This window comes from Parageobacillus sp. VR-IP (assembly GCF_013357975.1).
Lineage (GTDB): Bacteria > Bacillota > Bacilli > Bacillales > Anoxybacillaceae > Saccharococcus > Saccharococcus caldoxylosilyticus.
Genome location: NZ_JABVYQ010000001.1, coordinates 374,090 through 431,461, shown reverse-complemented (window position 1 = coordinate 431,461; position 57,372 = coordinate 374,090). Strand labels below are relative to the sequence as shown.

Genomic DNA, 57,372 nt, shown 5'->3' with positions numbered 1-57,372 from the left:
ACGGATTCTGCTTGCGCGAACGGGTAGACCGTATCCGGTGCGGTGACTCGCAACACAGGAGCCTCAAGGCTTAAAATCGCCCGTTCATTAATTTCTGCTACAACGTTTGCGGCAATTCCGGCTTGTCTTTGCGCCTCTTGCACTACGATCGCCCGTCCGGTTTTTTCGACAGAACCGATAATCGTTTCAATATCTAACGGCTGAACGGTGCGCAAGTCAACCACTTCGGCAGAAATGCCTTCTTTTTCTAATTCTGCCGCCGCTTTTAACGATTCATGCACCATTGCGCCATAAGCGATGATCGTGATATCTTTTCCTTCCCGCTTAATGTCCGCTTTGCCGATTGGAATTGTATATTCTCCTTCCGGCACTTCTTGGCGGAACGAACGATACAATTTTAAGTGTTCTAAGAAAATAACCGGGTCGTTGTCGCGGATGGCTGAAATCAGCAATCCCTTCGCGTCGTATGGAGTAGACGGAATGACGACTTTTAATCCAGGCTGTTGTGCAACCAATCCTTCCAAACTGTCAGAGTGCAGTTCCGGTGTATGAACGCCGCCGCCAAACGGAGAACGAATCGTAATCGGCACGTTGTAGCGGCCGCCGGAACGATAGCGGATGCGCGCCATTTGTCCGCAAATCGCATCCATTGCCTCATAAACAAACCCGAAAAATTGAATTTCCGGAACCGGGCGGAATCCTTGCAGAGCCAGTCCGATCGCAAGCCCGCCAATTCCCGATTCAGCAAGAGGTGTATCAAATACCCGGTCTTCGCCAAACTCCGCCTGCAATCCTTCCGTCGCCCGGAATACGCCGCCGTTGACCCCAACGTCTTCCCCGAATATTAGCACGTTCGGATCGTTTTTCAACTCGATGCGCAACGCATCCGTGATCGCTTGAATCATTGTCATTTGCGCCATGGCTTACTTCGACTCCTTCTCTTTATAAATTTCATACTGCTCTTTTAGGTTAAATGGCAGTTCTTCGTACATAATGCTAATTAAATCCGTTACTTTTTGCTTCGGCGTTTCGTCCGCCTTTTTAATCGCTTCTTTAATTTCTTCTTTCGCTTGTTCAATTACTTTGTTTTCTTCTTCTTCGCTCCATAAGCCTTTGTTTTCCAAAAACTTGCGGAAGCGGACAAGCGGATCTTTTTTCTCCCATTCGTTTTCCAATTCTTTTGTACGATAGCGAGTTGGGTCGTCTCCTGACATCGTATGCGGCCCATAACGGAAGCACAATGTTTCGATAAGCGTCGGGCCTTCGCCATTGATCGCGCGCTCGCGAGCAGTACGCACAGCCACATATACAGCCAATGGGTCCATGCCGTCGACTTGAATTCCAGGAATCCCCGCTGCTACCGCTTTTTGCGCAAGCGTTTTGGCTATCGTTTGTTTTTCTACTGGAGTGGAAATGGCAAAACGGTTGTTTTGCACCACGAAAATGGCTGGCGCTTTAAATGCTCCCGCAAAGTTGATCCCTTCATAGAAATCCCCTTGCGATGTACCGCCGTCACCTGTATATGTAATCGCTACTGCTTTTTTGCCGCGTTTTTTCAGTCCTAGCGCTACGCCTGCTGCTTGAATATATTGCGCTCCGATGATAATTTGCGGCGGCAGTACGTTTACTCCTTCCGGAATTTGATTGCCGTGGAAGTGACCGCGTGAGAACAGAAACGCTTGATAAAGCGGAAGACCGTGCCAAATAATTTGCGGAACATCACGGTATCCAGGCAAAATAAAATCCTCTTTTTCCAATGCAAAATGGCTCGCGATTTGGCTCGCTTCTTGTCCCGCTGTCGGCGCATAGAAACCTAAACGGCCTTGGCGGTTTAACGAAATCGAGCGCTGGTCAAGAATGCGGGTGTACACCATGCGGCGCATTAATTCTTTAAGCTGGTCGTCGCTTAAATCCGGCATTGCCGCTTCGTTTACTACTTCCCCTTCTTCGTTTAAGATTTGAAATGTCGGAAATTGTTCAGCAATCTTTTCAAGCTGCTCCGTAAAATTGAATCGGGATGCTTTTTTTACACCCATTCTGTTCACCTCTACCTTTCGTAAATTTAAAAATAAGGGTTCATTGCAACGACAACGTTGATTCATATAGCATTAATTTACCCAAAATCATAAATAAATAAAAAACAGCTGTTTTTGTTCCACGGCGTAAACGGGCGAACACTGCTGAAAAATACCTGTATTAATCATTTTAATTATTGTGATTAGTACAATTTCGTCCGCGCTTTTAAGTTTACACTTTATTTTACCAATCGTCAATCACTTTGATTTACCATTATTTTTTATAATTTAACTGCTTTTTATTGGAATGAAAAGATATCTATTTAGAATGTGTTATAGTACAACACAAAAATCTGTATTAATCCTGTTTTATATTTTTGCAAAATATAAAAGGGGGAAAAATACAGCCCCCGCTTTCCTAAATTATGTTTATTTCCACATATGATATAATTGCTTTTTTTCCTTATTATACTTTTTTGTATAGGCATTAAATTGTCCGTTTATATCCATTATGTTCCGATAACGTTCATTAATTCGGTCGATTTGCTGCTGAAGCCGTTTGGCCGTTACATCTTTATTTTGCAATAAAATATAAAGTTCTTTTTCTAATGTCAGCATCTCTTTATACTGGACATACAGCTTATCATACGTTTCATAGCGTTGTTCCGCGATTTCAACGAATTGGTTGATCCGTTGTTTTGCATGTTCATCGTGAAGCCCGCTCATTTCTCTTTTGATCACATTTAACTGCCGTTTTCCTGAATGCATTGCCTTATATTCTCCGGCAAGATATTTTCTCCGCTCCTCTATGATCGTTAATGCTTCTTTCGCTAACTGCGCCACTTTTGTAAAATGTTTGAAGCCGTACGACATCATGCGGGCATATAATGCATTTTGTTTTTGTTCCAATTCCGTTAGTTTTTTCTGCTCTTCTATTGCGCCCTTTTCATAGGTAGCCATTTTCTGAACAGCCGAAAGAACCTCTTGCTTGCCAATAAGATGACTGCAGCCGGCAAGCAGCAGTAATGCGGCAATAAATCCCATCCACCTTTGCATCATCTTTTGCAACGTTTTCTCTTCCTTTCCCATGTATCTGTTTCATTTTAGTTTACGTCCAAAATATATTTTTGTTAGACTTAATTCAGACATCAACGTCATACAGGGAGTGAAGACATGATGATTACGATGAAAGATATTATTAAAGAAGGACACCCGACGCTGCGGAAAGTAGCCGAACCTGTTCCTCTTCCTCCATCGGAAGAAGATAAACGAATTTTGCAAAGCCTGCTTGATTATGTAAAAATGAGTCAAAACCCGGAACTTGCTGAAAAGTATGGATTGCGTCCCGGAATTGGACTGGCCGCTCCGCAAATCAATGTATCGAAGCGAATGATTGCCGTTCATGTTACCGACGAGAAAGGCACGTTATATAGCTATGCGCTATTTAATCCGAAAATCGTCAGCCATTCTGTTCAACAATGTTACTTAACGAGCGGTGAAGGATGTTTATCGGTCGACCGCGACGTTCCGGGATATGTGCCGCGCTATGCCCGCATTACTGTGACCGGAACGACAATCGACGGCGAAGAAGTAACCCTGCGCTTAAAAGGGTTGCCCGCCATTGTCTTTCAACATGAGATCGATCATTTAAACGGCATTATGTTTTATGACCATATCGATCCACAAAATCCTTTTAAAGTGCCGGACAATGCTATTCCCATCGAACGTTAAACGTAAAAAGGGCTATATCCTGCACTGGATATATGCCCTTTTTTACGGAATTAACTCAAGCTGCTTTAATCCGTATAATATCCCTTCTTCTCCAACCGGCTTCGTAATGAAATCGGCCGCTTTTTTCACTTCCTCCTGTGCGTTGCCCATCGCAACGCCAGTTCCCACGAACTTTAACATTTCAATGTCATTCAACCCGTCGCCGAACGCGTACACATCCTCCTTGGCAATGCCGAGTTTCTCAATCATTCTCCGGATTCCCTCCGCTTTCGATCCTCCTACCGGCAATACGTCAGTAGATACATTATGCCAACGGACAAAGCGAAACTGCGGATATGCTTTTATATATGTTTGTTCTTCTTCTGCCTTGCAAAATAAAAGCGCTTGATAAATGTCTTCATTTTCATAATAAAGCGGATCAAACGGAGGGTGGGAAAATTTCAAGCTCCCCATGCTGACATGGATATACGGATGATTTTCCATGCTCGCTCTCATCTCATTCGCATTCATAAAAACGAGCGGATGGCCGTTTTGATGCGCGTCTTCTTTTAATTCATGCAATTTTTGCCGTTCAAGCGGATGCTTATAAATAACATCCCCTTCGAATACTACATATTGCCCGTTGAAACTGACGAAAGAATCAATTCCTAGCTGCTTTCGCAAGTTAGCAAACATAAACGGCGCTCTGCCTGTGGCAATCGCTACATACACATTCGCCTTTTTTAATTCCTGAATGGCCCTTACTGTCGACGGCGGGAGCTGTTTTTCATCATCAAGCAGCGTGCCATCAATGTCAAAAAATACAATTTTTCGCTTCACAATCTCTCCCCTTAACGCTTAATTTCTTCATTCTTTACCGTACTGAAAAAAGCTGAAAATGTCAAACAGCAGGCAAAAGCCTCGTTCCACTTTTATCCATGAAAAACAAGCCTTTGTTCACATATAATATAATATAGAAGAAGGACATTTACTTTCACCAAGAAATGAGTACAATAGGAAGTAAGGAGTGATGAAAAATGTTGAAAAAGCTGAAAAAGAAGCTGCTTCAACAATGGAAAGATCTGCTCCGGAAAAAATCGATCGCCTAACCTTTATGATAACAGCCCTTCCCCTAAGAAGGGCTTCTTTCTAAAAAGCGAATGAAAACATAAAAATTCGTCAAAGATGTTACATATCATATTTTTCCCCTATCCTTTCTTTTTCCCATTTTCTTTATCCTATATAATATAGTGAAAAAAAACATGAAAACCATCCTTACTTTATATATAATAAAAAGGTTAAAGGAATAATCGTTCAATAAGGAGAGATTTTAGAATGATTTTTAAAGTGTTTTACCAAGAAAACCCTGATGAAGTGCCTGTGAGAGAAAAAACAAAAACGCTCTATATTGAAGCGGAGTCGGAACGGGAAGTACGCCAAAAACTGCGCGGTCGTACGATGAATATCGAATATATTCAGCCGTTGGAGGGAGCCCACCTAGAATATGAAAAGAAAAATCCTGATTTTAAAGTATTGGAGATTTGAATATGAAATTTTTAAATGATCAACAAGTCGGTGTATTTGCCCTCGGCGGATTAGGTGAAATCGGGAAAAATACATATGGCGTACAATTTCAAGATGAAATTATTGTCATTGACGCGGGAATTAAATTTCCTGAAGATGAACTGCTCGGAATTGACTACGTCATTCCTGATTACACGTATTTAGTAAAAAACGCAGAGAAAGTAAAGGGACTGTTTATTACTCACGGGCATGAAGACCATATTGGCGGAATTCCATACTTGCTTAAACAAGTGAATATTCCAATTTACGGCGGAAAATTAGCGCTCGGGCTAATCCGCAACAAACTTGAAGAACACGGGCTCCTCAGACAAGCGAAACTTATTGAAGTTCGCGAAGATGATATCATTCGCTTTCATAAAACAGCGGTGACATTTTTCCGGACGACGCACAGCATTCCTGACAGCTATGGAATTGTCGTCAAAACTCCGGTTGGCCAAATTGTTCATACAGGAGACTTTAAGTTTGACTTTACCCCGGTCGGCGAACCGGCCAACTTAACGAAGATGGCGGAAATAGGGAAAGAAGGGGTCCTTTGTCTGCTTTCTGACAGCACCAATAGTGAAATTCCGCATTTTACCATGTCGGAACGCCGCGTTGGGGAAAGCATTCATGATATTTTCCGGAAAGTGCAAGGACGCATTATTTTTGCTACCTTTGCCTCTAACATTCATCGGTTGCAGCAAGTAACGGAAGCAGCCGTAATGAATAATCGCAAAATTGCTGTATTCGGAAGAAGCATGGAGGCTGCGATTGAAATCGGACAAGAACTCGGTTACATTAGATGTCCTAAAGATACTTTTGTCGACGCAAACGAAATTAATCGCCTTCCTGCCAATCGTGTGACGATTTTGTGTACCGGCAGCCAAGGAGAACCAATGGCCGCACTGTCTCGCATCGCCAATGGCACCCATCGCCAAATCCAAATTATGCCTGGCGATACAGTTGTCTTCTCTTCTTCGCCAATTCCGGGCAATACGGTAAGCGTCAATCGAACGATTAACATGCTGTACCGCGCCGGGGCCGAAGTCATCCATGGGCCGCTGAACGATATTCATACCTCCGGACACGGCGGGCAAGAAGAGCAAAAGTTAATGATCCGTTTAATGAAACCGAAATATTTTATGCCGATTCACGGCGAATATCGCATGCAAAAAATGCATGCCAAGCTTGCAGTCGATTGCGGAGTGCCGGAAGAAAACTGCTTCATTATGGATAACGGCGAAGTGCTTGGGCTAAGCAAAAATGACGCACGCATCGTCGGCAAAATTCCATCCGGCTCCGTTTACATTGATGGCAGCGGAGTCGGCGATATCGGGAATATCGTCTTGCGCGACCGCCGCATTCTATCGGAAGAAGGCCTTGTCATCGTCGTTGTCAGCATTAACATGAAAGAGTTCAAAATCGCAGCCGGTCCGGATATTATTTCGCGTGGATTCGTGTATATGCGCGAATCGAGCGATTTAATTAATGAAGCGCAGTCCCTCATTACGAAACATCTTGAAAAAGTGCTTGAGCGCAAAACGAATCAATGGTCGGAAATTAAAAACGAAATTACGGAAACCCTTGCGCCATTCCTATATGAAAAAACAAAACGGAGACCGATGATTTTACCAATTATTATGGAAATATAAATAAAACAGCTGTTCCTAAACCGGAACAGCTGTTTTATTTGCTTACTACTTTTTCTTCAAAACGGTCGATGTCTTCATCGGCGCCGATGACCACTAAAACATCGCCTTTGCGGATAATTTCGGATGCTAACGGCGACACGATCACATTTGTACCGCGCCGGATCGCAACAATGTTGATTCCATAGCGTGCGCGAATATCGAGTTCTAGCAGCGAATGTCCATCTAAGCGCTCACTGGCGACGATTTCCACAATGCTATGCTTATCCGAGAGCTCCAGATAGTCAAGAACATTGTTGGAAATCAAGTTATAGGCAATTCTCTCTCCCATGTCCCGCTCTGGATGGACAATTTGATCGGCGCCAATCTTCTTCAGCACTTTTTCATGGTAGTCATTTGTCGCTTTTACGGTAATATGCTGCACGCCTAACTCTTTTAAAATCAATGTCGTTAAAATGCTCGCTTGAATATTATCGCCAATTGCCACAATAACATGATCGAAATTGCGGATGCCTAAACTTTTCAACACGTTTTCATCGGTCGAATCTCCTACTACTGCATGAGAAACAATCGAAGCAAACTCATTGACGCGATCTTCGTCAACATCGATGGCCAGCACTTCCATTCCTTGCTCGCTTAACGTGCGGCAAATGCTTCCGCCAAAACGGCCGAGGCCAATGACAGCAAATTGTTTTTTTTTCACACTCATTCCTCCACTATCCACTGTCGCTGTTTCTATATTTTCCCTATTTATTTTAGCAAAAACAAAAGAGGAACGAAAACATCGTTTTTTCGTTCCTCTCGCCTTTCTTTATTGCTACTGTGCCTTTTCTGTTTCTTCCAATACACGGTTTACTCTTTTTTCCAGCATTTTCATGCCGCTTCCGCCTGCTTGAAAATGACGCAGTTTGCCTTCCGCATCAAATACGTAGTAAGCAGGCACATATTGGTTTCCAAAGGCATCGGTAATTTTATGTTCGTTATCCACTAAAATCGGCTGCGTAATGCCATGTTCTTCAGCAACTTTTTTGACCAATTCGATATCTAAGTCTTTCTCTGAACGCGGCATGTGAACGGCGACGACGTTCAGCTTATCTTTATAGCGGTCGCGGAACTCGTTTACTTGCGGCATCGCTTCTTTGCAAAGATGGCAGCTTACCGACCAAAAGTGGATTAATGTTGGTTTTTCTCCAATCAATTGTTCTCTTGTTACTTCGCCGTTGAGCGTTGCCGTAGCACCTGTTAATTCCGGCATTGGTTCACGCAGTTTCATGTTCATCCCTCCCTTCAGAACCTCCACACGACTAAGCCGGTGGGCTCTGACGTACTAAAGAGTTTTTCCTACACCTGCTTGCAAGCACTCACTCTTGTTCGGCCAAACTTTCATAGGCAAACACCTCACTGGTGTTTAGCGCCCTGTCGACTCGGTTCAAAAACCCTTTTCCATTTCATCCCAAAACTCTAGTCAAAGGCTCATGGCTATATACTTTTGTAAAGAAAGGTCTAACGTCATGTTAGACCTTTCTTCTTTTTCCTTATTCCACTTTCAATGTTGCTTGGCCTGGTTTCCAGTTTGCTGGGCAAAGGCCTCCGGTTTGTAGCGCTTGAAGCACGCGCAATACTTCATCGACATCGCGGCCGATGTTATTATGATGAACGACAGCGTATTTTAATTCGCCTTCCGGATCGATGATAAATAAGCCGCGAAGCGCAACGCCTTCTTCTTCAATAAGAACACCATAATCGCGGGCAACTTGATGAGTAGGGTCTGCTGCTAACGGATATTTAATTTCGCCGATGCCGTTTTCTTCGCGAGGCACTTTCATCCATGCTTTATGCGAATATACAGAGTCTGTCGAAACGCCGATCACAACGGCATCTAAATCTTCAAATTCATCGAAGCGGTCAGAAATCGCGGTGATTTCTGTCGGGCATACGAACGTGAAATCCATTGGATAGAAGAAGAGCACAGTCCATTTGCCGTTTTTCATGTTTTCTTCAAGGCTGACACGTCCGAATTCGCCGTTTGGCAATACTGCTTGCATCTCGAAACGAGGTGCTTGTTTTCCTACCATGCGTTCTGCCATATGTACCCCTCCATTTTCTTTATTTGATGGTGTTTTCGTTAATACCACTCATTATATTGACAAATACTATTATAATGATATTGATAATTTTAGTCAATATTAAATGATAATTAATTTAAAAAGAAAGTTATTTTTTATTACCTTATGCTCCATGCTTTGTATATGGATTCCATTTTTGCGATGCTTATATCCCTCTTTCCCTCAACCGCTTTACTTTTAGTATAGTATCCTCAACTGGTAAAACAAAATCATTTGCTCGTTGGAACGGGCTGCATTCTCATTATTCACAAAAAACGGGCTGTTGATGCGGACAGCCCGTCAACGATTAACGCAATTTTTCTTCAACTTTTTGGCAAATTTCTTCTGCTGTCAGACCGCTTGCTTCGATAACAGGACCGGCAGTCATCGCATTTTGAATCCCCATTACATTGGCATCTTGGCCTGTAATCACGCAACAGTCGCAGCCTTTGGCATCATTTTCCCCGCGAAGCGGAATGATTTCATGTCCTCTCGCTTTTAACGCTTCTTGCACATCCGTCAGCGAGTGTTCTACCCCAATTTTCGCCATCGCACTCCACCTCCTCATATACATAATGTGCCTTAATGAAGGTGGAACTATACCATTAACCGTTGTTTCCTTTCCACGAAATATACGATGTCAAAAAGTCAATGGCCCGATCGATCGCCGCTTCATTTGGCGCCATTTTGGCATGATGAAGCCCATAAGGGCAATCGACACCAAGCCAAAACATAAACCCCGGAATTTCAGCAAGCATATAGCCAAAATCTTCGCCCGTCATTGCTTCTTTGCAGCGGACTATCTGCATTTCCGGATAACTTTCGGCAAACCGGATAAACTCGCTCGTTAACTGCGGATCGTTATATACTTGATGGTACATCGCACCATAGTCAATTTCCGCTTCGCATTGATACGCAAGTTGGATGCCGCTTACCATCGCTTCGATCCGCTCTTTCACTTTTTTCATCGCGGCGGCCGACAAGGTGCGGATCGTTCCTTCTAAACGAGCCTGCCCGGCAATCGCATTTTGCACCGTCCCGCCGGAAATTTTGCCGATGGTAATCACCGCGCTGTCAAGCGGATCGACATTGCGGGCAACGATAGACTGAAGCTGCATGACAAGAGCGCAGGCAGCAACAACCATATCGTTCGCTAGGTGCGGAAACGCGGCATGTCCGCCTTTCCCTTTTAAATCAATAAATAGTTCCGATGTATTAGCAAACAGCAAACCTTCTTTCGTCGCAACCGTGCCGACCGGATATTCCGGAGCGATATGCAGCGCGATAATCATATCCGGCTTCCACGCTTGCATGATGTCGCTTTCTAGCATCGGTTTTGCCCCGCCCGGCCCTTCCTCTGCCGGCTGGAAAATAAATAATAGGTCGTCTTTGATTGGGTGGTTTGCGAAATAGGTGAGCACTCCGAGGGCGATGCTCATATGCATATCATGTCCGCACGCATGCATATTTCCTTCGTGCTCCGAACTGTATGGCAACCCCGTTTCTTCTTTAATCGGCAGGCCGTCGATATCGGTGCGGTAGCCGATCATTTTTCGCGGCGCTGTTCCTTTTACTTTCACAAAAATCCCGGTTTTCCACGTTTGAATTTCCAACCGTTCCTGCGGCAACGTATGAATATAGCGCAATAAATATTGCTGCGTCTTAAATTCTTGAAACCCCAGCTCCGGAATTTTATGCAGATCGCGGCGAATCGCAACAAAAGGACTAATCAATGACATACTATCCCCTCCATTTGCAAAAAGAGCTGCCCAAAGATGGGACAGCTTTCGTGTTTGGCTATGTTTATAACTGGCGAAGTTCTTGTTTAATTTCTGTTTTTGCTCTTGTTTTTTCATCAATTTGCTTAATCACGCGCGCCGGCACACCAGCCACCACCGTATACGGAGGCACATCTTCCACTACAACAGCACCTGCTGCAACAACGGCGCCCTTGCCGACCGTAACCCCCTCTAAAATAACGGCGTTCGCTCCAATCACTACATCATCTTCAACGATCACTGGTTTAGCGGAAGGCGGCTCAATCACGCCTGCTAAGACAGCGCCGGCGCCAACATGGCAGTTCTTTCCGACCGTTGCGCGGCCGCCGAGCACTGCGTTCATATCAATCATCGTCCCCTCACCGACGACGGCGCCGATGTTAATGACCGCCCCCATCATAATAACCGCATTATCGCCAATTTCGACTTGATCACGGATAATTGCGCCCGGCTCGATGCGCGCTTTTACTCCTTTCAAATCAAGAAGCGGAATCGCGGAATTGCGGCGGTCGTTTTCAATGACATAATCCTCGATCTTGTCTTTATTGGCTTCCAACGCCGCTTGAATTTCTTGCCATTCCCCAAAAACAACGCCAGTATTCCCTGTAATAAACGTTTTCGCGCTTGCGCCAAAATCGATTCCTTCCAGGTTCCCTTTTATGTATACTTTAACAGGGGTGGATTTTTTGCTGTTTTGAATAAACGAAATGATTTCATTTGCATCCATCATCTTCATGGGCCACATCCTCCTTTACATCTGTATTCTTTTTTACTTTAGCAAAACAGAGATAATGGTGACAAGCATAAATTCATGAAACAAAATTTTGCAGCACCTTCTGGAAGGCTTGTACTTGCGGAAGCTGCCATGCTGCTTCCGAGCTTATAAGCCATGTATCTCTCGTCATCCATTCGCCATGCTTATCTTTTAGCGCAATCATATGAACAAGATGTTGCTCTCGGTCATCTAAAGCAATTTCCGGTAAAATGGCATAGCCAACTCCATGATAAGCAAGCTGTTTGCATGTTTCGATTTGATCGACGATGACCGTTCGCGGCGGAAGGGCTTGAAATTGCTCATGCCACCATTGTTGAATGTGCAGCGAATACGTCGAGTCGCTTTTAAATTGAATAAACGGCCGGTCGGTATGGGGCAACTGCTCTAGAGATTGAATTTCTTGGTCTACTAAATATAACTGATCCGTAAATAAACGTGTCGCAATCCCGCTCCAATTTGGTTTTCCGCGAACAATTCCGAGTTGAAACCGATTTTCATACATGCCGCTTAAGACTTCGCTTGTCCATCCCGTTGTCAACGACACATTTACATTTGGGTATAACATCATAAACGTTTTTAAAACTGTGGGAAGCCAATGCTGCGCAACAATGGAAACAACCGCTAATGTTAATGTTCCACTTATTTGTCCGGCCAGTTGTTCGATCTCTTCTTTTACTTTGTTCGTTTTCTGCACTATTTCTTTTGCAAGCTGGACAATTTTTTCTCCCTCTGGTGTTAACAGTAAACCTCTCTGAGACCGGATAAATATTTTCACATTCCAGCTGGCTTCTATCGCCTGTAGTCGCTGGGACAATGCGGATTGAGTAACATAGAGCCGGGCTGCCGCTTTCCTCATATTTAATTCTTCCGCCAAAACGGTAAGCATTTCATACTCCGAAATATTCAAGCTATCACCCTTTTGATAAGTTTTCCTTATCATTTCCGTCCATTTTTTTAAAATTTTCTTATTGTTATAAAATGAATACAATAGCTGTAGAACGTTTGGAGAAAGGGGGTGCCCTGCATGGACTGGGTACTGTTTGTCCTTGTTGGATTTGCGACTTCGTTCGTTGGTACATTAGCTGGCGGCGGTGGCCTTATTGGCATGCCTGTTTTGCTTATGATTGGTGTCCCTATCCATCAGGCCATTGCCGCCGCCAAGTTTTCCAATACAATCAGTTCGTTTTCCAGCTTCTTCGTCCTATTTCGCCAGCAAAGCATTCGTTGGAAACAGTTGTTGCTGATCATCCCTATTAGCCTTGGTGGAGGAGCAACAGGAGGAGTCATCGCCTCGTTGTTGTCTGAACGAACGATGACCATCATCGCCATTATTTTGTTAATGTTTGCACCATGCCTGCAAGTTTTCAAAAAACAGCCTGAGCATGCGGCAGCGGCTCCTTCTCTCCCTAAAACCTTATATCCTATTCTTTACGGCATTAGCGTCTATGACGGAATGTTCGGCCCAGGCCAAGCAACAATGCTCATGTATGCTTATTTGCGCACCGGCATGGATTACCTATCTGCCATCGCGTTTACAAGATTTCAAACTTTTATTAGCTGCTTTGGAGCACTGACATCCTACTTATACAACGGTCATATCAACTGGCATATCGCTCCCTTCTTAGCGATTGGATCATTCATCGGTGCACAATTATCGGTACGAGTGGCGCAAAAACTGAAGCAAAAACAGCTGCAATTTTTATTGCACACCATTACCTTTCTGCTTATCGTTCAGCTTATTTTTAATATGATTTATGGTAATCATTAAGCTTTCGCAGCTGTTTATTCAATCGTTTAAGTATTTCTCGCCTTGTAAAAATCCCTTCAAAATAGCCGTCTTTATTTTCTACACAAACAAACGGATGGTTGACAATCAGTCCAATTCCTTTAACGATGTCATCATCCAATAAAAGACGCGGAATATCCTTATTCATCACTTCCTCGACTTTCATTGTTTCCAGCCTCTCAAATTCAATGCGTTCCAATCCTAAAATCGCATCCATGATCATTGTCATGCTGATTAATCCATGAAGTTTATAGGAAGTGTCCAATACAGGAATAGCGGAGTAACCGGTTTTGGTTAATACTAATAACGCGTGGTCTAAATAGTTCCCAAGTTGGACGTGCGCTACTTTATCCGAAGGAATAAGAAACTGCGCCACCGTCATCTTGGCAAATTCTTTGTTTTCCAAAACTGTCATACCTGTCTTCCGCCTTTCTCTTTTTAGCGTTTCCCCTCTTCAGTTTATCATATTTTATTGCCTTCCATAAAAAAATACTATCGCTTGCCAACGGAACGATAGTATTATTTAAAATTCTATGTTTCCTGCAGAAGACGGTCATATAAACGCAAAAGCTGTTGATATCGCTTTACATCCACTTGCTTATCCCCATTTTCAATGTCAGCAATCTCACAGCGAACAAGCTCTAATGCATATTGTTGGGTAAACAAAAGATCCAAAAGCAAGCGCTGCTCTTCATGCGATAATGTTTCAAGCCCCAGCTTCCCCATTTTTCATTCCTCCTTTGCAAACTATATATATTCAGCACAAACGGAAAAAATTTATGAAAAAAACCCTTCCTTGCCTGCCCATAAAAGCTTTTATTGCCTACCGTCCAAGCGCATTTTATTCTATTTACCCACACCCGAGTTCGAGTTTGGATATTAGAGACTTGAGCCGTGTACAAGGAAACTCATACGCATGGTTCTTAGGAAAGGAACGGCTCCGAAAGGATCTTGCCTTACCCAACACCCCAATTTTTTTTGGCAACGAGGGTGTACCATTGTAAGATAACATGAGTATAAGCGGCAAATGTCTTACATATCATTAGATTAGTTATTAACAAGAATGAGGTGAGACAATGTCCTATACTGATCATTATGAAAGAGACATCTATGGGATAATAGCTTTCTGGGTACAAAACAATTTTGATCACGGTCGATTTTTCGATAGAGAAATAAGCCATTATGAACTGGAACTAGCCCGTACGAACCAGTATATAATTCAGCGTTTGGGTTCAATATGGGAAAAAGCAAAATCAAAAAAAACAGATGTTGGAATTTTGATTGATGAAGCTAAACATGCCACACGTGAATTTCACAGTTTACTCACCTATACAATGGATAAAGCTTTACGCTGTGAAGTCATTATTTCAACACCGCAATCACTTCTCGACCACATGATACGGGAAGCAGAAGAAACTATATCAGTCTTTAAATTAATACAAAGTGGTAAACAAGTTTCACCTGCGGACGCAACCCTGCATGAAAACTATTTTTGGTTGAGGCAGATGGCTGATCATCTTCGCTTTATAAGCCACTATTTAGATCCATCAAATTATGAACTTCATGATAGAGTAAGAGAAATGACAAAAAAATTTGATAACCTTTTTCTCCAAGCAAATGCACTAACAACAATGATACGCCGTCCACGTAATGAGGTATTACCGGTTTTACACAGCTTTAACCAAATGGTTATTAAAGAAGCTAAAGCTCTCGAAGCATTTAAATTGGAATTAGACGATCTAATCAAACAATGTGCTGCTGTTACAACTTCACCGCCAGATTTATTAGAACATATTGCCAGGGAAGCGCATCACTTATGGAGAAACTTGGAGGAGCAGGTTATATTATAATGCATAGCTGAGTTTAAATTCGTATGCATAAGATAAGAAAATAAAAAATATTAGCGGAGGAAGGTTTCTATGTTTAGAACAAATACATCTAGAAAATTCCAACCAGAAGTGGTTAACATAGAAGACCTTGTTCCCAAGATCACTTGTTTAGAAAAATAAATGAAACCATCGATTTTTCGTTTATCGCGGAAAAGTGCCGTCCATTGTATTGCGAAGACAATGGTCGTCCTTGCATCGACCCAGTCATGTTGTTCAAGATATTACTAATTGTTATTTATACGGAATTCGCTCGGAAAGACGCCTCATTGAGGAAATCCGGGTGAACATCGCCTATCGTTGATTTGTTGGACTTTCTCTGACTGATCCGGTGCCTCATCACTCCATCTTCAGCCAAAACCGCCGGCGGCGGTTTCAACAGTCTGAGATTTACCAAGAGATCTTCGATGAAATTGTCCTTCAAGCCATTCCCCGAGTTCGACAGTGACTAGGCAAATAAATCGCCTCCCAGTCCTTGATGCAGAAGGGCTGAGAGGCGATTAGCATACTTGTGGCGTGTATCTAGGAGCAAGGATGAATGCCTAGGATCTTCGGGGGAGGCTCCAGCCCTAGAGCCACAAAGGTTTGCCCTTGTTTGGCGATCAGTTCTGTCCGCCGATAAAGGTCCCCGTATTTCGAAGAAATTTGCTATCATACTTTTCGGCTTCACGGACCGCCTGTTCCAGCTCCTCTTTCAATGACTCGAGCAGCTTCTTCCGTTCCTTCCGTTGACGCTCGGCTTCGCTGGGATTGTACGCGATGACATAGCGCTGACGCGCTTCTCCGCCCCCCACGATAATTTCCTTGATGTGCAAATTCTCCCGAACTTGATGATAGCCGCCCGCGCCGGCTCATCACCTCTTTGGCGGCAGCCTTTCCGGACCGGATTTTTTCCCCCACGATATAATGCCCACCGGCTTGTTGTAAGATCCGCAAATTTTCTTCAGACGAAAATCCCCGGTCCATGACGCTGATCACACGCCCGAGCTTCCGGCCAATTAAATCGTTTTTCACTTGTTTGATGACCGTCATGTCCATCATATTCCCTGGCCATACCCAAGCCCGAATCGGGATTCCTTCCCGTGTCATGGCGAGTCCGATGACAATTTGCAAAAGATCCGGGCGCTTATCCCTTGAAAATCCCTGCTTTCGAAAGCTCTCCTCTTCCGGCGCTTCGGACGGGTCGACTTCGAAATAGGAAGAGGTCGTATCAAAATAAAGCAGATCGACTTCTAGATTCAATAAATCGGCAACGGCGTGGAATACTTGACGCTCCAATTCCGATTGCACGGTCAATAATTCATCCATCGCCCGATAAAGCTGGTGGCTGGCCACCTGAGGAAGGTTCGGGATGTGCACTTCTTTCTCGACCCAATCCTCCATCGCCAATTTACTCGACGGATGAAGGGCTCGATTCGCGACCATCGCGAAAATGAGCCGTTCCAACGGAATTTGGTGATGACGGGAAGCGAACAAGGTTTTCAGAATGTCATCGAGTCCTAACTGTCTCCATAGCTGGTCAAGAAGTCAAACGCCGCCAAGGCGTTTGCATGATTGAAATCGAAATTCGGAAGCTTCTCCTGCCAACTCCCGCGCTTCCCAAACCTGCTCAGGAGAAAGGAACCGCGAGATGCTTTGGCCAGACGCTCCAGACGGCGCGATCCGCTTCGTCTTCACGCCCAAACGAATAAATCACCTTCGCTTTTGCATATTTGGCCTTCGGATCCCATTCGTTGTGAGCAAGCTGGAGATAAGCGACCGTTGTTCCATCTTTGTTTTTGCGTGTGACTCTCCGTATGTACATGCCTATATATAATAAATATTCCTTTATTTTAAAAAGGGTAAAGAGAAAAACGTGTGCCTATGGAATTCAGTGTTTTTCCCAGGTTGACAACCCCAAAATCCTTGATATAACGGGATTTCTGAACTTTTTATTTGCCTAAAACGGTCCTCAAATTGTCGAACTCGGACCACACATGGCTGTTTATATGACGATAAAGCAAAAAAAAGAGCACTCCTTAATAGGACTGCTCCATTGCTTATTGCTTACCAGTAGCGCAACGCCAAATAAAAAATAACAACCGCGGCCAGCAAAGCCGCCAGCAAATACGCTAAGAAAATAGGGTTGCGCAAATAGGCATGCTCCTGCACCGCCTTTGGGATCGGAGCATCGAGTTCTTCCTGCCATTTTTGCTGGCGACCAAGACGATACGTGAAGACAAATGCAATAACGGCAATAAGAACGACAAGGATGGACAATACAAATATCAGCTGTGCCATTGTTTCTTCACCTCATGCTTACTTTGCCACGAGGAAAAGATTTTATACCATCTTTAATAATGGGCGTCATGTTCGAATAAATAATTATACGATAAATCAATAAACAAGTAGTGCTCACCGTCAATCGGGTACGAATACGTGCGGATCGTTTCCCCGGTTTCGATGTCGGCGTACAGATCGGATAAAATTCCGCGTTTGCGCGAGCGCATGCGAATAATATTTTCTAAAAAATACGGACGCCAGCTCCAATTTTTCATATAATATTGCGGCTCAAGCTCCCAGCGGCCGTTACGCTTAAACATATTGGCAGACTGTTGGAAGCCATCCTCGTCGCAAACATAAATGCGGAAACAAACATCATTCAGCTCATTCGCTAAAAGCGAAATCAGCTCATTAAAATCCGTGACTTTCTTATATTTGGCCAAAAGCGCCGTCAGCCGCTGCTGAAACTGTTCGGAAATATGATAAAGCGTTTCTAGCTTTTTCTTTTCCTGTTGAATAAAATGATGGCATTCCTGACGCAGACGTTCCTTTAACATATCGCGCGGCACTAACTCTGGAGAAGGTTTCGCCAAATAGTACCCTTGGTAATAACGTCCGCCGTTTCGCCACGCGTATTGCAATTGAAAAGATGTTTCGATATCTTCGTATAAAAGTGTGGCGCCGATTTTGCGGGCTAGCAGCGAAATAGAATATAGAACGTCTTGATATGCTTGATGAACGGAAGTCTTCCGCAATTGACGCAAATCAATTTTCAAAATATCTGGCGACAGCACGCCGATTCTTTCTAAGTTGCTGCTATGTTCTCCGATGTTGTCTACCGCGATTTTTACTCCATACGTACGGATATAGGTCAATAAATGGCTTAACTGATCTAAATCACCCTTAAAATGCTGCTCATTAATTTCGAGTACAATGCGTTCTAACGACAATCCTCTTGTTTCATATTGAAGAAGCAGCTGCAAAAACGAATCGGCGCGGTCAAGCATCAATAAATTCGCATCGCGGTTTAAAAAAATGAGCGGTGTATAATCGTCGAGGGAAAGAAAATAATCGAGCGCTTTTTTGGTTACCACTTCATCTACTTCTAAACGGAATTCTTCCGGTATTGTATCATCGTGGAAAAACGGACCTAAACTGACAACCCCTGTTTCAGACTGATATCTTCCTAATACTTCATAGCCAATGACACAATGTTCATCGGCGCTAAAAATAGCCTGATAGTATGGAAAAACTTGCTGCAAATTTGCCATTACGTCTAACGCATCCACCCTGCTCACCTCTTTTGCATACACCCTCTTTGTTTTAATTATATCATACGTCCACCCCCCATAACTGCATCGTTAAGGCTGTCCTGTCTAAAAAATGTTTGCATGAAATAAACATTCGTCCATGCTGTCGAAACAAAAAGCGGTTCCCTGCCGTTAGGAAACCGCTTATCCATGTGAACTACCCGCCACCTGCGCTTCGCTTAGAGGGGGGGGGTTCAAGAGGCTTGTATGTTATCGCCGAACGATAAGCAACATACAAGAATCCTTTACGCTTCACTTTCACTGGTGTTATCGCACCTTCACGTTTAAAAGTGGGAGACTTCTTTCGTGATATGTTAAAACGGGCGCCGATTGAGCCATTGTCCTCCGTCCATCGTAATACATTCCCCATTGATATAAGCCGCGTCATCCGAGAGCAGAAAAGCGGCGAGAGCAGCGACTTCTTCCGGTGTGCCAAGTCGTCCTAACGGAACGCTTTCAATCGTCAACCTTTCCGCTTCCTCTGATTCCCACAGCTTCTCTGCTCCTCCCGTCCGCTCAATCGGCCCAGGGGCAATCGCATTGACGCGGAATCCGTATTTTTTTCCCCATTCGACAGCGAGCGTTCTTGTCATCGCCAATACTCCCGCTTTCGCACTTGCAGAATGAATCACCCCTGCGCCGGCGTGCCAGGCATATGTAGCAACAATGTTGATGATCGAACCTTTTTGGCCGCGTTGAATCCAATAGTTCCCGACCTCGCGGCTGCAATAAAATGTACCGTTTAATACGATATTGATGACGCTATTCCAGCCATTAATCGATAGCTTTTCCGCCGGACAAATAAAATTGCCCGCCGCGTTGTTAATGAGTGCATCAATTTTGCCAAATTCCGCATCCGTCCGTTTAACCATTTCCGCCACTAATTCCGGGTCGCGCACATCCATTTGTATCGGCAACACTTTTCCGTTGGACGATTCAATCTCTTTTTTCGCTTCCTCAAGCGCTTCCAGCCGTCTTCCGGTAATGACGACGTTGGCGCCGTCCGCCGCAAATCGCTTTGCCATATACTTCCCCATCCCGCTCGAACCGCCGGTTACAATAATGACTTTTCCGTTCATATTTCTCCTCCTTCACAAATGACTGATGATTCATTCATTTCTATCTTACTACGAGAATAAAGAATTTTCTAACATTATTTTTATCCTATTGTTCTTTTCTTTAATTTTCCGCTATAATAAAACTAATTGTGAAAGGACGGCATGATAATGGAACATTTGGAAACTGCAAAAATGAACCGGCGCACATTTTTAAAAAAAATGGTTCTTACCGGCCTTGGCGGAATATTGACATCATCATTCGGCTACGGTTACGCCCGTTTCATTGAGCCAGCTCAATTAACCGTTACCCATCATATTATTTCCCACCCGCTGATCCCAAAAGAGTTTACCGGGACAAAACTGTTGCAATTTAGCGATGTTCATTTAGGCCATTATTACGGATTACAACGCTTTCGCCATACGATCGCAAAAATAAACGAATTACAGCCCGATATCGTATTGTTTACCGGCGATTTGCTGCATGAACCAAACAAGTATCCGCACATTGATGCGGTTGCCGACGCACTTTCCCACATTCGCGCTCCACTTGGGAAATTTAGCATTTACGGAAACCATGACCACGGTGGATATGGAACCGATATATATCGCCATATTATGGAGAAAGCTGGATTTCGCATGCTTGTCAATGAGCACGTTCTCATTCGGCGGCAGCATGGGCGGTTCATCGCCATCGCCGGCAGTGATGATATGATGCTTGGTAGGCCAAACTTCGCGAAGATGGTTGAGTCGATTCCTGATTCCACTTATACGATTTTGCTGCTGCACGAGCCGGACGGCGCCATACAGACAAACCACTATCCCGTTCATTTGCAACTATCCGGGCACAGCCACGGCGGGCAAGTCCAGCTTCCGTTTATTGGTCCGCTAATTACGCCGCCGCTGTCGGAAAAATATTATGAAGGATTTTACCGTATTCGCCATTTAACGCTATATGTAAACCGCGGGCTCGGAACGACAAGGGTGCCGCTCCGCTTTTTGTCGCCGCCGGAACTGACTGTTTTTACATTGCAGCATCGTGCATAAAGGCAAAATATGGCATCATTAGGGAACTTTTTCATTAGGTTCAGCAGACGTATTCTCCTTCTTTTTGACATCCAAAAAAGCCGTTTTGCAAACATATGTTCATTTTGTATAATAAAAAATAAAATAATTAAAAAAGGAGATATGCTGATGAGACCGTTGGAACTGACGGTGGACAACATTGCAAAAGCGATTTTTATCGTCAATCGTCATGCCAAAACGGCATTAAATCCTTCTTTTCTTTACCTTTTGAAGAAAAAAGCGATTGAAAAGCTGCTGCAGGAAGGAAAAGCGAAAAAAATCGGCCTTCATTTTTCCCGCAACCCAAAATATAGCCAACAGCAGTCCGACGTTCTTGTTTCCGTCGGCGACTACTATTTTCATATTCCCCCAACAAAAAAAGACTTCGCCACCCTTCCGCATCTTGGAACATTAAACGATTCTTACCGAAATCCTGTCACAAGAATGCCCCTGTCCCAGGCGAAGGCGCTGCTGCAAGCCTATACCGGGATCAGCGAAACTCCTCCGAAACGAAAACAGCCGCAGCCAAGGCCGGTATTTAAACGGCTTGGAGAAAGCTACTAAAAACGGCTTCCGACTTTTGGAAGCCGTTTTCCCGTTTTGAAATTTAGCAGCGTTCATCTACAGGCTTAGCGACCGTTATGCAGTTTCCGCCTTGCTGCTTTGCGGCATATAGCGCTTGATCTGCCATCTCCAGCCAATATTCAAGCGGTTTGGAAGGATCATTGATTCCAACAATCCCGCCCGAGGACGTGCAGGAAATTTGCTGTTCGTCTGTTTGAATCAAATGCGCGCTTAAATCGTTCCGCAATCGCTCGATCACGCGTAAAGCATCTCTGGCCGTTGTTTTTGTCAATAAAACGATAAACTCTTCGCCGCCAAAGCGGACAACGGTGTCCCCTGTCCGCGTCTTCCGACAGAGAAAACGGGCAAATTCCTGCAGCACAATATCGCCACCAAGATGGCCAAAACGGTCATTCACTTTTTTAAAATGATCTAAATCGAGCATCGCTATGCAACTTAGTTCGTGAAACCGCTCCTCAAACTTTCATATGCTTTTTTTACCGTCCACTTTTGTTGCAGCTGCCCTTCCAATTCATTGAAAAGTTGATGTGCTTTTGCCTCGATATCATCCCGTCCAATAATAGTTGCTGTTCTTGCCGCGGAACGGAGGAAGCGGAGCAACTCCTCGCGGGCAACAATTTTTCTGCTTTCCACCGCTTTATCTGTTCCCGAATCCTGTTTATAAATTGCACCACATACTCATTCATTCGCTCTCCCCCTTATTTTTCTGCCAGACAGCGCTTCGGAACTTGGTAATCTGTAAGGAATAACGGTTCTTGTCTCTCTTAGCGGCATTATAAAACATAGCTGTCCATCATCTCGATCAGCTCGCCAATTTCCGGCTTGCTTACTTGAGCTGTTGCGCCGACTTTCATTCCCTTATGGCGAAGACCTTCTGTAATAAGGGAAGAGAAAATGATAACGGGGAGTTTCCTTAACCTTTCATCTTCTCGAATCCGTTTTGTAAAATGATGGCCATCCATTTGCGGCATTTCAATATCAGTAATGACAAGTTGCACTTCTTCGGCAATATCTTTTCCGTCTGCAACAACCGATTGCAAATAGCGAAGCGCTTCTGCTCCGTTTTCAAAAAACTCGACGCGTCCATAGCCAGCTTCCGACAATGTATCATGAAGCAGCTTCCGCAATAATGGAGAATCTTCGGCAACGATGATCCTTTTTTCTGAACGCTCCCGTTTCCCCAATTTTTTGACTTGCTGTACATTGACACCTAAATTCGGGTTCACATCCGCTATGATTTTTTCAAAATCCAAAAGCAAGAGCATTCGCCCTTCCAGTTTGACAATGCCGATCACTTGCCCTTCTAAACCTTGGTGCATTTGCGAAGGTTTTTCGATTTGCGTCCAGGAAATGCGGTAAATGCGCATGACGTTATGCACACGAAATACAATCTTTTGTTTATTGAATTCGGCAACGATAAATTTGTCATGCTCAGGATGGGCGGAAGCAGGAAAACAAAGCGCTTTGGCCAAATCGAAGACCGGCAGCACTTCCCCGCGAAGCTCAATAATCCCTTCCATATAAGGGTGGGAATGAGGAATTTTCGTAATTGGAAGAGGAGTCACAATTTCCTTTACTTTCATCACATTGATGGCGAAACGCTGATCACCAAGCAAAAACTCAATAATTTCTAATTCATTCGTCCCGCTTTCCAACAAAACAGGTGATTTTTCCGGCACTGAATCATACTTCCTCCCTATTTTTGATATAGTCAATACAACCTATAATCATTATAGCGTTGGAGGCATAAAATAAGAAATATTTTCTTCCCTGCGGCAGTCAGAAATAGCATGAAAAAATAGTTGCAGCGAAACAGCCACAACTATTCTGGAAATCAATATAAAAAATCAAGGAGGCGGCGGTCCACCAAATTGGTATCCACCGGACACGACTCGGCATCACGGCCGTATTGCCAAGCCCAGATGTTCGCACTGCAATTTAGGGAAGCCGGCTGATAGCGTGGCGCTTTCTGCTCTGTTGTCGTCCCCGGTCTTGGCGCTGCGCTCCAAATAATCGCCTGCACGGCCACTTGATTGTTTCTTTGTACCGCCTCACAATAAGCAGCCGCGAAATCCCCTTTCGTCGGATCGGCATAAAGCCCTGGCCGATACCCTGTCGGATGCAGCGTTTCCACCCAAGCGACAATCCATGATGCATCAACAGCAAAAAAATCTTCAATGTTCGCAAATATCACCTTATTTTTTGGAATGCCAAGGCGCCGCGCATGGAATACTGCGTTGCGCGCTGCCACTTGTCCGTTTGCATATCCAACCGCTTCACGGAACGCATTATAAATCGGCAGCACTTTGACTCCGTAATTTCGGAGGCGTGTAATTTCTTCTTTCGTCAAGCCATCGGAAACGTTCGGGACATCCGATAAATAACGCCCCCAAAATTTTGGGTAGCCAAGCTCGCTTCTGGCACATTGAAACAGCTGTTCCGTTACGGCTTGTGCCGAATCTACTCCCCAAATACCTTTAGCCATCAGCTTCCCCCTTTCTGACATTCTTTCTACCATACATATATATGAAACTGACGGCCTGTCTCATACAGCGGTTCCCGTTGATTAATCTCCGATTCGCCCCGTATTTTTCATCACATCGATTGGCTCTTCCATTCGCTGAAACGCCAGTTCTACCGCTTCCTTTGCCGAGCGACAAAAGGCGATTTCCACCGTACGACGCTCGTCTAGATAGCCGCCTTCATAGACAACCTCTTTTATTTTGGTCGCCCATCCCCCGGTCGTTTCGATAATCACTACTGGTTTTTTATTCATATATGCTGCCGATAACTCGCCCAACGTTCCGTTTCCGCCGCGAATCATAATAAGCGCATCGGCGGAATGAACAAGGATCAAGCTGCGGAAGTCAAAATAAAGGCCTGTTGTAATGGGAATGTCGATATAATCGTTCGCGACATCAACACGGTCTCCCACTAAAATGCCGACGACAAGCCCTCCTGCTTCTTTCGCTCCTTTCGATGCCGCCTCCATGACGCCACTTCCGCCGCCTGTTAATAAAACAGCGTTGCGCTTGGCAATTTCTGCTCCCACTTCCTCTGCAATATGTCGCACCTCGTCGGGAATATCCCCTGACTGCCCAATAACCGCAATCCGTTTCATTTTCCCTCTCCTTTATGTACTTTTCCTTTATATATACGCAAGAAGCACTGTCATCAGACGCTTCCATTACCGCCTATCTTTCATATCGTTTCCCTTATGAAACCGGAACCAGCCGTTCCGTTTAAACCAGAAAAACATCGAAAGTGCAATGAAGGCCATTACCCCGAGAACGGTAAAATAGCCGTATTTCCAATGTAGTTCTGGCATATAATCAAAATTCATTCCATAAATGCCGACAATAAACGTTAACGGCATAAAAATAGTCGTAATGACGGTTAATGTCATCATAATCGTATTCATTCTGTTTGAGTTTAACGACAAATAGCTATCGCGAATATCCGACGTAATCTCGCGGTTCGTCTCAATCATTTCCGACAGTTTCAATAAATGATCGTGAATATCGTGAAAATACAATTGCCGCTCTTTCATCCGCTGCAGGCGGTCGGAATGGATAATTCGATACAATAAATCGCGCATCGGTACAATCGTTCTACGCAGCTTCGATAAGTCGCTGCGAATATCAAACACTTTTTCAATAATTTCTTGAATCGTCTCATCATTCGTGTTCTCCTCTAATTCATTCAATACATCTTCAATATGGTAAATAGGTGGAAAATAGTCATCGACAAGTTTATCGATAATGCGGTACATGACATGAAAAGGGCCCTGCTGAAAGTCTTCCTCGTGTTGAATTCTCATCCATACTTCGTTTACAGCGTGAATCGATTGCTTATGAAATGAAACGATAAAATTTTGTCCGACAAACAAATCCACTTCCTCTGCTTCAAGAGAGTTTCCATCAATGGCATGCAACACAACAAACAAATACCGATCATAAAAATCGAGCTTTGGCCGCTGCACATACTCTAAACAGTCCTCAATCGCCAGCGGGTGGAAGTGAAAGAACTCGGCAAGCAGCTTTGCCTCGTCTTCTGTTGGTTCATGAAAATCCACCCAATACCAGGAAACATCGTCACTGTTTACATACGGAAGCGAAACATCATATATAACCTCAAAATCTTTTGTAATGACGCACGTTCGGATCATAAAAACCACCCTGTGCCCAAAATTTGCTTTCTTTACTTTATCATAACCGAAAAGCTGTTATATCCCAACTAAAAAAGGGTATATGTATGGTGTAAAGAAAAAAATGACAAAAAATATTTATCTAAATTTTCTTTACTTTTTAATCAAAAATGATGATAATATAAAAAAGGGAATTTATCGATTCCCAAACAGGGAGGAATCACATATGTATGAAAAACAGTATCCTCACGAAGGCGCTATTTTATTTAACCAACCGGAAGAAAAAAACAGCTATGGTCCGCTTGCCGAGAAAGTGTTAGCACAAGCAATCTTTCAGTTTCAAAAACAAAAGTTGATGGAAAAAATTGATGAAGCTCTTATCGCACGAAACAAGGCCCTCTTTCTCGAACTTTCCGCCCAATATAATGAGCTTCTAAAAAAATACGGTGCGTAATTAAAGGAGAGAAATATGTTGGAGTGTGAAACGTCAGAGTCGTATTGTCAAATAAGGTGAGTCCCTTTCTCGTCAAATGTTCTGACAAGAAACGAAGGGGACTCACTTTTATTTTTCCATTTTCAGCGGCAAACATGATAAAATGTGGACAGACGATCACAATGGAAGGATGACGATGAGTGGAACATTTGATTCATTCTCGCGTAAAAAATATAGAAATATCAGGGATTCGTAAATTTTTCAACATGGTGGCAGACCGTCCTGATTTAATTTCATTAACGATCGGACAGCCAGATTTTCCAACGCCGGAGCATGTCAAAGAAGCAGGGAAAGAAGCGATTGTCGCCAATTTTACCACTTACACCCATAATGCCGGTTTTCTTGACCTGCGGGAAGCAGCATGCCGTTTCGTTGCTGAAAAGTACGGATTATCGTATGAACCTGATGAGGTGATTGCCACCGTCGGAGCAAGCCAAGCGCTTGACATTACCTTCCGTACGATTTTGGAAGCAGGTACGGAAGTGATTTTGCCCGGACCCGTCTATCCGGGGTACGAACCGCTCATTCAACTGTGCGGGGCAAAACCCGTATATGTTGATACACGTGCCAATGGATTTCGCTTATCAGCGGAGTTAATCGCTCCTTACTTGAACGAGCGGACGCGCTGCATCATACTTCCATACCCTTCAAACCCGACGGGAGTCACTTTATCAGAACAAGCCCTGCGAGAAATTGCCGAACTAGTAAAGGGGCGGCCGATTTGGATTGTTTCCGATGAAATTTATAGTGAGCTTGTTTATGATGGCAGACATCATTCCATCGCTAAATGGCTGCACGACCAAACGATTGTGATCAATGGGTTGAGCAAATCGCACTCGATGACAGGCTGGCGCATCGGGTTCGCATTCGCACCCTCCTTTGTGATGAAACATATGATTAAAGTGCACCAATATAGCGTTTCCTGTACCTCTTCGGTGTCGCAAAAGGCGGCGCTGGCCGCTTTAACGGCAGGAAAAAATGATGCAGTGGCGATGCGCAACCAATATAAACAGCGGATGGAATATACGTACGACCGCCTTGTCCGCATGGGGCTTCAAGTGGAAAAGCCCGACGGCGCCTTTTACTTGTTTCCATCGATCGCTCCGTTCGGTCTATCCTCTTTTGATTTTGCCCTTGATGTGGTCCATAAAGCCGGCGTCGCACTCGTTCCCGGCAGTGCTTTTTCCAAATATGGCGAAGGATATGTGCGCCTTTCGTACGCGTATTCCTTTGATGTGCTGAAAGAAGCTCTCAACCGTTTAGAGCGATACATAAAGGAAAAACAGTGGGCGCGATAAACAAAAGCGCCCACTGTTTTTGTTTGACAAGCTATGGAACAAGAATGAGCTTTCCATGCGTTTTTCGTGATTGAAGCAGTCGATGCACATCCGCGGCTTGTTCAAGTGGGTAGACGCCGCCAATCGTCAATGTCAGCTTTCCGGCTTGCACATATGTCAATAATTCATGCAAACTTTGCTGATATAACGTTTGCTTTCTCATGATTTGCGGCAAAAAGAAGCCGATGACCGCTAAATTTTTCCCCATCAGCCGCGCCGGGTTCATGCGCGTAAACTGTCCGCTCGCCACGCCGTAGACGACAAGCCGGCCAAACGGCGCCAGACACTCCAGTGTCTGATGGAAAATGTCGCCGCCGGCCATCTCGAGCGCCACATCGACGCCTTTTCCGTCTGTCGCCCTCATCACTTCGTCCTTCCAACTTTCTTTTGTATAGTCGACAGCGACATCAGCGCCAAGTTGCATTGCCATTTCTCGTTTTTCCTCGGTACTGGCGGTGGCGATCACTTTGCCGGCACCAAAAAGTTTTGCAAGCTGAACCGCAAGCGTGCCAACGCCGCCTGCCGCCGCATGAACAAGCACCGTTTCCCCCTGTTCTAAGCGCCCCATCGTTTTTAAAATATGGTAAGCACTCAATCCTTGGACGGGAAGGGCGACGGCCTGTTGCACATCCAACCCATCGGGAAGCGGAATGACAGCGCGCTCATCAACGCTGGCATATTCCGCATATCCTCCCGATTCGATTAAGGCAACGACGCGCTGTCCCACACGTACCGTACTTGTTTCTTCGCCAACTTCACAGACAACACCGGCTACCTCTGTTCCCGGAACAAACGGAAGCGGAGTCGGGACGACGTAATGGCCTTCGCGGCGCGCCGTATCGGCATAGTTGACGCCAATCGCCTCCACTTTGATCAATACGCGCCGCCCCGTTGGCACGGGGCGGTCCACCTCGATCACCTGCAATACTTCCGGGCCGCCGTACTCCGTAAATTGCACCATTTTCATCTTTGCTTCTCCTTCTCCTTTCTGTTGCCTCTTCTAGTCTTTTCGCGAAAGAAATAAAAACTTTTTCGGGATTAAACTTATATAGCCAGTTGCGTTTTGTTCTGTAAGTCAGCAATGCGGCGGTTGCGTTCCATTGCCCCATGATCAATTAGTTCGTTAAAGCGGTTCGACAAGCAAGCAATCGATGCCGGTCTTTGCTTAAATGGGCAAAAGCCTCTTCATACAGAAAATGACCGCCTCGTTACATCGTGAATTTCTCCTCCCAATCCTGTTTTTTCAAATACGGGAACAACGGAAAGTGCGCCATGCTGATTAATATAATCGATATCCCGCTCCAAGCCGTGCGCAGTCATCCATTGTCCGACCCGCGAAGAGGCAAGCACCGTTTTCCCCGCGTTTTCCGTCTTGTATTTTTCGTAAAAAAGCCATGCCGCCATGGCGCTATCGGACAAGTCTAGGGCAGAAACACCGTTTTGCAGCAGGCAGGAAATAAAATAGCCCGCCCCGTAAAAATCTTCTAGACAAAATCGCCCTGATGAACCGGAGCAGATCGCGACAATCGTTTCTGACGCATGCCGTTGGCAAATATGCTCGCTAAGCGCCGGTCCGTTCAGCAGGCTCCCGACGTAAAGATGATTGGCATGCATCGCCTTGCGGATCGCTACCGTGCCATTTGTCGTTGATAAAATAATCGTTTTTCCCGGGCAGAACTTTTGCAAAAAAAGCGGCGCTGGAGAATGAAAGCCGTCAATCGTCCGGCCTTCGTACTCGCCGACAAGCTCATAGCTTCCGTTTGGAAGGAGACGGGATTTTTCCCGTGCTTCCTCGGCATTTCGCACTGGGATGACGGAAACAGCGCCAAACGAAAGCGCTGCGGTAATCGTGGAAGTAGCAAGCAAAATGTCGAACACAACCGCTATTTTCCCGTCTGTTAAAGCTGTTTCATCAATATCTTCTTTACGAAAGACGACATGTACTTTCGCCATGGATTCACCTCAGCTCATTGCTAATTGCCATGCATGTTGGACGAGTGACTGAACAAACTTCCCCAAATCGTGGAAGCGTTCGTCATTCGTCTGTCCGCGGCGGTAGCGATAATAAATTTGCTGACAGATGACAGCGAGTTTAAAATAAGCAAACGTTAAATAAAAGTGCATATTCGAAATATCCCGCCCGCTTTTTTCAGCGTATGCCCGAATAAATTCCCCGCGTGTATAAAAGCCGGGATAAACGGTCACCGGCGTTCTGCCAAATCCGTTTTTCAACAGCGGCGGATCGTCCTTTTCAATCCAGTAGCTCATCGCCACGGCCAGATCAGCAAGCGGGTCGCCGACGGTCGACATTTCCCAGTCAAACAAGCCGACCATTTGTGTGACATCATCTTCGGCAAACAGCGCATTGTTTAATTTATAATCATAGTGGATAATCGTCGCTTCGCTGTTTTCCGGAATGTGACTCACAAGCCATTTCGTCAGCGCTTCCACTTCTTTAATCTCATCCGTTTTCGCCCGCTCATAGCGTTGAATCCAGCCATGTACTTGCCGTTCCATAAATCCTTCCGGCTTTACCATCTCGACAAGACGCGTTTTTGTATAATCAAGCTGATGTACTTGTACGAGCGTATCGACCATCGTTTCCGAGATTTTCCGGCATCGTTCTTCTGTCGGGGCGATGTGCGCCGGAAACTCCGTATCTAGCACGATGCCGCGGCGCCGTTCCATCACAAAAAATGGACTGCCAATAATCGATTCATCCTCGCAAAATAATAACGGTTTCGGAGCCAGCGGAAAAAGCGGATGAATTTCCTTCAGCCATGTGCTTTCCCGCTTCATATCATGCGCTTTCGGCGGAACGGGGCCAAACGGCGGACGCCGCAAAACGGCTTCCCACTCTCCGCATGACAGCAAATACGTTAAATTGGAACGTCCGGCAGAAAACTGTCTGACTTGCAGCGTTCCTTCCGGAAAATCCGGCAGTGTTTTTCTTAAAAAGTCGCCTAGTTTTTCAACGGGCAGCTCTTCTCCTTTACGTACAGGGATGATCGCCGTCATGGCTATACCTCCTTTCGATTACAGGCATTTGACGGTTTGTTGGTCATATACATGCCGTCCTCTTCCCCTTTTTTCAGCCGAGATGTCCCTGTTTCACTTTCTCCTCAATATGTCTTGCAATGTTGTTTTATATCCGCCTAAAGCACAAAGCATAGCGATTTGGTGTCCCATTGAACCGGCACTGGTCACAGCAACACGTTGAATAGGCATTTTTTCTTCCTCTTTTTAACTGACCAGTCAGTATGGAAAGCGCAGACTATTTGGCACGTTTATGCCAAGTAGTCTTATTTCACTTTTTCTCCATTCCTTCCAGCAAAATCGCAACCATATGTTCCGCTACCTCGAAATCGCTCAATTCCCCATCAGGCCGAAACCATTGGTAGCTCCAGTTTGCCGCTCCTAAAACGGTCAGCGTTGCAATGGAAGGTGGCAAATCGTCACGGAGCTCGCCGTTTCTCATTCCTTCTTCTATTAACGATTGCAAGTTGTAACGAAACAAGTCCCGCTTTTCTACAATTTTCTTTAAATGTTCTGCATTTAAATGCTTCATTTCGCGGAAAAAAATACGCGCCTGCCTTCCTTGTTTCTCAATGCTATGGATGAGCATATAGACGATTTCAAACACTTTTTCCTTAACCGTCTTCGCAGCATCTTCCATAATGTTTTTTTGCTTTTCGAGCAGTCCTTCAATATAGCGAAGATGGATATCCATTAATAATTCTTCTTTGCTTTTAAAATAGTAGTAAAACGTTCCTTTTGTCACGCCAAGCATATCCATAATATCTTGAATGGAAGTCTCGCTAAACCCTTTTTGTTCAAATAGAGCGATGCTTGCCGCCATAATTTTTTCTTTCACGCTCTTCCACCTTTCCCTCTATCATGTTCGTTATCGCCATTCTATCATAAAACGGTCAAGCCCGTCTGGCAACAGGCAATGGAGCTTGCCCGTTCGGGAAGAGCGGATTTTTTCTTATTTCGAACGGAGCGCCTCTTCGCGGAGAGTGCGGCGCAAAATCTTGCCAACGTTTGTTTTTGGCAATTCGGAGCGAAACTCGATCATGCGCGGCACTTTGTAGGCGGCTAAATTTTGGCGGCAATGCGCGATAATCTCCTCTTCGCTTGCCTGCTTGCCGTCTTTTAAGACAATAATCGCTTTTACTGTTTCGCCGCGGTATGCATCCGGCACGCCGATTGCTACCGCTTCTTTTACTGCTGGATGTTCATACAGCACTTCTTCAATTTCGCGAGGATAAATATTGTAACCGCCGGCAATAATCATATCTTTTTTCCGATCAACGATGGTTACATATCCTTCTTCATCCACGGTTGCCAAGTCACCCGTATATAGCCATCCATCCCGAAGTGCCACCGCTGTTTCTTCCGGCATGTTCCAATATCCTTTCATCACCTGCGGGCCGCGAATAATTAACTCTCCTACCTCGCCTGGCTTAAGTTCTTCTGTTCCGGTAGCAACATCGACAATTTTGTATTCTGTCATCGGCATGCCGATGCCGACCGTTCCCGGTTTCCTTTCAGCAAACGGCGGATTGCAGTGCGTTACCGGCGATGCCTCCGATAAACCGTATCCCTCTAACACAGCAGCTCCGGTTTTCGCTTCAAACTCCCGCATCAGCTCTAGGGGCATCGGCGCGCTGCCGCTGTTGCACGTTTTAATGCTGTTGATGCCGTATTGCTCTACCCCTGGTGTATTCGTAATTGCGACATACATTGTCGGCACTCCAGGGAAAACAGTCGGTTGCTTCTCTTTAATCATCTCTAACACTTCCTTCAGTTCAAAACGCGGCAATAAAATATTGTTGGCACCAACATAAATCGCCATATTCATGCACGATGTCATCGCAAACACGTGGAAAAGCGGAATTACCGTAAAATACCGTTCTTTTCCCAACTCATAGGTGCCTTTGAAAAATTCGGCACATTGCATGACGTTCGCTAAAATATTGCGATGGGTGAGCATCGCTCCTTTCGAACGTCCCGTCGTTCCGCCCGTATATTGCAGCACTGCAACATCATGCTCCGGCTCGATCGGAACAGGCTGCACGTTCCCGCTTCCTTGAGCAAGAAACTGTTCAAATGTCACATCGTTTTCATCTAGCGAATGAGAGGAGGATGGCTGAAAGCTGACGACGATGGCCCGCTTCATTGGCGTATGATCACGCACCGCCTGCAGCCGTGGGTAAACGGCATCATAAATCACGATCGTTTCTGCTCCTGAATCCGTCAGCAAGTGGATTAACTCGCGTTCCACAAGCATCGGATTTACTTGTGTCACAATCGCGCCGATGCGCAAAATCGCATAGTAAGCGATCACATACTGAGGACAGTTTGGCAGCATAATGGCAACACGGTCGCCTTTTTGGACGCCTTGCTGCTGCAAGCTCGATGCAAACTTCTCCACAGCATGGGCAAGCTCGCCGTACGTAATCACTTTATCATAGAAAGTCAAGGCTGGATTGTCGCGATATTGCTTGGCCCGTTCTTGCAAAATATCGCATAATGTGATGTTGGGAATATCGAACCGAAATGATACATGTTCTGGATATAATGCCGCCGCTTTCTTTTCATTCACTTTTCCTTTCCTCCTTTTAAGCGCCTGAGGCGTGGCTGCCACCATCGACAACAATTAACGCTCCTGTCACAAAATCAGAGGCCGGAGACGCCAAAAATAATACCGCTCCTTTTAAATCATCTTCGCCGCCAAATCGTCCTAACGGCGTATTTTGCAACACTTTCTGCCCGACTTGCTCAAGGACGACTTTTGACATTTTCGTTGGAAAAAACCCCGGCGCGACCGCATTGACATGAATTCCGTATCTTCCCCATTTTACGGCCAAATCTTTCGTAAACGTAATGACGGCCCCTTTGCTTGTGTTATAACCAATGGTATTTAATATTTCCGGATTCGTTCCGCCAAGTCCTGCAACAGAAGCAATATTGATGATTTTGCCGTTCCGCTGCTTGATCATTACTTTGCCGACCGCTTGGCTCATGAGAAATGTTCCGGTCACATTGACGTTGATGACTTTTTGCCATGCCTCCAGCGGCATTTCTTCCACTGGTGCTCCCCATGTCGCGCCGCTGTTATTGACTAAAATATCAATTTGCCCAAATTCATCCACCGTTGTTTGGACGACGCGCTGCACATCCTCTGGATTCGTGACATCGCATTTTAATGCAAGCGCTTTTACGCCAAGCTGTTCTAACTTTTCTCTCACTTGTTCGCACGCTTCCAGTTTTCGCGAACATACAACGACGTTGGCACCTGCCTCTGCCAGGCCGGTGGCAATCTGTTCGCCAAGCCCGCGTCCCCCTCCGGTAACGATGGCCGTCTTTCCTGGTATTTTAAATAAGTCTAGTACATGCATGACTCCTCTCTCCTTTTTATTGATATTGTCGTAACTCTAATTTAGCGATTTGATTTTTATGCACTTCATCCGGCCCGTCGGCGAGGCGAAGCGTACGGGAGTTCGCCCATAGCGCTGCGAGCGGGAAGTCATTGCTGACTCCAGCGGCGCCAAATGCTTGAATGGCCCGGTCGATCACTTTTAAGGCAACGTTTGGCGCGACAACTTTAATCATGGCAATTTCTTTTCTCGCCTCTTTATTGCCGACCGTATCCATCATGTATGCCGCTTTCAATGTAAGCAGCCGTGCTTGTTCGATTTCGATCCGTGACTGGGCAATCCAATCGCGAATGACTCCTTGTTCTGCAAGCGGCTTTCCAAACGCAACTCTTTTTTGCACGCGCTGGCACATCAACTCAAGCGCCCGTTCGGCCGCACCGATCAGCCGCATGCAATGGTGAATTCTCCCCGGACCAAGCCGCCCTTGGGCAATGGCAAATCCTTTTCCCTCTCCCCAAATAATATTTTCTTTTGGGACGCGGACATGGTCATACGTAATTTCTGCATGGCCGTGCGGAGCATGGTCATAGCCAAACACCGGAAGCATCCTCTCAATTTTCACGCCTGGCGTATCAAGCGGTACTAGAATCATAGATTGCTGCTCATATTTTGGAGCATCCGGATTTGTTTTTCCCATGACGATGGCAATTTTGCAGCGCGGATCGCCAGCTCCTGACGACCACCATTTCCGTCCGGTAATAACATATTCGTCTCCATCGCGGACAATGCTTGCAGAAATGTTCGTCGCATCACTGGAGGCAACGTCTGGCTCTGTCATGGAAAAACAGGAACGGATTTCCCCGTTTAATAACGGAATCAACCATTTTTGCTTCTGCTCTTCCGTGCCGTAGCGGACGAGCACTTCCATATTTCCCGTATCCGGAGCGCTGCAATTAAATACTTCCGGCGCAATCAGCGAACGGCCCATGATCTCGCAAAGCGGCGCATACTCCAGGTTCGTCAGCCCTGCCCCGTATTCACTATCCGGCAAAAATAAATTCCAAAGCCCTTCTTTTTTCGCTTTTGCTTTTAATTCCTCCATAATCGGCGGAACGCCGGACCATCTGGATTCTTGTGCATTCAGCTGTTCCTCATATACCTTTTCATTCGGATAAATATAGTCTTCCATGAAAGCGCTTAATTTTTTGATCAACTCTTTGACTTTCGGCGAATAAGAAAAATCCATCGCTTCCCCTCCCTTTTATACTAACCGGTTAGTATGTAACCTTATTTTTACTATAACCCTATTTAAAAAAATATTCAATATTTTTCGATAAATAGCAATAAAGCAGCATCATTAGGATGATGCCGCTTTATTCTTGGATATAGCGTTTGTATAAAGCTTGCGTGCCGCTGTTTTCTTCCCCTGCTTTTGCCAGCTCCTCATACATTGATTTTGCCAACTCCAGCCCTGGCAGTTGCAAATTCATTTTTTCTGCTTCTTCTAACGCAATTTTCATATCTTTAATAAAATGCTTCACATAAAAACCTGGCTTGAAATCGCCGGAAAGCATGCGGGGAGCTAAATTGCTCAGCGACCAGCTCCCTGCCGCTCCCTGGGAGATGCTTTCTAGTACTTTAAATGGATCCAATCCTGAACGCTTCGCATAGGCAAGCGCTTCGCAAACACCGATCATGTTGGAGGCGATCGCAATTTGGTTACACATTTTTGTGTGCTGACCGGCTCCTGCTTTCCCTTGAAGAATAATGTTCGTTCCCAGTCTTTCTAAAATCGGCTTGCACGCCGAAAACACTTCTTCATCCCCGCCAACCATAATCGTCAATGTTCCTTGTCTCGCACCAATATCGCCGCCGGAAACCGGGGCGTCAAGCGCATAAATATTTCTTTTTTTTGCTTCTTGATAAATTTTTTTCGCAAGCGTCGGGGTAGAAGTGGTCATATCGATGACATAGGTTCCTTCTTTCGCATTCGCCAAAATGCCTTCGTCGCCAAAATATACTTCTTCCACATCTTGCGGATACCCAACCATCGTAATCACTACATCCGCTTCTTTGGCAAGCTCCGCAACTGTTTCTTTCCATACTGCCCCTTCTTCGATAAGATCATTGGCTTTCTCTTTCGTCCGTGTGTAAACAAGTAGCGGATATCCCGCTTTTAATAAATTGCGGGCCATGCTTTTTCCCATTACGCCAAGACCAATAAAACCGATCGCTTTCATTTTGCTTTCCCCTCCCTGCTCGTTCACAAAAATGCCCTTGGAAAAAATAGGGCATCATTCTTCTTTTGTCCATTCAAACAGAAACCATGTGCTTAAATCGCTTTTACCATTCCTCCGTCAACGATCAACGATTGGCCGGTAATATACGAATTCGCTTCGGAAAGAAGGAAAGTAACCACATTAGCAAATTCTTCCGGTTTGCCATAACGGCCGAGGGGAATCGCGCTTTTCATCCGCGCTTCCATTTCTTCTTTCGAAATTCCCAATTTCTCAGCATTGATTTTGTCTAAAAAGGCAACCCTCTCCGTCGCGATGCGCCCCGGCGCTACTGTATTAATTAAAATATTGTACGGCGCGAATTCCATAGCCAATGTTTTAGTTAAACCGACGATGCCAGTGCGGAACGTATTGGATAAAAGCAAGCCTGGAATCGGCTCCTTAATGGAAGAAGAAGCGATGTTGACAATTTTGCCGCCCTTTTTCTTCAAGTATGGGAGCGCTTCTCGAATCATGCGGATATAGCTAAGTAAATTCAATTCAAACGCATGATACCAATCTTCGTCGCTAATCGTTTCAAACGTTCCCGCCGGAGGACCACCGGCGTTGTTCACTAATAAATCAATAGTTCCATAAGTGTCTACCGTTTTTTGCACAAGACGACGAATATCTTCTACCTTCGTAATATCTGCTTGAACGTGGGCAACTTGTCCTTTATGTAAATCTCGTAATTCTTTTTCCACTTCTTGCAGCTTCTCTTCATTTCGGCTCGTAATCATGACATTTGCCCCTTCGAGCACAAGCTGGCGGGCAATGGCTTTCCCAAGGCCTTGACTGGATGCGACGACAAGTGCAGTTTTTCCCGACAAGCCCAACTCCATAGTATTTCCCCCTCGTCATACATGTTTTTATTTAAAGTTATTCGCTGCATTTTATTGCTTTTCCTTCTTTAAATGAAAATAGAGGCGCGAAAGTTTGTCCTTTCTTCGCCACAAAAAATCCCCTCCCAAGCAGACTCCTAAGAATATCATATCAGATGTTCTTTTTTTTCGCTGTCTACCTGTGGGGGATCATACCACTTTCGAATCAGCCTCTTTTTTCTCCATCCATTATGGAACGAAATTGTTTCATTTCTTCATCTACATTCACTTTCGCTACATGAAATGGATTTTCTTGATTGGCAAGTTGCAACGGGCCTATATCGCTTCGCACTCCTAATGTATCTCCTTCTGTCGCAAGTGCATCGTTTAGAATTCCCTCTCTTTCCCCATCGAAATGAAAATCATGAGGGTGATCGTTTCTTCCGCGCTCTGGCATGCTGATACCTCCTTTTCTGTTTATTTTTCCTTCCAATCGAACAAATCATTCTTTTTACAGTGGCGCGTTGTTTTCCATAATACGAAAAAAGAGGCGACCCCAAAAACGACTTTTGGAGTCTGCCTCCTTTTTATCAGCTTTCTAATAAAAGGTCTTCTGGATTTTCGATCAAGTCTTTTACCGTTTTTAAGAAGCCGACCGCTTCTTTCCCGTCAATAATTCGATGGTCATACGATAACGCCACATACATCATCGGACGGTTTTCGATTCGTTCTTCGTCAATCGCAACCGGACGAAGTTTGATAGCATGCATCCCTAAAATCCCAACTTGCGGACCGTTCAGCAGCGGCGTAGAGAAGAGCGACCCGAACACTCCACCGTTGGTGATCGTAAACGTTCCACCCTGCAAATCGCTCAGCGATAATTTGTTGTTGCGCGCTTTCGCTGCCAACTCGGCGATATCGCGTTCGATTTCGGCAAAGTTTTTCCGGTCGCAATCGCGCACCACCGGAACGACTAAGCCCTCGTCGGTAGAAACGGCGACACCAATATCATAGTATTTTTTCAAAATAATTTCGTCGCCTTGAATTTCCGCATTCACATAAGGGTATTTTTTCAGCGCTGCTACCGTCGCTTTGACGAAGAATGACATAAATCCGAGACGGACGTCGTGTTCTTCGAAAAATTTATCTTTTTTCCGTTTGCGCAGTTCGATGACGGCAGACATATCGATTTCGTTGAACGTTGTCAACATCGCCGTAGACTGTGTTACTTCTAACAAGCGCTTCGCAATCGTCTGACGGCGGCGCGACATTTTCTCGCGGACAACCGGTTTACCGTCATCTTGTTTGAAGGCAGCTGGGGCCGGCTGCTGAACCGGCGGGGTCAATGCGGCCGGCTGCGCTTGCGGCTGAACTTGCTGCTGGACAAAGGACTCGACATCTTGTTTGCGAACGCGTCCTAGCGGATCGACCGTAGGAACTTGCGTTAAATCGATGCCTTTTTCACGTGCGATTTTCCGCGCCGCCGGCGAAGCAATCGGGCGCTGTGCCGGATGATTGCCAGCCATGACTGGTTGTTCTTGTTTTTCTTCCGTTTTGACCACTGTTTCTTTTGTTTCTTGCACTGCTTCCGGCGTTGCTTTGGCTGCTGCTTCTTGTGCAGCCGGCTGAGCAGCCTGTCCTTCGCCAATGACAGCGATCGCTTGCCCTACGGCAACCGTATCCCCTTCATTCGCTAAAATTTGCTGCAATACTCCGGATTCTTCTGCCATAATTTCGACGTTCACTTTATCTGTTTCCAACTCGCAGACCGATTCGCCTTTTTCGACGTAGTCGCCAGGTTTTTTCAACCATTGCGCAATGGTTCCTTCTGTGATAGACTCTGCTAATTCTGGAACTTTGACTTCAGCCACGTTGATGCCCTCCTCAAAATCTTGCGTTATTGTTCTTTTTTCGTTAATGCACATCGAATAATGCGTTCTTGTTCCTTCCGGTGAACAACAGGATCGCCTTCTGCCGGGCTTGCCCGTCTGCGTCGGCCGATGTAGCTGACATCTACTCCATCCGGTGCGATTTCGCGCAGTCTTGGCTCCATATAACCCCAGCTTCCCATGTTTTGCGGTTCTTCTTGCAACCAGACGATTTCTTTGACATTTGGATAACGCACGAAAATCGCCTGCAGCTCTTCTTTCGGGAATGGATATAATTCTTCGACGCGTACGACGTGGAGCCAATCGAGTCCTTCCACTTTATTGATTTGCTCCGCTAAATCAATCATCAGTTTTCCAGTACCTAAAATAATTCTCTCGACTTTTTCATGATCTTTGCCAAGTCCTGTTTGTTCAAGGACTGGATGGAACTGACCGTTGGTAAATTCTTCTACCTCTGACGCCGCCAACGGGTGACGCAGCAAGCTTTTTGGCGTCATCAGCACTAACGGACGGACTTCTTCCCTTTGCAAAATGCTTGCTTGCCGGCGCAAAATATGGAAGTACTGCGCAGCGGTAGACAAGTTTGCTACTGTCCAGTTGTTTTCCGCCGCCAGTTGCAAAAACCGTTCTAAACGGCCGCTCGAATGTTCCGGCCCTTGCCCTTCATAACCATGCGGCAGCAGCATGACGAGACCGGATTTTTGCCCCCATTTCGCACGTCCAGATGAAATAAACTGGTCGAACATCACTTGCGCCATGTTGGCAAAATCGCCAAATTGCGCTTCCCACAGCACAAGCGTTTCCGGAGCAAAGACGTTATAGCCATATTCATAACCGAGCACAGCTGCTTCTGTCAACGGGCTGTTGTAGACGACAAAAGAAGCTTTCGCATCGCTGATGTGGTGCAGCGGAACAAACTCCTTGCCCGTTTTCATATCATGAAGCACGAGATGGCGCTGAGCGAACGTACCGCGCTGCGAATCCTGTCCAGTGAGGCGGATCGGCACGCCATCGCGTAAAATTGTTGCAAAAGCAAGAATTTCCGCATGCGCCCAGTCCACTTTCCCTTTGCCGTCAAACACTCCTTCACGCCGTTTTAAGATGCGCTCTAGCTTATTAAACACGTGAAAATCGGCAGGGAACTGCAGCAATTCTTTGTTTAACCGCTGCAATATATCTTTTTCCACGGACGTTTTGACAACCGGCAATTTGCATGCAACCGTTTTCGGCGGATCCATAATAAAATCGAGCTTCGACACATCTTTCGGAACTTTTTCATACGCAATTTTCAGTCTTTCCGCTACTTCCCGTTCCATTTCTTCTACTGCTTCTTTTGTAATAATGCCTTTTTCGATCAGCTTTTGCGCGTAAAGCTGGCGAACGGTCGGATGTTGCTGAATGATGCTGTACATCGTCGGATTTGTCGCCATCGGCTCATCCATTTCGTTATGGCCAAAACGGCGATACCCGATTAAGTCGATGACAAAATCTTTTTTGAAGCGCTGACGGTAGGCAAAAGCAAGATTGGCCGCCGCCAAGCATGCTTCCGGATCATCGGCGTTCACATGCACAATCGGCACTTCAAATCCTTTGGCAATATCGGACGCATATTTTGTCGAACGAGAATCATAGCTTTCTGTCGTGAAACCGATCATATTATTAGCAATAATATGAATTGATCCACCCGTCCGATACCCTTGCAATTGGCTCAAATTCAATGTTTCGGCCACAATTCCTTGCCCAGGGAATGCCGCGTCTCCGTGAATCATAATCGCAAACGACGAATCCGTATTTTGCAGTGGTTTTCCGGCGTTTTTGCGATTTTCCTGAGCGGCGCGCGTAAAGCCTAACACAACCGGATTCACGACTTCCAGATGGCTTGGATTGTTTGCCAGCGTAATTCTTATTGTATGTTCATTTTCATTGCGCAGACGGCGGGCCGCCCCTAAATGGTATTTCACATCCCCCGTCCAGCCGTAGGTAATGGCTACCGATCCTTCCGAAGGAATAAAATCTTTGCTTTCCGCGTGCTGGAATTCGGCAAAAATCATTTCATATGGTTTGCCAAGGACGTGGGCAAGCACATTCAAACGGCCGCGGTGCGCCATGCCAATATTTACCGCATTGATTTCCTTTTCAATCGACTGGCGAACAAGTTCGTCTAATAGCGGCACCATGGCATCTAAACCTTCAATCGAAAACCGCTTTTGTCCGACAAATGTACGATGAATAAATTTTTCAAATCCTTCCACTTCCGTAAGGCGGCGGAGCAATGCCACTCTCTCATCGCTTGTTAAACTCGGATAATATGCTCCTGACTCAATTTGTTGGATGAGCCAGTTTTTTTCCTCCAAATTATGTACTTGTGAAAATTCAAACGCAATTTTATCTGTATATACTTTCCGTAAATGATTAATGGCATCCAATCCATTTTTGACATGCGCCGGTGCATGCGGACAAAGAAACGCGACAGGAATTTGCTTTAAATCTTCCTCCGTCAAATCATATTCACTTAATTCGATGCGGCGCGTGTCTTTATTTTGTTTGTTTAATGGGTTAATATCGGCTGCCAGATGACCGTAACGGCGGATATTGTCCGCTAGTTTTACAGCAGCAACAAGCTTGCTGAATATCGTTGGATTTTCCGGGAGACGGAACGTCTGATGCGTTTTGGCGATCTCCTCGCTTGGCACAAACGGTTCTGTTTCCGTTGTCGGGGCCCCCCACTGTTCGAATAATTGCCTCAACTCAGGGTCAACCCTGTCTGGATCCTCAAGATACTGCTCATACATTTCCATCACGTACCCGAGGTTTGGCCCATAAAATTGACTCCATGGTTGTGCATCGTTGATCGTCTGCTTTGCCATTATGAAAACCTCCAACCAGTTTTCGCTTATTTGGGATCTTTTGGCGCCCCATACGCATGAAGAAAAATTGCGAACAGGGCCCGCTTGCTTTCTTCTCATTGTTCCCAAATAAACAAGGAAATAACTTTATAAACGTTTTCAATATATATTGTAGCACTATCATTCATTAAAATCGACGATTAAACATGAAAATCTCCAATAATTTATTTTTTTTTTGAAAAAAGAGAAAAAAACGCGGCAGCGATAGAACGCACACAACAATCCATAATCATGATATTTTAAATTTTTCTACTAGTTTTTGCAGCTGACAGCTCATCTCGCTTAATTTTTCTGCCGATTCTGTCACCGTTCCTAACGCCTGCAGCTGATCATCGGCGGATGCCGCTACTTCTTCCGCCGCTGCCGCGGACTGCTGAGCGACGGCGGAAATATTTTGCATCGCTCCAATGACATCCTCTTTGCTTTCATTCATTCGCTTTGCTTCCTCTGTAATTTCGGCAATTGCTGTTGTTAACTCTTCCATCATCGTGACGATCTTGACAAATGAATCGCCTGTTGTGTGTACAGCTTGCTGCTGCTGTTCGTACATGTCTTTCGAGTGATTCACCGCCTGCATCGCCAGACTCACTTGCTGCTGAATCACGGCAATCGTTTGGTGGATCAGCTCGGTTGCTCTTGCCGACTGCTCCGCTAATTTGCGCACCTCATCCGCGACGACGGCAAATCCTTTTCCATGTTCTCCCGCCCGTGCCGCTTCAATGCTCGCATTTAAGGCAAGCAAATTCGTCTGCCCGGAAATGGCTGTAATTGTTTGGATCACCCCATCAATTTCTCCCATCTTTCTTACTAAATCTTTCATTACTTTTTCTACCGCAAATAGTTCTTTTTTCGCCTCATCGGATTTTAGCTGCAGTATATTTAAATTTTCTAGGCCGTCATAACTAGCCGCTTTCGTTTCATTCGACAGCGTTTGCATGTTTGCCGTCGACTGTGTTACCGTTTCGATTTGTGCAGACAACGCCGCTGTCCGTTCATTGATCGTATCTAAATCACCCGCTTGCTCCGTCGTTCCTTTGGCAATATCATTAATGGCGCTGGCCACTTGTTCGCTTGTCGCCATCGTTTCCTCGGAAACAGAACTAAGGTGGTCAGCGGAGGCGGCGAGCTCCTCTACCGATTCATTGACTTGCTGAATGAGGGCCCGCATTTGCGCAATCATATGATTGAAGTGATCGGCCAGCTGCCCTATTTCGTCTTTTGATTTTACGCGCACATGCACCGTTAAATCCCCTTCTGCGACTTTTTCAGCTTGGTGCTGAAGCGCAATGACCGGTTTCGAAATCGAACGGGCGAGGAAATAAATAACAACAATGGCAAGCAATAATGCGGCCACGGTGATGATAAACATTTTCATGGCAAGGGAATTGCTCATCGCCAATAAATCTCTTTCTTTATATACGGTGCCGACTTTCCATCCGAGTTCAGGAATCGTCGTAAAATACACGACCCGCTTTTCGTTCCCGGATGTATATGTATAAAAGCCGCTTTTATTCTTTAACATATATTGGACTTCCGCGTTTTTCGCCATATTTTTTCCCTTATATTGCGGATGAACGATCGCGACTCCCTTGCTGTCAAACAGCACAGGGTACCCATGGTAGCCAACCTCGCTATTGTTGACAATTCTCGCCACTGCATCCAGCGTCATATCGATCCCGATCACAGCGATGACGCGGCCGTTTTCTGTTACCGCTTTTGCCAATGTCACGATATTTTTTCCTGTTATCGCATCGATGTATGGCTCGGTCCAAACGACTCGATCCTGGTTTTCCGCCGCTGTTTTATACCATGGACGCGAAGTCGGGTCATAGCCGTCAGGCAATGGCGCTGCCGGCGTCGTATACATTTTTTTCGCGGCCGTTCCAATGTAGGCAAGTTGAACGTTTTCGTGGATTTTTAAAAATGTGCGAAACTGCCGGTCAAGCAGCGGCCAGGCATCTTCTTTTTTGATCATTTCCTCAACGATAGGCGATTCGCTAAACTGAAGCAAGCTATTTTCCTCGCTTTGAAAACTGTCGCGAATATCGCCTAGCACCCCGTTTAAAATGGATTGTGCGCGTTTTTCAACGTCCTGGCGGATCATTTTTTTTGTTTCGACCACTCCGACAATCTGGGTAGCGGCCAGGGAAACAATCATTAGCAATGCCATTAGAATGATCAACTTGATCCGCAATGTTTTAAACACCACTTTGTTTCTCCCCTTTTTTTGTCGAAATTTGCCTTCATTATACAAAGGACTATCGTCATGCGTCTATAGGATCAGATTCTTATTCAGTGCATGAAGCACGGGCAAAAACGAGACAATAAGAAAGAAATCTTAACGGACAGGCAGGTGAGAGACGATATGGGGCTATCGAACGGGATGGATATATTTTTGATGTCGAATATAGCGTCATCCAGCAAAAAGGGGCACTGCATGTATACCGTGACGGGATGCTGATTGATGAAGTAACGTTCCATTTCACTGGAAAAAAGCCGAACGAACAGCAAATCGAATCATTAATCAATCATTATATCGATCAGCGTAGCGACTAAACTGCTGTACAAACAGCAGTTTTTTCTTGCTGATTTTGCCATTATTCTTATATGATGGAAACAACGATAGATTGATAGACAGGGGGATGAAGATGTATTGGAAAGAATTGTATGTGTTTGATGGCGATGTCCCACATAAAGCTATTATTCGCAACTATACAGAAAAGGATTTCCCGCAATTAATCCGCGTTCAGCAAGAAAGTTTTCCGCCGCCGTTTCCGTCCGAACTGTGGTGGAATGAAGAACAGCTTACTAATCATGTTTCTCTTTTCCCTGAAGGAGCACTTTGCGTGGAAGTAGACGGACGCATTGTCGGATCGATGACCGGTCTGCTTGTCGATTTCGACCCGAGCCACCCGGCGCATACGTGGAAAGAAATAACAGATGGCGGCTATATCCGCAATCACCAGCCTGATGGAAACACATTATATGTTGTCGATATTTGCGTTTCCCCTCCTTACCGTAAACTGGGGCTTGGAAAATGGCTAATGCAATCGATGTATGAAGTAGTCATCCGCTTAAATGTCTCCCGCCTCCTTGGCGGCGGGAGAATGCCTGGCTATCACCGCCATGCTGAGCGACTATCGGCAGCGCAATATCTCGAAAAAGTATTAAAAGGAGAGCTGAAGGATCCTGTTATCACCTTTTTATTGCGGTGCGGCCGCACCCCGATTCAAGTCATCGAAAATTATTTAGAAGACGAAGAGTCTCTCAATTATGCTGTGCTCATGGAGTGGCGCAACCCGTTTAAGCGCTGTGTATAAAAATTTAGCAGTTTATGAGAGAAGGATTTTATTGCAGACGCCGCGAATAAGAAGGGAAAGGATAATAGAAGGGAACGACTGGCGATGAAGCCCATTTCCTATGACAATCCATTAGCTCCTTTGCTTATTCGCAATCATCTTTTTTCATTAATTCCGCCGTATGTTGATCACCTCATTGTGTTATGCATCGGCAGCAACCGCATTAACGGGGACAGTTTAGGGCCGTTTGTCGGGACCCTGTTGGCCAATCTTTATTCGAAACACATGACTGTCATCGGGAACTTGAAACAACCGGTCGATGCGATGAACATAAAAGAAATGATAAAACAAATCCGTACAACCCCATCAACATATACGATCGCGATTGATAGCGTTGTCGGCGTTTCCGACTATATCCATACGATTGTCATCCGCGCTGGATCGCTTGCCCCAGGCTCTGCCCTTGGCAAAAAACTTCCTGCTGTCGGCGATATGAGCATTATGGGGGTAATGATGGAAGATGATAAAGACGCTGCGGCGCTTCCATATACAAACTTACATGTTGTGTATCAAATGGCAAAAGCCATCGCTCTAGGAATTTCCCTTACCGTACGGCAGCGGTTTGGCTACGAACCGGCCTCTTCTATTCTTGCTTAAGAAAAAACTAGCGGTGAAGAAGCCACTTCACCGCTAGTTTTTTATTCAATATGAAATGTTTGTTTTACAAACGCCACAACCTCTTCGGCCGTGTTCATCGAGAGGACGGTTTCTTTAAAGCGCGCTGCTTCTTCTTTCGATAATTTTTTCATTTGCGCGCGCGCCCGCAAAATGGAAGTCGCACTCATGCTAAATTCGTCCAATCCTAACCCAAGCAAAATCGGAATGGCAATCGCATCGCCCGCCATTTCTCCGCACATTCCGGCCCATTTTCCTTCTTTATGCGCCGCATCAATGACGTTGCTAATAAGGCGCAAAATCGCTGGATTATACGGTTGGTAAAGGTAGGAAACACGTTCGTTCATACGGTCGGCCGCCATCGTATACTGAATTAAGTCATTGGTGCCGATGCTAAAGAAATCGACTTCTTTGGCAAATTGATCGGCAAGCACCGCAGCCGCCGGAATTTCCACCATCATGCCGACTTCAATATCGTCAGCCACTGGTACGCCTTCACGCTCCAGTTTTTCTTTTTCTTCTAAAAGAATCGACTTCGCTTGGCGAAACTCATCAAGCGTCGCAATCATCGGGAACATAATTTTCAAATTCCCGTACACGCTTGCCCGCAGCAAGGCGCGAAGCTGCGTGCGGAACATATCTTGCATTTCTAAGCAAAGGCGGATGGCGCGGAATCCTAAAAACGGGTTCATTTCTTTTGGCAGATCTAAATATGGCAATTCCTTATCGCCGCCGATGTCCAGCGTGCGCACGACAACTGGTTTTCCTTCCATTCGCTCCAGCACCGTTTTATAGGCTTCAAATTGTTCTTCCTCTGTCGGCAGCTCGGAACGGCCCATGTATAAAAATTCCGTACGGTACAGCCCGATTCCTTCCGCCCCGTTTTCCAATACCCCTTTGACATCATCCGGCGTACCGATATTTGCAGCAAGTTCGACATGATAGCCGTCGCTTGTTACCGTTTTTTCATTAACGAGCTTCGCCCATTCCTCTCTTTGCGCTTCATAGCGCGCGCGTTTTTCCTCGTAGTGGGCAAGCACGTCCGGCGTCGGATTGACAACAACTTGTCCATCTAGTCCATCGATAATAACGATATCACCATTTTGCACTTCCGCTGTCACTTGTTTTGTGCCGACAACTGCCGGGATTTCCATTGATCTTGCCATAATGGCAGAATGGGATGTACGCCCTCCGACATCTGTAGCAAACCCTTTGACATATTGACGGTTTAACTGAGCCGTATCAGACGGGGTTAAATCTTCCGCGACAATGATGACTTCTTCGGCAATCAAGCTCGGATTCGAAATCGCCACTCCAAGAAGATGGGCAAGTACGCGTTTGGTGACATCGCGGATGTCAGCAGCGCGTTCCTTCATATATTCGTTATCCATCGCTTCAAACATGGAAATGAACATCGATGCGGTTTCATGCAATGCATATTCGGCGTTTACCTTTTCAGTTTGGATTTTTTCTTTTACCGGATTTAGTAATTCCGGATCATCTAATACAAGCAGATGAGCGGCAAAAATCGCTGCTTTGTCTTCGCCTAATTGCTCTAACGCATGCCGTTTAATGGCTTCGAGCTCTTCCTTGGCTTGTGCTACCGCTGTTTCGAAACGCGCCACTTCTGTTTGTGGATCCGCAATTTCTTTTTTCTCTACAACAAGGTTAGGGGTTTCTAAGCGGTACGCCTTCGCAATGGCGATACCGCTCGATGCAGCAATCCCTTGGATCGTCTTTGTCATTATTGTGCAAGGCCTTCCTTAGATAAAGTTTCTGTCAATGCTGCCATCGCTTCTGCTGCATCTGCCCCCTCGACCGTAATTTTGATTTCAGCTCCTTTTGGAATGCCTAAAGACATAACGCCCATAATCGATTTTAAGTTTACCGTTTTGCCGTTATACTCTAAATGAATGTCGCTGTTGAATTTGCTCGCTGTTTGAACAAGAATCGTTGCCGGGCGAGCATGGATTCCAGATTCTGAAGTTACTTTAAACACTTTTTCAGCCATTGTCGTCATTCCCCTTTTCCTTATATTTTTCTTTGTCATCATACCAAATAATATTGTCTTTCTTCAATGAAGAACTAATGAAATTCGCCGAAGAAAATTCACACCGTTAACCGATTTCAGCGATGCGGTCTTCTCCTTTTGTAACCGCTCCTTGTTTTGTTACACGAATCGCTTCTTGCGCCTGCAAATTCGTGAAAATGACTGGTGTTACTATAGAAGGAGCGTTGTTTTTCACGTATTCTAAATCCACCTGTAAAATAGGCTGGCCTTTTTTCACTTCATCGCCTTGTTTCACCAGCGCTTCGAAGCCTTGACCGTTCAACTTAACTGTATCGATGCCAACGTGGATTAAAATTTCATGACCTGCCGCCGATTCGATGCCGATCGCGTGTTTTGTCGGGAATACGTTGATAATTTTTCCGTCAACCGGAGACACGGCGGTTCCGTCTGTCGGCATAATAGCAAAGCCGTCCCCCATCATTTTTTGGGAAAAGACTTGATCCGGCACTTCCTCCAGCGGAACGATTTCCCCTGTCATTGGCGAGGCGATCGCTTCCGCTTTTACGTCTTTTACGTCGTCTTTTGTCTTCTCCGCTGCCGCCGGCTCTTCTTTTGTCCGTGCTGGAGCTTTTCCTTCCATAATGTCTTTGATCTGCCCTTTTAACATATCGGATTTTGGTCCGAAGATCGCCTGTACATTGTTTCCAACTTCCAAAACACCCGCTGCGCCTAACGCTTTTAAGCGTTCTTTATCGACTCGTTGAATATCGTTGACAGAAACCCGTAAACGGGTGATGCATGCGTCTAAATGGGCAATGTTTTCTTTGCCGCCAAGCGCCGCCAGCACTTCGTACGGAAGATCACCCGCTTCTGCTTTCACCGTTGGCGCTTCTTCTGCCACTTTTTCACGCCCTGGTGTTGCTAAATCCCATTTACGGATCGCAAAACGGAATCCGAAGTAGTAGATAACGGCAAACACTAATCCGACCGGAATGACAAGCCACCATGCCGTCCGATTTGGCAGTACGCCAAATAGCAGGAAGTCAATAACCCCGCCGGAGAAAGTCATGCCGATTTTGACATTTAATATGTGCATAATCATAAACGACAGTCCAGCAAAAATCGTATGGATCGCAAACAATGCTGGTGCAACGAACAGGAACGAGAACTCAATCGGTTCCGTAATCCCGGTCAAGAACGAAGTAAGCGCCGCTGAACCCATAATGCCGGCAACCACTTTTTTGTTTTCCGGACGCGCTTCATGATAAATCGCAAGCGCCGCCGCTGGAAGACCAAACATCATGAACGGGAATTTTCCTGTCATAAACGTTCCTGCTGTTAATGGCACTCCATCTTTTAATTGTTCGAAAAAGATTTTTTGGTCGCCATGCACTACTTGTCCGGCCTTATTGACATATTCGCCAAATTCAAACCAGAATGGCGCGTAGAAAATATGATGCAATCCAAACGGAATTAGCGCCCGCTCAATAACTCCGAAAATAAATGCAGCTAATGTCTTATTAGCATCAATCATATTATGCGAAAACGCATTTAAACCGTGTTGAATCGGCGGCCATACCCATGTCATAATAATTCCAAGCAATACCGCAGATGCTGCTGTAATAATTGGCACAAAACGTTTTCCGGCAAAAAAGCCTAGGTATTGCGGCAATTCAATGTTGAAATATTTATTATACATGTAAGCAGCCAATATCCCGACAATAATCCCGCCGAATACACCAGTTTGTAATGTCGGAATTCCTAATATATTTGCAAATGCAGGATTGTCACCAATCATATCTGGCGTGACGCCTAATATCACGCTCATGGTGATATTCATAATTAAATAACCAATAATTGCCGCAAGCCCGGCAACACCGTCACCACCGGCTAGTCCAATCGCTACCCCAACGGCAAAGAGGAGCGAAAGGTTCGAAAACACAATGCCGCCTGCCTGTTCCATGACATTGGAAACAAGTACGATCCAATCCGCTTTTAAGGCAGGAATTTTATCGGTTAATGCCGGGTTTTTCAGCGCGTTACCAAACGCCAGCAAAATCCCGGCCGCTGGCAAAATCGCTACCGGCAACATCAGCGCTTTACCGACTTTTTGCAGCGTGCCAAACACTTTTTTCATCTCGATAACCTCCTTTTCTTTTATATAAGTTTTGCAACAAACGTTACGTTCATGTACCGCAATTGCATTTCGTAGACTGTTTTTCACAGCGAATATAATCCGCTTTCATAAAAAACAAAGGCATAAGCAAAGAACGACAAAAATAGAACGCTTACAACAAGAGAAATAAATAACCTCTCTTGTTGCCGCCCTACTTTGTCTTCTTTACTCATGCCTGATCGAATCAGTAACACGTAAAGCGAGACAATTTTATTCGATTGTTTCCGCTTCCTTTTTCGACAATCTTTGCAAATGCATCGTTAAATATACGGCTTCTGCGTCGTCTACTGGCATTTGCAACGTTTGTTGCATCACTTTTATTAATTTCCACGCCGTATTATAGCATAGTGGATACGCTTCTTTCAAGATTTTCGACAATTTTTTTGGTTCTTCGACTTTTTCCCCTTTTTTGATCCGTTCAATCGCATAGCGCAAATGACGGACAAACCTCAAATAATGAATGCTGTTGTGATCGATCGTAATATCTAATTGTTGTTCGACAATTTGGACAAGCTTGGCAATCAATTGGGAATGTTGGTTGACTTCAGAAAGGCTTTGCTTGGAAATAGCGCTATGAATATGGAGTGCGATAAATCCAGCTTCCCCTTCCGGTAGCTTTGTCCCTAATTTTTTGTTAATCATCTCAACTACTTCACAGGCAATTTCGTACTCCAACGGATATAAACTTTTCGTTTCCACTAAAAAAGGATTTTTTAAATCGAGCTCTTGTTTCAAGCGCTTTAGTGTGAATGAAATGTGATCGGTCAGCGCAACATGAATATGCTCGTTTAACGGAGCGTTTAGTCGCTGTTTAATGTGCTGGATCACTTCATTCATCAGCCCAATAAATTCTTCATCTAGTTCCGGGAGCAATTTTTTATATTGTTCTTGTTCCCGCTCATTTTTTAAAATGAAACATTTTTCCACCGCGTTTTGTTCAATATAGTCACCTTTTTTCTTTCCAAATCCAATGCCTTTTCCTAGCAATACCACTTCATCATACGCTGGATGTGAAGCGATCAATACGTTATTATTCAGCACTTTTTCGACACAAAACGACTCCGTCACAAAAGTCCACTCCTTTAAAATGAAACGTCTGCAATATTATCATCTTACTCGACTATTATAAATTGTCAATGAACATGCGCTCAAATGAAAAAAATGTTAACGGGAAAGGATGCGCTTTTTGAATAGTATTCGATGCATCTATTCATACTATGAGAGATTAAGAACAGGGGGGATTGGAATGCCTTACATCACCGTAGAGGGAAACGTTCATCTTTACTACGAGGAAACAGGGAGCGGAACGCCTCTTATATTTATACATCCACCCGGAATGGGTCATGTCGTTTTCTGTCGCCAGCAATCTTTAGCCCATCATTTTCGCGTCATTATGTACGATATGCGCGGCAATGGAAAAAGCAGCTCATCGAATCGCCCTATTACCATTCCGCTATTGGCCGATGATTTACGTGTTTTGCTTGATGCGCTCCATATAAAACAGGCGGTGATTTGTGGCTATTCAAACGGTGGTTCGATCGCATTAGAATTTGCGCTGCGCTACTCTGATAAAGTAAAAATGCTCGCTTTAATCGGAGGATTTCCTGAAGTGTGTACTCCACTGCTTCGTTACGAATTTCTGCTTGGCATCTATACAGTAAAACTCGGTGCTATATCTTTACTTGCTAACATACTGGCAAAAGCGCATGGAAGCAATAAAAAGGAAAAACGGGAAATTAAACAATATGTACAGTTAGTCAACAAACGCGATTTAGTAGACATGTATGAAAAAGGGTTAATATATCGCTGCACGAAGCGACTTTCATCGCTGTGCATGCCGCTCCTTCTTATTTACGGCGCCAGCGACTACTATATGCACCCATATGCGAAAATTTTCAAAAAAACCGTTCCCCATGCAAAGGTAGTCTACATTGACAAGGCGCGCCACCAAATTCCGATCAAACACCATTGCGAATTAAATGGAATTTTAAAGACATACTGTATAACGTAATATGGAAAAAAGGAGGAAACACTATGTCTAAAAAAGGGCGGCAAAATAAAATAAGCCAGGAAGTAGCCAATCCGACCGTTTCTAAAGCAGAAGCAGAAATGGAAAAAGATAGCGTTGACACAGCCAAACAGGCGAAAAAAAATCGTTCGTGAAAAAACAAAGGAGGCGTGATTCCCATTCGCCTCCTTCGTTTTTGCTACGCCGCCCGTGTGGAAACTTGCTTTCGCTTGAAAATCGCCTTTAATAACGGAGGGGTAACAATGGTTGTTACAAGCACTACCACGACAAGAACAGCAAACAAATCAGGCGGCAACAGCTTTGTCTCCAATCCGATTCCGGCAATAATTAACGCCACTTCACCACGGGAAACCATTCCGGCCCCAACAGCAAGCGCGCTATTCCAGGAAAATCCAGCCAGTTTTGCTCCCAACGCAGCGCCGACCAGTTTCGTCAATACGGCTAATACGCTTAATCCGAGCAGAAGCCAAATATGCTCAAACACGCCGGAAAATTCGACGGCCACCCCGATGGAAGTAAAAAAGACTGGTACAAAAATGGCATAACCAATCGTTTCGGTCTTTTCAAACACTTCTTTCCTATAATTCGTAAAACTGACAGCTAATCCAGCGATATATGCCCCGATAATCGCCGCCACTCCCGTGACTTCCGCAAAACAGGCAAAAGCAAAGCAGACAATCAAGCCAGCAGAAACAACCGATTCCGTCACACGCAACGGGGCAAACAGCCACAACACAAGCGGAACGACTCTCCATGCCAATAAAATGGCAACGACAAAGAACGCAACCTTTTTCAAAATGATCGCACCAAGATGGACATCGCTGCCGGTCAAACTCATTAAAAATGCAAGCGCAATGATGACGAGAATATCGTCAATGACCGCCGCCCCTAAAATTGCCGAGCCTTCCTTCGATTTCAGCTGATCCATTTCCTTCAATGCCTGCACGGAGATGCTGACGCTTGTCGCTGATAGCAACAGGCCAAGGAATACTGCCTTTTCAGCCGATAACCCCATTCCCGCTCCGGCTGCATATCCCAGGACAAGCGGAACAATGATGCCAAGGACACCGACATATGTCGCAGCTTTTCCTGTCCGCTTAAATTGTTCTACATCTGTTTCTAATCCAGCAATAAACATTAACAAAATAACACCGATTTGACTGATTTCCTTTAAAACTCCCGTATCCTCCACAACCCCTAATACGCTTGGCCCAAGTACGATACCAATCAACAATTTTCCAAGCACAGCTGGCTGTCCGCACCGTACGGCTACATCCCCCGCAAATTTCGAGGCAAATAAAATCGCTGCTAACTGGGCAATTAACATTGCTCACTCTCCTTTTTATTATTTTTGTCTCAATGAAATAAAATACGGTTAGCATGTATAATGGTTTCATCTTAATGAAAAACTGGAAAACGCCTGTTTCGAAATAACATGTTCCTTATGCTCCGCACTATATCCACATTTATGTCGTATCGAGTAAAAAAATTGACAATAGGAAAAGTTAGATATATGTTGATAACAAATCCTTTTTGTTACCAAATTGTTATTTCAACCAGATAGCGAATGGAGGCAGTAAAAATGACCAGCACGGATACTACATCTAAAAAAGATTTTTTTACCGTTATTAACGAACGGAAATCTGTGCGGAAATATGATCCTAACGTTTCCATTAGCAAAGAGGAGCTGCGCGATATCATTGAAACGGCGGGAAAGGCACCGTCAGCATGGAATTTGCAACATTGGCATTTTGTCGTTATTCACGGAAAAACAGCGCAACAGCGCCTATATCCGATCGCGTATCATCAGCAGCAAATTCTTGATGCCTCTGCCGTGATTGCGGTGTTGGGCGATTTAGAAGCGAATCGAAACACAGACGCAGTATATGATCCATTAGTGCAACAAGGACAAATATCAAAGGAGACGAAGGAACGGATTGCTCAACAAATTGAAATGGCATATACCAATAAACAGTATGTTCGCGACGCGGCATTCCAAAACGCTGCGCTTGCCGCCATGCAGCTGATGCTGGCAGCGACGGCAAAAGGATGGGCAACATGCCCGATCGGCGGTTTTGATGTCAACCAATTTAAGCAGGCTTTTCATATTTCCGACCGCTATATTCCAACTATACTTATTACTATTGGCAAAAGCATTGCCCCTGCCCACCATACAACACGGCTGCCAGTTGAGGCCATTACGACATGGGTGGAGCAGTAACGGTATAACCGGATCATCTATCAAAAAAGATGACCCGCTTTGCGGGTCATCTTTTTTGATAAGCTGGAAAAGCTAAATGAACCGTTGTGCCTTTGCCGATTTCACTTTTGATTTCCAATTTCCCTTTATGTTCCTGGGCAATTTTCATGCTGGTGGTGAGTCCAAGCCCTACCCCTTTTTCTTTTAGCGTAAAAAACGGTTCGCCAATTTTTTCCAGCCGCTCTTTCGAAATGCCGACACCAGTATCAGAAACGGTGATATGAATGACTTCCTCTTCCTCCCATACGCGTAAACGAATATCTCCTCCATTTGGCATCGCTTCAATCGCATTTTTTATGATATTGATAAACACTTGGATAATTTGATTCTGATCACCATACATGCACGCTTTTGGCGCATTGTTATGCACGGAAATAGAAACGTTGTTCAATGTAGCCTCGTACCCGATTAAATTAATGACATATCCAATCACATCGCTAAGAAAAAACGGCTTATAGTCATGGCTTTGCGGCTTGGCTAACACTAGCAGCTCGCTGACAATTTGATTAATCCGTTCCAGCTCGCTCGATATAATATCCATGTAGACGTCGTTTACTTTCCGAGTTTCTCGCATCACTTGAATGAATCCTTTCATCGAGGTCAACGGGTTGCGGATTTCATGGGCGATTCCCGCGGCAAGTTCTCCTAATACAGACAGCTTTTCTTTTTTTAATAACAACGATTCTGCTAACTTTTGCTGCGTAATATCACGGCCGATCGTCAACAGTCCTTTTCTGGCTCCGTTTTCTTCAAAAAGCGGCACTTTGATGACATCGAATGTTTTGATCTCACAGTCAACGGTTTGGAACGACTCCTCACAGCGGGTCAGCTTTCCTTTTTCCCACGCTTCTTGATCTGATTCGATGCATTGTTCAAACGCCTCTTTAAAGAACGGCACCATCTCGCCAAGTTCCCGGTCCGTTTTTCCTTCATACTCCACGTTTTCTAGGCAGTAAAGCCGCCGCCCAAAATCGTTGACGCGCAGCCATCGCCCTTCGCTATCTTTAAAACAAACAAAGTCAGGCATCGAGTTAATCAACGTGGAAAGCTGCTGTTCATTTTCCACCACTTTTTCTAGCTGTTCACTCTTTTTTAGCATATGATAAAGAAAAATAATAGAAAGGAGAACAAAAACAGCTCCTTTAGCCATGCCAATGATGACATACAAATCATGACTAATATGGGAGAAATGAAGAATTCCATCCGTTACAATCAACCAGCAAATGCTAAATAGTGAATAACCTGTAATAACTTTTGATTTTGCGGACACCGTATCATCGAACTCCTACTTGCAAAATGGTAATCAATGTTAGAATAGGGAAAAAGCAGCGAAGCTAAAAATCGCCCCACTGCTTGTCCATCTCTCGCGTCTTTTGCTGTGTTTACATTTCATGCACCCAATATAGCAATTTATTGACAAGCATCTCGAGCTGTTCTTGTGCAACTACCCTTTTTAATGAAGAAGCTAAACGCTCTCTTAATGTTTCCGGTTCTTCTTCGTAACGAAGGAAAAAGGACCATTCCAGATCAGGGATCGCCACCACCATGTATTCTTCTTTTTTATTTTCATAAATGTAAACTTTAGCCGGTGTTTGCTCGTCCGATATGATTGCTTTTCGAATTTTCATTGTGATCCCCCATCCTTTGCAGCATCTTATATTTTCTATATTTTAACAAATGAATGCCGCCTACTCAACATATATCATTTTCCGCGTCATCCCGCCGTCAATGACGATATTTGTCCCAGTAATAAAATCGTTTTCATCATGGCATAAATAAAGACAAGCGCGTGCAATATCTTCCGGCTTGCCGACACGCCCGGCCGGATGCTGCGCATGATCTATTTCTCGCAACTTCCCATAATCCCCTGTTTCAATCCATCCTGGACTGATCGCATTTACGCGGATATAATCGCCGGCAAACGAAACGGCTAAAGCATGGGTTAGCGATAAAATTCCGCCTTTCGAAGCAGCATATGCTTCCGAATTCGGTTCAGACATGAGCGCCCTTGTAGACGCAATGTTAACAATCGCTCCGCCGTTTGCGTTTTTTCGCATATATTTTGCCGCCTCACGCGAGGCAAAAAAGACGCTGCGCAAATTAGTGTGAAGCACATCCTCCCATTCTTCCACCGTCAGCTCATATGGAGATTTCCATCTTGATACACCGGCATTATTAATTAAATAATGCAAGCATCCATACGTTTCAAACGCTACTTTCATAAGACGTTCAATTTCGTTCACTTTTCGAACATCTGTTGGAACAAAAAGGGCTTCCCGCCCTTTTTCCCGCAGCGCTAACGCAAGCTGTTCTCCTTTTTCTTCCGCAATATCAGCGATGACAACCTTCGCTCCTTTTTCGGCAAACATAATGGCGATCGCTTTTCCAATTCCATTCGCCCCACCGGTTACGATGGCAACTTTTCCGGAAAAATTCACTGCTCCTCAACCTCTTCTTTCTTTATTTTAACTAGTCAAGGACTGCTGCATGAATGCGCTATTCCATCCTCAAACAATTAGTATATCATCTGTACGGTAAAAATTCATTTCACAAAAAAGACCGCAGCAGTGCGGTCTTTTTATAAAGGTTAGCGGTACGGCATATATGAAACTGGGAAAAACGGACTGTACGGCGCCATCCCTCCATAGTAGGAAGTCGGGCCATAATACGGCATTGCCCCATACGGCACCATTGGACCGTACATAGGAAACGAAGCAGCCGGAGCCATTCCTGTTGTCGGAAACATTGGTGCCGGCGCTGGAGCAGCAGGGCTTGCCATCCCACTAACTGTTCCCGGCATTTGTCCTGTATACGGGACAGCCATTTCTCCATCCTGCATCGGTGCGGAAATATGGTCATCGCTGATCGGTGCAGCAGCCATATTTGGCATCGCTTGAGGAGCCATGTCAGAACTCATGTCAGAACTATCGATATCGCCATGCATAACGTGCGGAATGCCTCCTGCGACTGGATGGCACCAATGGATCGGCGGACAGCAATACATCGGCATCACTGGATAAAAGGCGGTTGGCATCGGTGTCGGTGGTGGGGCGATGTTGGAAGCAACCGGCATCGGTGCCATCGGCGGGATATTGTTGGAAGCAATCGGCATTTGTTCCGGCGGTG

60 protein-coding genes and 3 pseudogenes (2 of these 63 only partly in view) are annotated in these 57,372 nt (G+C 45.1%); 17 read left to right on the top strand and 46 right to left on the bottom strand.

Annotated elements, in window-relative coordinates; genetic code table 11:
• From pdhB to HT574_RS02300, 3 genes are all read right to left on the bottom strand, one after another.
• Positions 1–920 carry the 5' portion of a pyruvate dehydrogenase complex E1 component subunit beta gene (gene pdhB / locus HT574_RS02310; RefSeq protein ID WP_017434639.1) on the bottom strand. 58 nt of this gene lie to the left of the window's left edge, so the window shows 920 of its 978 coding nt (coding positions 1–920); the start codon lies at positions 918–920; its stop codon lies off the left edge, out of view.
• A gap of 3 nt (positions 921–923) precedes the next feature.
• Entirely contained in the window at positions 924–2,036 is a 1,113-nt protein-coding gene (gene pdhA, locus HT574_RS02305; RefSeq protein ID WP_175243332.1) for a pyruvate dehydrogenase (acetyl-transferring) E1 component subunit alpha, read from the bottom strand.
• Between the two features lie 408 nt (positions 2,037–2,444).
• On the bottom strand, positions 2,445–3,074 hold the full coding sequence (locus tag HT574_RS02300; protein WP_254698585.1) for a YkyA family protein: 630 nt from the start codon (positions 3,072–3,074) through the stop codon (positions 2,445–2,447).
• Between the two features lie 117 nt (positions 3,075–3,191).
• Between HT574_RS02300 and def the strand changes: the two genes are divergently transcribed.
• Entirely contained in the window at positions 3,192–3,746 is a 555-nt protein-coding gene (gene def, locus HT574_RS02295) for a peptide deformylase (RefSeq protein WP_026078418.1), read from the top strand.
• A gap of 42 nt (positions 3,747–3,788) precedes the next feature.
• Here def and HT574_RS02290 read toward each other — a convergent pair whose 3' ends face one another.
• Positions 3,789–4,565 carry a Cof-type HAD-IIB family hydrolase gene (locus HT574_RS02290; RefSeq protein ID WP_017434635.1) on the bottom strand — a complete coding sequence of 259 codons (777 nt, stop codon included), beginning with the start codon at positions 4,563–4,565 and terminating at the stop codon, positions 3,789–3,791.
• Between the two features lie 190 nt (positions 4,566–4,755).
• On the opposite strand from HT574_RS02290, the gene HT574_RS20165 reads away from it, so the two are divergent.
• The 3 genes from HT574_RS20165 (at position 4,756) to rnjA (ending at position 6,940) form a co-directional block, all read left to right on the top strand.
• Positions 4,756–4,878 carry a hypothetical protein gene (locus HT574_RS20165; protein WP_017434634.1) on the top strand — a complete coding sequence of 41 codons (123 nt, stop codon included), beginning with the start codon at positions 4,756–4,758 and terminating at the stop codon, positions 4,876–4,878.
• Between the two features lie 182 nt (positions 4,879–5,060).
• The gene (locus HT574_RS02285; protein ID WP_017434633.1) at positions 5,061–5,270 is read left to right on the top strand and encodes a DNA-dependent RNA polymerase subunit epsilon; all 210 of its coding nucleotides are present in this window, start codon (positions 5,061–5,063) and stop codon (positions 5,268–5,270) included.
• 2 nt (positions 5,271–5,272) lie between these two features.
• Positions 5,273–6,940, top strand: coding sequence for a ribonuclease J1 (gene rnjA, locus HT574_RS02280; protein ID WP_175243330.1), 1,668 nt, complete (start codon positions 5,273–5,275; stop codon positions 6,938–6,940).
• A 34-nt stretch (positions 6,941–6,974) separates the two neighbouring features.
• Here rnjA and HT574_RS02275 read toward each other — a convergent pair whose 3' ends face one another.
• The 7 genes from HT574_RS02275 to HT574_RS02245 all read right to left on the bottom strand — a co-directional run bounded on the left by HT574_RS02275 (position 6,975) and on the right by HT574_RS02245 (position 12,502).
• Entirely contained in the window at positions 6,975–7,640 is a 666-nt protein-coding gene (locus tag HT574_RS02275) for a potassium channel family protein (RefSeq protein ID WP_309138265.1), read from the bottom strand.
• 114 nt (positions 7,641–7,754) lie between these two features.
• The gene (locus HT574_RS02270) at positions 7,755–8,210 is read right to left on the bottom strand and encodes a TlpA family protein disulfide reductase (RefSeq protein ID WP_175243328.1); all 456 of its coding nucleotides are present in this window, start codon (positions 8,208–8,210) and stop codon (positions 7,755–7,757) included.
• 262 nt (positions 8,211–8,472) lie between these two features.
• Positions 8,473–9,024 (bottom strand): peroxiredoxin, encoded by a 552-nt coding sequence (locus HT574_RS02265; protein WP_175243327.1) that lies wholly within the window; start codon positions 9,022–9,024, stop codon positions 8,473–8,475.
• A 325-nt stretch (positions 9,025–9,349) separates the two neighbouring features.
• A complete protein-coding gene (locus HT574_RS02260; RefSeq protein WP_017434628.1) occupies positions 9,350–9,592 on the bottom strand; it encodes a YkuS family protein in 243 nt (80 codons plus the stop codon).
• A gap of 55 nt (positions 9,593–9,647) precedes the next feature.
• Complete coding sequence (locus HT574_RS02255; protein WP_175243326.1) at positions 9,648–10,781, bottom strand: N-acetyldiaminopimelate deacetylase; 1,134 nt, start codon at positions 10,779–10,781, stop codon at positions 9,648–9,650.
• A gap of 64 nt (positions 10,782–10,845) precedes the next feature.
• Positions 10,846–11,556 (bottom strand): 2,3,4,5-tetrahydropyridine-2,6-dicarboxylate N-acetyltransferase, encoded by a 711-nt coding sequence (dapD, locus tag HT574_RS02250; RefSeq protein WP_017434626.1) that lies wholly within the window; start codon positions 11,554–11,556, stop codon positions 10,846–10,848.
• Between the two features lie 73 nt (positions 11,557–11,629).
• Entirely contained in the window at positions 11,630–12,502 is an 873-nt protein-coding gene (locus tag HT574_RS02245) for a transcriptional regulator CcpC (RefSeq protein ID WP_375154079.1), read from the bottom strand.
• Between the two features lie 117 nt (positions 12,503–12,619).
• Here HT574_RS02245 and HT574_RS02240 point away from each other — a divergent pair, with 117 nt between their 5' ends.
• Positions 12,620–13,363, top strand: coding sequence for a sulfite exporter TauE/SafE family protein (locus HT574_RS02240; RefSeq protein WP_175243325.1), 744 nt, complete (start codon positions 12,620–12,622; stop codon positions 13,361–13,363).
• On the opposite strand, the gene cbpB is transcribed toward HT574_RS02240, so the two are convergent.
• Together cbpB and abbA are read right to left on the bottom strand one after the other, a co-directional pair.
• Positions 13,338–13,796, bottom strand: coding sequence for a cyclic-di-AMP-binding protein CbpB (gene cbpB / locus HT574_RS02235; protein WP_175243324.1), 459 nt, complete (start codon positions 13,794–13,796; stop codon positions 13,338–13,340). The two genes, HT574_RS02240 and cbpB, sit on opposite strands and share 26 nt — an antisense overlap.
• 116 nt (positions 13,797–13,912) lie before the next feature.
• Complete coding sequence (gene abbA / locus HT574_RS02230) at positions 13,913–14,107, bottom strand: antirepressor AbbA (protein WP_175243323.1); 195 nt, start codon at positions 14,105–14,107, stop codon at positions 13,913–13,915.
• 350 nt (positions 14,108–14,457) lie between these two features.
• Here abbA and HT574_RS02225 point away from each other — a divergent pair, with 350 nt between their 5' ends.
• Both HT574_RS02225 and HT574_RS19730 read left to right on the top strand, forming a co-directional pair.
• Complete coding sequence (locus HT574_RS02225; RefSeq protein WP_175243322.1) at positions 14,458–15,231, top strand: DUF2935 domain-containing protein; 774 nt, start codon at positions 14,458–14,460, stop codon at positions 15,229–15,231.
• 69 nt (positions 15,232–15,300) lie between these two features.
• Positions 15,301–15,703: pseudogene (locus tag HT574_RS19730) on the top strand (transposase); the annotation flags it as partial.
• Between the two features lie 193 nt (positions 15,704–15,896).
• Here the strand turns inward: HT574_RS19730 and HT574_RS20310 are convergent.
• The 4 genes and pseudogenes from HT574_RS20310 to fadH form a co-directional block, all read right to left on the bottom strand.
• Positions 15,897–17,071, bottom strand: a pseudogene (locus HT574_RS20310) (IS1634 family transposase); the annotation flags it as partial.
• Between the two features lie 242 nt (positions 17,072–17,313).
• Positions 17,314–17,547 carry a hypothetical protein gene (locus HT574_RS02210; RefSeq protein WP_175243320.1) on the bottom strand — a complete coding sequence of 78 codons (234 nt, stop codon included), beginning with the start codon at positions 17,545–17,547 and terminating at the stop codon, positions 17,314–17,316.
• A 53-nt stretch (positions 17,548–17,600) separates the two neighbouring features.
• On the bottom strand, positions 17,601–18,818 hold the full coding sequence (locus tag HT574_RS02205) for an EAL domain-containing protein (RefSeq protein WP_175243319.1): 1,218 nt from the start codon (positions 18,816–18,818) through the stop codon (positions 17,601–17,603).
• A gap of 335 nt (positions 18,819–19,153) precedes the next feature.
• Complete coding sequence (gene fadH / locus HT574_RS02200; RefSeq protein WP_175243318.1) at positions 19,154–19,918, bottom strand: 2,4-dienoyl-CoA reductase; 765 nt, start codon at positions 19,916–19,918, stop codon at positions 19,154–19,156.
• A gap of 147 nt (positions 19,919–20,065) precedes the next feature.
• On the opposite strand from fadH, the gene HT574_RS02195 reads away from it, so the two are divergent.
• The gene (locus HT574_RS02195; RefSeq protein ID WP_175243317.1) at positions 20,066–20,941 is read left to right on the top strand and encodes a metallophosphoesterase; all 876 of its coding nucleotides are present in this window, start codon (positions 20,066–20,068) and stop codon (positions 20,939–20,941) included.
• Positions 20,942–21,088: 147 nt separating this feature from the next.
• Entirely contained in the window at positions 21,089–21,523 is a 435-nt protein-coding gene (locus HT574_RS02190; protein ID WP_175243316.1) for a YkyB family protein, read from the top strand.
• A gap of 43 nt (positions 21,524–21,566) precedes the next feature.
• Here HT574_RS02190 and HT574_RS02185 read toward each other — a convergent pair whose 3' ends face one another.
• The 6 genes from HT574_RS02185 to corA all read right to left on the bottom strand — a co-directional run bounded on the left by HT574_RS02185 (position 21,567) and on the right by corA (position 25,712).
• Complete coding sequence (locus tag HT574_RS02185) at positions 21,567–21,968, bottom strand: GGDEF domain-containing protein (RefSeq protein WP_175243315.1); 402 nt, start codon at positions 21,966–21,968, stop codon at positions 21,567–21,569.
• Between the two features lie 11 nt (positions 21,969–21,979).
• Positions 21,980–22,177 (bottom strand): hypothetical protein, encoded by a 198-nt coding sequence (locus HT574_RS02180; protein WP_175243314.1) that lies wholly within the window; start codon positions 22,175–22,177, stop codon positions 21,980–21,982.
• 140 nt (positions 22,178–22,317) lie between these two features.
• Complete coding sequence (locus tag HT574_RS02175) at positions 22,318–23,223, bottom strand: chemotaxis protein (RefSeq protein WP_175243313.1); 906 nt, start codon at positions 23,221–23,223, stop codon at positions 22,318–22,320.
• Between the two features lie 155 nt (positions 23,224–23,378).
• On the bottom strand, positions 23,379–24,029 hold the full coding sequence (locus tag HT574_RS02170) for a glycoside hydrolase domain-containing protein (RefSeq protein WP_175243312.1): 651 nt from the start codon (positions 24,027–24,029) through the stop codon (positions 23,379–23,381).
• 81 nt (positions 24,030–24,110) lie between these two features.
• Complete coding sequence (locus HT574_RS02165) at positions 24,111–24,665, bottom strand: TIGR00725 family protein (RefSeq protein ID WP_175243311.1); 555 nt, start codon at positions 24,663–24,665, stop codon at positions 24,111–24,113.
• A gap of 66 nt (positions 24,666–24,731) precedes the next feature.
• On the bottom strand, positions 24,732–25,712 hold the full coding sequence (gene corA / locus HT574_RS02160) for a magnesium/cobalt transporter CorA (protein ID WP_017434610.1): 981 nt from the start codon (positions 25,710–25,712) through the stop codon (positions 24,732–24,734).
• Positions 25,713–25,917: 205 nt separating this feature from the next.
• Between corA and HT574_RS02155 the strand changes: the two genes are divergently transcribed.
• Both HT574_RS02155 and HT574_RS02150 read left to right on the top strand, forming a co-directional pair.
• The gene (locus HT574_RS02155; RefSeq protein ID WP_175243768.1) at positions 25,918–26,145 is read left to right on the top strand and encodes an IDEAL domain-containing protein; all 228 of its coding nucleotides are present in this window, start codon (positions 25,918–25,920) and stop codon (positions 26,143–26,145) included.
• Positions 26,146–26,324: 179 nt separating this feature from the next.
• Positions 26,325–27,482: an aminotransferase A gene (locus HT574_RS02150; protein WP_175243310.1), complete on the top strand. Its 1,158-nt coding sequence runs from the start codon at positions 26,325–26,327 to the stop codon at positions 27,480–27,482.
• Positions 27,483–27,513: 31 nt separating this feature from the next.
• On the opposite strand, the gene HT574_RS02145 is transcribed toward HT574_RS02150, so the two are convergent.
• The 14 genes and pseudogenes from HT574_RS02145 to HT574_RS02080 all read right to left on the bottom strand — a co-directional run bounded on the left by HT574_RS02145 (position 27,514) and on the right by HT574_RS02080 (position 44,002).
• Positions 27,514–28,488: a quinone oxidoreductase family protein gene (locus HT574_RS02145; RefSeq protein WP_175243309.1), complete on the bottom strand. Its 975-nt coding sequence runs from the start codon at positions 28,486–28,488 to the stop codon at positions 27,514–27,516.
• Between the two features lie 218 nt (positions 28,489–28,706).
• Positions 28,707–29,474 (bottom strand): 2-phosphosulfolactate phosphatase, encoded by a 768-nt coding sequence (locus tag HT574_RS02140; protein WP_175243308.1) that lies wholly within the window; start codon positions 29,472–29,474, stop codon positions 28,707–28,709.
• Between the two features lie 9 nt (positions 29,475–29,483).
• Complete coding sequence (locus tag HT574_RS02135; RefSeq protein WP_175243307.1) at positions 29,484–30,539, bottom strand: phosphotransferase family protein; 1,056 nt, start codon at positions 30,537–30,539, stop codon at positions 29,484–29,486.
• A gap of 108 nt (positions 30,540–30,647) precedes the next feature.
• Positions 30,648–30,749: pseudogene (locus tag HT574_RS02130) on the bottom strand (3-hydroxyacyl-CoA dehydrogenase NAD-binding domain-containing protein); the annotation flags it as partial.
• Between the two features lie 79 nt (positions 30,750–30,828).
• Positions 30,829–31,395, bottom strand: coding sequence for a TetR/AcrR family transcriptional regulator (locus HT574_RS02125; protein WP_017434603.1), 567 nt, complete (start codon positions 31,393–31,395; stop codon positions 30,829–30,831).
• Positions 31,396–31,509: 114 nt separating this feature from the next.
• Entirely contained in the window at positions 31,510–33,129 is a 1,620-nt protein-coding gene (locus HT574_RS02120) for a long-chain-fatty-acid--CoA ligase (protein WP_175243305.1), read from the bottom strand.
• 16 nt (positions 33,130–33,145) lie between these two features.
• Positions 33,146–33,925 (bottom strand): SDR family oxidoreductase, encoded by a 780-nt coding sequence (locus tag HT574_RS02115; RefSeq protein ID WP_175243304.1) that lies wholly within the window; start codon positions 33,923–33,925, stop codon positions 33,146–33,148.
• Positions 33,926–33,941: 16 nt separating this feature from the next.
• Complete coding sequence (locus HT574_RS02110) at positions 33,942–35,150, bottom strand: acyl-CoA dehydrogenase (protein WP_017434600.1); 1,209 nt, start codon at positions 35,148–35,150, stop codon at positions 33,942–33,944.
• A gap of 127 nt (positions 35,151–35,277) precedes the next feature.
• Positions 35,278–36,171 (bottom strand): NAD(P)-dependent oxidoreductase, encoded by an 894-nt coding sequence (locus HT574_RS02105; protein ID WP_309138264.1) that lies wholly within the window; start codon positions 36,169–36,171, stop codon positions 35,278–35,280.
• A 65-nt stretch (positions 36,172–36,236) separates the two neighbouring features.
• Positions 36,237–37,022 (bottom strand): SDR family oxidoreductase, encoded by a 786-nt coding sequence (locus HT574_RS02100; RefSeq protein ID WP_175243302.1) that lies wholly within the window; start codon positions 37,020–37,022, stop codon positions 36,237–36,239.
• 205 nt (positions 37,023–37,227) lie between these two features.
• The gene (locus HT574_RS02095) at positions 37,228–37,458 is read right to left on the bottom strand and encodes a hypothetical protein (protein WP_042407354.1); all 231 of its coding nucleotides are present in this window, start codon (positions 37,456–37,458) and stop codon (positions 37,228–37,230) included.
• A gap of 133 nt (positions 37,459–37,591) precedes the next feature.
• Positions 37,592–38,872 (bottom strand): 2-oxoglutarate dehydrogenase complex dihydrolipoyllysine-residue succinyltransferase, encoded by a 1,281-nt coding sequence (gene odhB / locus HT574_RS02090; protein ID WP_175243301.1) that lies wholly within the window; start codon positions 38,870–38,872, stop codon positions 37,592–37,594.
• A 26-nt stretch (positions 38,873–38,898) separates the two neighbouring features.
• A complete protein-coding gene (locus tag HT574_RS02085; protein ID WP_175243300.1) occupies positions 38,899–41,757 on the bottom strand; it encodes a 2-oxoglutarate dehydrogenase E1 component in 2,859 nt (952 codons plus the stop codon).
• A gap of 268 nt (positions 41,758–42,025) precedes the next feature.
• Positions 42,026–44,002 (bottom strand): methyl-accepting chemotaxis protein, encoded by a 1,977-nt coding sequence (locus HT574_RS02080; protein ID WP_175243767.1) that lies wholly within the window; start codon positions 44,000–44,002, stop codon positions 42,026–42,028.
• Between the two features lie 167 nt (positions 44,003–44,169).
• Between HT574_RS02080 and HT574_RS02075 the strand changes: the two genes are divergently transcribed.
• The 3 genes from HT574_RS02075 to yyaC all read left to right on the top strand — a co-directional run bounded on the left by HT574_RS02075 (position 44,170) and on the right by yyaC (position 45,752).
• Positions 44,170–44,352, top strand: coding sequence for a DUF5370 family protein (locus tag HT574_RS02075; protein ID WP_175243766.1), 183 nt, complete (start codon positions 44,170–44,172; stop codon positions 44,350–44,352).
• 92 nt (positions 44,353–44,444) lie between these two features.
• Complete coding sequence (locus tag HT574_RS02070; protein WP_175243299.1) at positions 44,445–45,116, top strand: GNAT family N-acetyltransferase; 672 nt, start codon at positions 44,445–44,447, stop codon at positions 45,114–45,116.
• An 84-nt stretch (positions 45,117–45,200) separates the two neighbouring features.
• Positions 45,201–45,752, top strand: coding sequence for a spore protease YyaC (gene yyaC, locus HT574_RS02065; protein WP_017434588.1), 552 nt, complete (start codon positions 45,201–45,203; stop codon positions 45,750–45,752).
• Between the two features lie 41 nt (positions 45,753–45,793).
• Here the strand turns inward: yyaC and ptsP are convergent, their stop codons facing one another.
• From ptsP to glcT, 4 genes are all read right to left on the bottom strand, one after another.
• Positions 45,794–47,515: a phosphoenolpyruvate--protein phosphotransferase gene (gene ptsP, locus HT574_RS02060; RefSeq protein WP_175243298.1), complete on the bottom strand. Its 1,722-nt coding sequence runs from the start codon at positions 47,513–47,515 to the stop codon at positions 45,794–45,796.
• A complete protein-coding gene (locus HT574_RS02055; RefSeq protein ID WP_017434586.1) occupies positions 47,515–47,781 on the bottom strand; it encodes a phosphocarrier protein HPr in 267 nt (88 codons plus the stop codon). The genes ptsP and HT574_RS02055 overlap by 1 nt, the downstream gene beginning before the upstream one ends.
• Positions 47,782–47,887: 106 nt before the next feature.
• Positions 47,888–49,918 carry a glucose-specific PTS transporter subunit IIBC gene (gene ptsG, locus HT574_RS02050; RefSeq protein ID WP_175243297.1) on the bottom strand — a complete coding sequence of 677 codons (2,031 nt, stop codon included), beginning with the start codon at positions 49,916–49,918 and terminating at the stop codon, positions 47,888–47,890.
• Between the two features lie 249 nt (positions 49,919–50,167).
• Entirely contained in the window at positions 50,168–51,025 is an 858-nt protein-coding gene (gene glcT / locus HT574_RS02045; RefSeq protein ID WP_175243296.1) for a glucose PTS transporter transcription antiterminator GlcT, read from the bottom strand.
• 178 nt (positions 51,026–51,203) lie between these two features.
• Between glcT and HT574_RS02040 the strand changes: the two genes are divergently transcribed.
• Positions 51,204–51,968: an alpha/beta fold hydrolase gene (locus tag HT574_RS02040; RefSeq protein WP_175243295.1), complete on the top strand. Its 765-nt coding sequence runs from the start codon at positions 51,204–51,206 to the stop codon at positions 51,966–51,968.
• A 23-nt stretch (positions 51,969–51,991) separates the two neighbouring features.
• On the top strand, positions 51,992–52,120 hold the full coding sequence (locus HT574_RS20160) for a hypothetical protein (protein ID WP_256409703.1): 129 nt from the start codon (positions 51,992–51,994) through the stop codon (positions 52,118–52,120).
• A 44-nt stretch (positions 52,121–52,164) separates the two neighbouring features.
• On the opposite strand, the gene HT574_RS02035 is transcribed toward HT574_RS20160, so the two are convergent.
• Positions 52,165–53,313: a cation:proton antiporter gene (locus tag HT574_RS02035; RefSeq protein ID WP_175243294.1), complete on the bottom strand. Its 1,149-nt coding sequence runs from the start codon at positions 53,311–53,313 to the stop codon at positions 52,165–52,167.
• A gap of 255 nt (positions 53,314–53,568) precedes the next feature.
• Here HT574_RS02035 and HT574_RS02030 point away from each other — a divergent pair, with 255 nt between their 5' ends.
• Positions 53,569–54,207, top strand: coding sequence for a nitroreductase family protein (locus HT574_RS02030; RefSeq protein WP_175243293.1), 639 nt, complete (start codon positions 53,569–53,571; stop codon positions 54,205–54,207).
• A gap of 46 nt (positions 54,208–54,253) precedes the next feature.
• Here the strand turns inward: HT574_RS02030 and HT574_RS02025 are convergent, their stop codons facing one another.
• The 4 genes from HT574_RS02025 to HT574_RS02010 form a co-directional block, all read right to left on the bottom strand.
• On the bottom strand, positions 54,254–55,516 hold the full coding sequence (locus HT574_RS02025) for an ATP-binding protein (protein ID WP_175243292.1): 1,263 nt from the start codon (positions 55,514–55,516) through the stop codon (positions 54,254–54,256).
• 112 nt (positions 55,517–55,628) lie between these two features.
• The gene (locus HT574_RS02020) at positions 55,629–55,874 is read right to left on the bottom strand and encodes a YueH family protein (RefSeq protein WP_042407376.1); all 246 of its coding nucleotides are present in this window, start codon (positions 55,872–55,874) and stop codon (positions 55,629–55,631) included.
• 60 nt (positions 55,875–55,934) lie between these two features.
• Positions 55,935–56,684 (bottom strand): SDR family NAD(P)-dependent oxidoreductase, encoded by a 750-nt coding sequence (locus HT574_RS02015; protein WP_175243291.1) that lies wholly within the window; start codon positions 56,682–56,684, stop codon positions 55,935–55,937.
• Between the two features lie 149 nt (positions 56,685–56,833).
• Positions 56,834–57,372 carry the 3' portion of a hypothetical protein gene (locus HT574_RS02010; RefSeq protein ID WP_175243290.1) on the bottom strand. The gene runs 106 nt beyond the window's last position, so 539 of the gene's 645 nt are visible here — the last part of the coding sequence; its start codon lies off the right edge, out of view; it ends in the stop codon at positions 56,834–56,836.

What these genes read in the sequence shown, in the direction of transcription:
- pdhA (WP_175243332.1), bottom strand. Translation starts at nt 2,036, where the DNA reads ATGGGTGTAAAAAAAGCATCCCGATTCAATTTTACGGAGCAGCTTGAA.
- HT574_RS02300 (WP_254698585.1), bottom strand. Translation starts at nt 3,074, where the DNA reads ATGATGCAAAGGTGGATGGGATTTATTGCCGCATTACTGCTGCTTGCC.
- def (WP_026078418.1), top strand. Translation starts at nt 3,192, where the DNA reads ATGATTACGATGAAAGATATTATTAAAGAAGGACACCCGACGCTGCGG.
- HT574_RS20165 (WP_017434634.1), top strand. Translation starts at nt 4,756, where the DNA reads ATGAAAAATGTTGAAAAAGCTGAAAAAGAAGCTGCTTCAACAATGGAA.
- HT574_RS02285 (WP_017434633.1), top strand. Translation starts at nt 5,061, where the DNA reads ATGATTTTTAAAGTGTTTTACCAAGAAAACCCTGATGAAGTGCCTGTG.
- rnjA (WP_175243330.1), top strand. Translation starts at nt 5,273, where the DNA reads ATGAAATTTTTAAATGATCAACAAGTCGGTGTATTTGCCCTCGGCGGA.
- HT574_RS02270 (WP_175243328.1), bottom strand. Translation starts at nt 8,210, where the DNA reads ATGAAACTGCGTGAACCAATGCCGGAATTAACAGGTGCTACGGCAACG.
- HT574_RS02265 (WP_175243327.1), bottom strand. Translation starts at nt 9,024, where the DNA reads ATGGCAGAACGCATGGTAGGAAAACAAGCACCTCGTTTCGAGATGCAA.
- HT574_RS02260 (WP_017434628.1), bottom strand. Translation starts at nt 9,592, where the DNA reads ATGGCGAAAATTGGGGTAGAACACTCGCTGACGGATGTGCAAGAAGCG.
- HT574_RS02255 (WP_175243326.1), bottom strand. Translation starts at nt 10,781, where the DNA reads ATGTCATTGATTAGTCCTTTTGTTGCGATTCGCCGCGATCTGCATAAA.
- dapD (WP_017434626.1), bottom strand. Translation starts at nt 11,556, where the DNA reads ATGAAGATGATGGATGCAAATGAAATCATTTCGTTTATTCAAAACAGC.
- HT574_RS02240 (WP_175243325.1), top strand. Translation starts at nt 12,620, where the DNA reads ATGGACTGGGTACTGTTTGTCCTTGTTGGATTTGCGACTTCGTTCGTT.
- cbpB (WP_175243324.1), bottom strand. Translation starts at nt 13,796, where the DNA reads ATGACAGTTTTGGAAAACAAAGAATTTGCCAAGATGACGGTGGCGCAG.
- abbA (WP_175243323.1), bottom strand. Translation starts at nt 14,107, where the DNA reads ATGGGGAAGCTGGGGCTTGAAACATTATCGCATGAAGAGCAGCGCTTG.
- HT574_RS02225 (WP_175243322.1), top strand. Translation starts at nt 14,458, where the DNA reads ATGTCCTATACTGATCATTATGAAAGAGACATCTATGGGATAATAGCT.
- HT574_RS02210 (WP_175243320.1), bottom strand. Translation starts at nt 17,547, where the DNA reads ATGGCACAGCTGATATTTGTATTGTCCATCCTTGTCGTTCTTATTGCC.
- fadH (WP_175243318.1), bottom strand. Translation starts at nt 19,918, where the DNA reads ATGAACGGAAAAGTCATTATTGTAACCGGCGGTTCGAGCGGGATGGGG.
- HT574_RS02195 (WP_175243317.1), top strand. Translation starts at nt 20,066, where the DNA reads ATGGAACATTTGGAAACTGCAAAAATGAACCGGCGCACATTTTTAAAA.
- HT574_RS02190 (WP_175243316.1), top strand. Translation starts at nt 21,089, where the DNA reads ATGAGACCGTTGGAACTGACGGTGGACAACATTGCAAAAGCGATTTTT.
- HT574_RS02185 (WP_175243315.1), bottom strand. Translation starts at nt 21,968, where the DNA reads ATGCTCGATTTAGATCATTTTAAAAAAGTGAATGACCGTTTTGGCCAT.
- HT574_RS02170 (WP_175243312.1), bottom strand. Translation starts at nt 24,029, where the DNA reads ATGGCTAAAGGTATTTGGGGAGTAGATTCGGCACAAGCCGTAACGGAA.
- HT574_RS02165 (WP_175243311.1), bottom strand. Translation starts at nt 24,665, where the DNA reads ATGAAACGGATTGCGGTTATTGGGCAGTCAGGGGATATTCCCGACGAG.
- corA (WP_017434610.1), bottom strand. Translation starts at nt 25,712, where the DNA reads ATGATCCGAACGTGCGTCATTACAAAAGATTTTGAGGTTATATATGAT.
- HT574_RS02155 (WP_175243768.1), top strand. Translation starts at nt 25,918, where the DNA reads ATGTATGAAAAACAGTATCCTCACGAAGGCGCTATTTTATTTAACCAA.
- HT574_RS02145 (WP_175243309.1), bottom strand. Translation starts at nt 28,488, where the DNA reads ATGAAAATGGTGCAATTTACGGAGTACGGCGGCCCGGAAGTATTGCAG.
- HT574_RS02140 (WP_175243308.1), bottom strand. Translation starts at nt 29,474, where the DNA reads ATGGCGAAAGTACATGTCGTCTTTCGTAAAGAAGATATTGATGAAACA.
- HT574_RS02135 (WP_175243307.1), bottom strand. Translation starts at nt 30,539, where the DNA reads ATGACGGCGATCATCCCTGTACGTAAAGGAGAAGAGCTGCCCGTTGAA.
- HT574_RS02115 (WP_175243304.1), bottom strand. Translation starts at nt 33,925, where the DNA reads ATGCATGTACTAGACTTATTTAAAATACCAGGAAAGACGGCCATCGTT.
- HT574_RS02110 (WP_017434600.1), bottom strand. Translation starts at nt 35,150, where the DNA reads ATGGATTTTTCTTATTCGCCGAAAGTCAAAGAGTTGATCAAAAAATTA.
- HT574_RS02100 (WP_175243302.1), bottom strand. Translation starts at nt 37,022, where the DNA reads ATGGAGTTGGGCTTGTCGGGAAAAACTGCACTTGTCGTCGCATCCAGT.
- HT574_RS02095 (WP_042407354.1), bottom strand. Translation starts at nt 37,458, where the DNA reads ATGCCAGAGCGCGGAAGAAACGATCACCCTCATGATTTTCATTTCGAT.
- HT574_RS02085 (WP_175243300.1), bottom strand. Translation starts at nt 41,757, where the DNA reads ATGGCAAAGCAGACGATCAACGATGCACAACCATGGAGTCAATTTTAT.
- HT574_RS02070 (WP_175243299.1), top strand. Translation starts at nt 44,445, where the DNA reads ATGTATTGGAAAGAATTGTATGTGTTTGATGGCGATGTCCCACATAAA.
- yyaC (WP_017434588.1), top strand. Translation starts at nt 45,201, where the DNA reads ATGAAGCCCATTTCCTATGACAATCCATTAGCTCCTTTGCTTATTCGC.
- ptsP (WP_175243298.1), bottom strand. Translation starts at nt 47,515, where the DNA reads ATGACAAAGACGATCCAAGGGATTGCTGCATCGAGCGGTATCGCCATT.
- HT574_RS02055 (WP_017434586.1), bottom strand. Translation starts at nt 47,781, where the DNA reads ATGGCTGAAAAAGTGTTTAAAGTAACTTCAGAATCTGGAATCCATGCT.
- ptsG (WP_175243297.1), bottom strand. Translation starts at nt 49,918, where the DNA reads ATGAAAAAAGTGTTTGGCACGCTGCAAAAAGTCGGTAAAGCGCTGATG.
- HT574_RS02040 (WP_175243295.1), top strand. Translation starts at nt 51,204, where the DNA reads ATGCCTTACATCACCGTAGAGGGAAACGTTCATCTTTACTACGAGGAA.
- HT574_RS20160 (WP_256409703.1), top strand. Translation starts at nt 51,992, where the DNA reads ATGTCTAAAAAAGGGCGGCAAAATAAAATAAGCCAGGAAGTAGCCAAT.
- HT574_RS02035 (WP_175243294.1), bottom strand. Translation starts at nt 53,313, where the DNA reads ATGTTAATTGCCCAGTTAGCAGCGATTTTATTTGCCTCGAAATTTGCG.
- HT574_RS02030 (WP_175243293.1), top strand. Translation starts at nt 53,569, where the DNA reads ATGACCAGCACGGATACTACATCTAAAAAAGATTTTTTTACCGTTATT.
- HT574_RS02020 (WP_042407376.1), bottom strand. Translation starts at nt 55,874, where the DNA reads ATGAAAATTCGAAAAGCAATCATATCGGACGAGCAAACACCGGCTAAA.